The 57,671-nt window shown below is 55.6% G+C and carries 47 protein-coding genes, 2 tRNA genes, 3 other RNA genes and 7 pseudogenes (1 of these 59 only partly in view); 20 read left to right on the top strand and 39 right to left on the bottom strand.

Translation table 11 applies throughout. The annotated features are described in order from the left end of the window. Window positions 1-187, top strand: the 3' portion of a protein-coding gene (gene yciA, locus DBY73_RS13705; protein WP_112011657.1) for an acyl-CoA thioester hydrolase YciA. The gene continues 209 nt to the left of window position 1, outside the view; only the last 187 of its 396 coding nucleotides appear in the window; its start codon lies off the left edge, out of view; the stop codon is at window positions 185-187. Between the two features lie 32 nt (window positions 188-219). On the opposite strand, the gene tonB is transcribed toward yciA, so the two are convergent. Beyond that, complete coding sequence (gene tonB / locus DBY73_RS13700; RefSeq protein WP_112011656.1) at window positions 220-942, bottom strand: TonB system transport protein TonB; 723 nt, start codon at window positions 940-942, stop codon at window positions 220-222. A gap of 222 nt (window positions 943-1,164) precedes the next feature. Here tonB and DBY73_RS13695 point away from each other — a divergent pair, with 222 nt between their 5' ends. Further along, window positions 1,165-1,461 carry a YciI family protein gene (locus DBY73_RS13695; RefSeq protein WP_112011655.1) on the top strand — a complete coding sequence of 99 codons (297 nt, stop codon included), beginning with the start codon at window positions 1,165-1,167 and terminating at the stop codon, window positions 1,459-1,461. Window positions 1,462-1,489: 28 nt separating this feature from the next. On the opposite strand, the gene leuE is transcribed toward DBY73_RS13695, so the two are convergent. The 3 genes from leuE to DBY73_RS22115 all read right to left on the bottom strand — a co-directional run bounded on the left by leuE (window position 1,490) and on the right by DBY73_RS22115 (window position 2,908). Continuing rightward, window positions 1,490-2,125 carry a leucine efflux protein LeuE gene (gene leuE / locus DBY73_RS13690; protein ID WP_112011654.1) on the bottom strand — a complete coding sequence of 212 codons (636 nt, stop codon included), beginning with the start codon at window positions 2,123-2,125 and terminating at the stop codon, window positions 1,490-1,492. 66 nt (window positions 2,126-2,191) lie between these two features. Beyond that, the gene (locus tag DBY73_RS13685; RefSeq protein WP_112011653.1) at window positions 2,192-2,602 is read right to left on the bottom strand and encodes an Exc2 family lipoprotein; all 411 of its coding nucleotides are present in this window, start codon (window positions 2,600-2,602) and stop codon (window positions 2,192-2,194) included. A gap of 132 nt (window positions 2,603-2,734) precedes the next feature. After that, window positions 2,735-2,908 carry a YciY family protein gene (locus DBY73_RS22115; protein WP_146745774.1) on the bottom strand — a complete coding sequence of 58 codons (174 nt, stop codon included), beginning with the start codon at window positions 2,906-2,908 and terminating at the stop codon, window positions 2,735-2,737. A 143-nt stretch (window positions 2,909-3,051) separates the two neighbouring features. On the opposite strand from DBY73_RS22115, the gene cls reads away from it, so the two are divergent. Further along, window positions 3,052-4,512 carry a cardiolipin synthase gene (gene cls, locus DBY73_RS13680; RefSeq protein ID WP_112011652.1) on the top strand — a complete coding sequence of 487 codons (1,461 nt, stop codon included), beginning with the start codon at window positions 3,052-3,054 and terminating at the stop codon, window positions 4,510-4,512. Between the two features lie 33 nt (window positions 4,513-4,545). Further along, on the top strand, window positions 4,546-4,875 hold the full coding sequence (locus DBY73_RS13675; RefSeq protein WP_003856748.1) for an HI1450 family dsDNA-mimic protein: 330 nt from the start codon (window positions 4,546-4,548) through the stop codon (window positions 4,873-4,875). Between the two features lie 31 nt (window positions 4,876-4,906). Here the strand turns inward: DBY73_RS13675 and DBY73_RS13670 are convergent, their stop codons facing one another. From DBY73_RS13670 to DBY73_RS13635, 7 genes are all read right to left on the bottom strand, one after another. Next, window positions 4,907-5,776 carry an ion transporter gene (locus DBY73_RS13670; RefSeq protein ID WP_181573237.1) on the bottom strand — a complete coding sequence of 290 codons (870 nt, stop codon included), beginning with the start codon at window positions 5,774-5,776 and terminating at the stop codon, window positions 4,907-4,909. A gap of 14 nt (window positions 5,777-5,790) precedes the next feature. Beyond that, window positions 5,791-6,795, bottom strand: coding sequence for a murein tripeptide/oligopeptide ABC transporter ATP-binding protein OppF (gene oppF / locus DBY73_RS13665; protein ID WP_112011651.1), 1,005 nt, complete (start codon window positions 6,793-6,795; stop codon window positions 5,791-5,793). Then, the gene (locus DBY73_RS13660; protein WP_112011650.1) at window positions 6,792-7,805 is read right to left on the bottom strand and encodes an ABC transporter ATP-binding protein; all 1,014 of its coding nucleotides are present in this window, start codon (window positions 7,803-7,805) and stop codon (window positions 6,792-6,794) included. Before DBY73_RS13660 ends, oppF begins: the two co-directional genes overlap by 4 nt. A gap of 11 nt (window positions 7,806-7,816) precedes the next feature. Beyond that, entirely contained in the window at window positions 7,817-8,725 is a 909-nt protein-coding gene (oppC, locus tag DBY73_RS13655) for an oligopeptide ABC transporter permease OppC (RefSeq protein ID WP_112011649.1), read from the bottom strand. 12 nt (window positions 8,726-8,737) lie between these two features. Next, a complete protein-coding gene (gene oppB, locus DBY73_RS13650) occupies window positions 8,738-9,658 on the bottom strand; it encodes an oligopeptide ABC transporter permease OppB (RefSeq protein ID WP_112011648.1) in 921 nt (306 codons plus the stop codon). 84 nt (window positions 9,659-9,742) lie between these two features. Further along, window positions 9,743-11,374 carry an oligopeptide ABC transporter substrate-binding protein OppA gene (gene oppA / locus DBY73_RS13645; RefSeq protein ID WP_112011647.1) on the bottom strand — a complete coding sequence of 544 codons (1,632 nt, stop codon included), beginning with the start codon at window positions 11,372-11,374 and terminating at the stop codon, window positions 9,743-9,745. A 765-nt stretch (window positions 11,375-12,139) separates the two neighbouring features. Beyond that, window positions 12,140-12,787, bottom strand: a complete 648-nt coding sequence (locus DBY73_RS13635) for a YchE family NAAT transporter (protein WP_112011645.1) — start codon at window positions 12,785-12,787, stop codon at window positions 12,140-12,142. Between the two features lie 480 nt (window positions 12,788-13,267). On the opposite strand from DBY73_RS13635, the gene adhE reads away from it, so the two are divergent. Then, the gene (gene adhE, locus DBY73_RS13630) at window positions 13,268-15,946 is read left to right on the top strand and encodes a bifunctional acetaldehyde-CoA/alcohol dehydrogenase (protein WP_112011644.1); all 2,679 of its coding nucleotides are present in this window, start codon (window positions 13,268-13,270) and stop codon (window positions 15,944-15,946) included. Window positions 15,947-16,012: 66 nt separating this feature from the next. Here the strand turns inward: adhE and tdk are convergent, their stop codons facing one another. Continuing rightward, window positions 16,013-16,627, bottom strand: a complete 615-nt coding sequence (tdk, locus tag DBY73_RS13625) for a thymidine kinase (protein ID WP_112011643.1) — start codon at window positions 16,625-16,627, stop codon at window positions 16,013-16,015. 546 nt (window positions 16,628-17,173) lie between these two features. Between tdk and hns the strand changes: the two genes are divergently transcribed. Further along, on the top strand, window positions 17,174-17,587 hold the full coding sequence (gene hns / locus DBY73_RS13620) for a histone-like nucleoid-structuring protein H-NS (protein ID WP_112011642.1): 414 nt from the start codon (window positions 17,174-17,176) through the stop codon (window positions 17,585-17,587). Window positions 17,588-17,775: 188 nt separating this feature from the next. On the opposite strand, the gene galU is transcribed toward hns, so the two are convergent. From galU to rssA, 3 genes are all read right to left on the bottom strand, one after another. Then, window positions 17,776-18,681, bottom strand: coding sequence for a UTP--glucose-1-phosphate uridylyltransferase GalU (gene galU / locus DBY73_RS13615; protein ID WP_112011641.1), 906 nt, complete (start codon window positions 18,679-18,681; stop codon window positions 17,776-17,778). A gap of 199 nt (window positions 18,682-18,880) precedes the next feature. After that, entirely contained in the window at window positions 18,881-19,894 is a 1,014-nt protein-coding gene (gene rssB / locus DBY73_RS13610; protein ID WP_112011640.1) for a two-component system response regulator RssB, read from the bottom strand. Between the two features lie 90 nt (window positions 19,895-19,984). Next, entirely contained in the window at window positions 19,985-20,887 is a 903-nt protein-coding gene (gene rssA / locus DBY73_RS13605) for a patatin-like phospholipase RssA (protein WP_112011639.1), read from the bottom strand. A 114-nt stretch (window positions 20,888-21,001) separates the two neighbouring features. On the opposite strand from rssA, the gene DBY73_RS13600 reads away from it, so the two are divergent. The 7 genes from DBY73_RS13600 (at window position 21,002) to DBY73_RS13570 (ending at window position 23,240) form a co-directional block, all read left to right on the top strand. Continuing rightward, window positions 21,002-21,460, top strand: coding sequence for a YchJ family protein (locus DBY73_RS13600; protein WP_112011638.1), 459 nt, complete (start codon window positions 21,002-21,004; stop codon window positions 21,458-21,460). A gap of 48 nt (window positions 21,461-21,508) precedes the next feature. Next, a complete protein-coding gene (gene purU / locus DBY73_RS13595) occupies window positions 21,509-22,351 on the top strand; it encodes a formyltetrahydrofolate deformylase (RefSeq protein ID WP_112011637.1) in 843 nt (280 codons plus the stop codon). Between the two features lie 156 nt (window positions 22,352-22,507). Next, window positions 22,508-22,592 (top strand) — tRNA-Tyr (locus tag DBY73_RS13590). Between the two features lie 35 nt (window positions 22,593-22,627). Beyond that, a tRNA-Tyr gene (locus tag DBY73_RS13585) sits at window positions 22,628-22,712 on the top strand. Between the two features lie 45 nt (window positions 22,713-22,757). Beyond that, window positions 22,758-22,888: non-coding RNA, RtT sRNA (locus DBY73_RS13580), on the top strand. A gap of 45 nt (window positions 22,889-22,933) precedes the next feature. Next, window positions 22,934-23,064, top strand: a non-coding RNA gene (locus DBY73_RS13575) — RtT sRNA. Between the two features lie 45 nt (window positions 23,065-23,109). Continuing rightward, a non-coding RNA gene (locus DBY73_RS13570) (RtT sRNA) lies at window positions 23,110-23,240 on the top strand. A 132-nt stretch (window positions 23,241-23,372) separates the two neighbouring features. Here the strand turns inward: DBY73_RS13570 and narI are convergent. The 5 genes from narI to DBY73_RS13545 all read right to left on the bottom strand — a co-directional run bounded on the left by narI (window position 23,373) and on the right by DBY73_RS13545 (window position 31,809). Further along, a complete protein-coding gene (narI, locus tag DBY73_RS13565; RefSeq protein ID WP_006175857.1) occupies window positions 23,373-24,050 on the bottom strand; it encodes a respiratory nitrate reductase subunit gamma in 678 nt (225 codons plus the stop codon). Beyond that, on the bottom strand, window positions 24,050-24,760 hold the full coding sequence (gene narJ / locus DBY73_RS13560) for a nitrate reductase molybdenum cofactor assembly chaperone (RefSeq protein ID WP_112011636.1): 711 nt from the start codon (window positions 24,758-24,760) through the stop codon (window positions 24,050-24,052). Before narJ ends, narI begins: the two co-directional genes overlap by 1 nt. Continuing rightward, window positions 24,757-26,292 (bottom strand): nitrate reductase subunit beta, encoded by a 1,536-nt coding sequence (gene narH / locus DBY73_RS13555; RefSeq protein ID WP_112011635.1) that lies wholly within the window; start codon window positions 26,290-26,292, stop codon window positions 24,757-24,759. Before narH ends, narJ begins: the two co-directional genes overlap by 4 nt. Further along, window positions 26,289-30,032, bottom strand: coding sequence for a nitrate reductase subunit alpha (locus DBY73_RS13550; RefSeq protein WP_112011634.1), 3,744 nt, complete (start codon window positions 30,030-30,032; stop codon window positions 26,289-26,291). The genes narH and DBY73_RS13550 overlap by 4 nt, the downstream gene beginning before the upstream one ends. A 379-nt stretch (window positions 30,033-30,411) precedes the next feature. Further along, on the bottom strand, window positions 30,412-31,809 hold the full coding sequence (locus DBY73_RS13545) for a NarK family nitrate/nitrite MFS transporter (RefSeq protein WP_112011633.1): 1,398 nt from the start codon (window positions 31,807-31,809) through the stop codon (window positions 30,412-30,414). A gap of 309 nt (window positions 31,810-32,118) precedes the next feature. Here DBY73_RS13545 and narX point away from each other — a divergent pair, with 309 nt between their 5' ends. After that, window positions 32,119-33,915, top strand: coding sequence for a nitrate/nitrite two-component system sensor histidine kinase NarX (narX, locus tag DBY73_RS13540; protein ID WP_112011632.1), 1,797 nt, complete (start codon window positions 32,119-32,121; stop codon window positions 33,913-33,915). Beyond that, on the top strand, window positions 33,908-34,558 hold the full coding sequence (gene narL, locus DBY73_RS13535; RefSeq protein WP_003856701.1) for a two-component system response regulator NarL: 651 nt from the start codon (window positions 33,908-33,910) through the stop codon (window positions 34,556-34,558). Before narX ends, narL begins: the two co-directional genes overlap by 8 nt. A 2-nt stretch (window positions 34,559-34,560) precedes the next feature. Here narL and DBY73_RS13530 read toward each other — a convergent pair whose 3' ends face one another. Together DBY73_RS13530 and DBY73_RS13525 are read right to left on the bottom strand one after the other, a co-directional pair. Beyond that, the gene (locus tag DBY73_RS13530) at window positions 34,561-35,967 is read right to left on the bottom strand and encodes a YchO/YchP family invasin (protein WP_112011631.1); all 1,407 of its coding nucleotides are present in this window, start codon (window positions 35,965-35,967) and stop codon (window positions 34,561-34,563) included. A gap of 129 nt (window positions 35,968-36,096) precedes the next feature. After that, a pseudogene (locus tag DBY73_RS13525) lies at window positions 36,097-36,930 on the bottom strand (molybdopterin dinucleotide binding domain-containing protein); the annotation flags it as partial. 63 nt (window positions 36,931-36,993) lie between these two features. Between DBY73_RS13525 and DBY73_RS13520 the strand changes: the two are divergent. After that, complete coding sequence (locus DBY73_RS13520; protein ID WP_112011630.1) at window positions 36,994-37,665, top strand: IS6 family transposase; 672 nt, start codon at window positions 36,994-36,996, stop codon at window positions 37,663-37,665. 385 nt (window positions 37,666-38,050) lie between these two features. On the opposite strand, the pseudogene DBY73_RS13515 reads toward DBY73_RS13520, so the two are convergent. The 7 genes and pseudogenes from DBY73_RS13515 to DBY73_RS22100 all read right to left on the bottom strand — a co-directional run. Continuing rightward, a pseudogene (locus DBY73_RS13515) lies at window positions 38,051-38,616 on the bottom strand (IS3 family transposase); the annotation flags it as partial. Window positions 38,617-38,661: 45 nt separating this feature from the next. Next, window positions 38,662-39,246, bottom strand: a complete 585-nt coding sequence (locus DBY73_RS13510; protein ID WP_112011629.1) for a hypothetical protein — start codon at window positions 39,244-39,246, stop codon at window positions 38,662-38,664. Window positions 39,247-39,336: 90 nt separating this feature from the next. Continuing rightward, a pseudogene (locus tag DBY73_RS22110) lies at window positions 39,337-39,480 on the bottom strand (IS3 family transposase); the annotation flags it as partial. A 173-nt stretch (window positions 39,481-39,653) separates the two neighbouring features. Continuing rightward, a pseudogene (locus DBY73_RS22105) lies at window positions 39,654-39,827 on the bottom strand (transposase); the annotation flags it as partial. A 1,538-nt stretch (window positions 39,828-41,365) separates the two neighbouring features. Then, window positions 41,366-41,773, bottom strand: coding sequence for a hypothetical protein (locus DBY73_RS13500; protein ID WP_146745773.1), 408 nt, complete (start codon window positions 41,771-41,773; stop codon window positions 41,366-41,368). Window positions 41,774-42,004: 231 nt separating this feature from the next. Next, window positions 42,005-42,265 (bottom strand): hypothetical protein, encoded by a 261-nt coding sequence (locus tag DBY73_RS13495; RefSeq protein WP_146745772.1) that lies wholly within the window; start codon window positions 42,263-42,265, stop codon window positions 42,005-42,007. Next, window positions 42,228-42,527: a hypothetical protein gene (locus DBY73_RS22100; protein WP_146745771.1), complete on the bottom strand. Its 300-nt coding sequence runs from the start codon at window positions 42,525-42,527 to the stop codon at window positions 42,228-42,230. Before DBY73_RS22100 ends, DBY73_RS13495 begins: the two co-directional genes overlap by 38 nt. A 76-nt stretch (window positions 42,528-42,603) precedes the next feature. On the opposite strand from DBY73_RS22100, the pseudogene DBY73_RS13490 reads away from it, so the two are divergent. Continuing rightward, window positions 42,604-43,742, top strand: a pseudogene (locus DBY73_RS13490) (IS3 family transposase); the annotation flags it as partial. 119 nt (window positions 43,743-43,861) lie between these two features. Here the strand turns inward: DBY73_RS13490 and DBY73_RS13485 are convergent. After that, window positions 43,862-44,169 (bottom strand): annotated as a pseudogene (locus DBY73_RS13485) (DDE-type integrase/transposase/recombinase); the annotation flags it as partial. 65 nt (window positions 44,170-44,234) lie between these two features. Between DBY73_RS13485 and DBY73_RS13480 the strand changes: the two are divergent. Beyond that, on the top strand, window positions 44,235-44,906 hold the full coding sequence (locus tag DBY73_RS13480) for an IS6 family transposase (protein ID WP_112011625.1): 672 nt from the start codon (window positions 44,235-44,237) through the stop codon (window positions 44,904-44,906). Between the two features lie 45 nt (window positions 44,907-44,951). On the opposite strand, the pseudogene DBY73_RS13475 reads toward DBY73_RS13480, so the two are convergent. Further along, window positions 44,952-45,449: pseudogene (locus DBY73_RS13475) on the bottom strand (nitrate- and nitrite sensing domain-containing protein); the annotation flags it as partial. Window positions 45,450-45,519: 70 nt separating this feature from the next. On the opposite strand from DBY73_RS13475, the gene DBY73_RS13470 reads away from it, so the two are divergent. Continuing rightward, the gene (locus tag DBY73_RS13470) at window positions 45,520-45,873 is read left to right on the top strand and encodes a DsrE/DsrF/TusD sulfur relay family protein (RefSeq protein ID WP_112011623.1); all 354 of its coding nucleotides are present in this window, start codon (window positions 45,520-45,522) and stop codon (window positions 45,871-45,873) included. A gap of 81 nt (window positions 45,874-45,954) precedes the next feature. On the opposite strand, the gene DBY73_RS13465 is transcribed toward DBY73_RS13470, so the two are convergent. Together DBY73_RS13465 and chaB are read right to left on the bottom strand one after the other, a co-directional pair. Next, on the bottom strand, window positions 45,955-46,653 hold the full coding sequence (locus DBY73_RS13465; RefSeq protein WP_112011622.1) for a gamma-glutamylcyclotransferase: 699 nt from the start codon (window positions 46,651-46,653) through the stop codon (window positions 45,955-45,957). A 177-nt stretch (window positions 46,654-46,830) separates the two neighbouring features. Continuing rightward, window positions 46,831-47,061 carry a putative cation transport regulator ChaB gene (gene chaB / locus DBY73_RS13460; RefSeq protein WP_112011621.1) on the bottom strand — a complete coding sequence of 77 codons (231 nt, stop codon included), beginning with the start codon at window positions 47,059-47,061 and terminating at the stop codon, window positions 46,831-46,833. A 270-nt stretch (window positions 47,062-47,331) separates the two neighbouring features. Here chaB and chaA point away from each other — a divergent pair, with 270 nt between their 5' ends. After that, window positions 47,332-48,432, top strand: coding sequence for a sodium-potassium/proton antiporter ChaA (chaA, locus tag DBY73_RS13455; RefSeq protein WP_112011620.1), 1,101 nt, complete (start codon window positions 47,332-47,334; stop codon window positions 48,430-48,432). 45 nt (window positions 48,433-48,477) lie between these two features. Here the strand turns inward: chaA and DBY73_RS13450 are convergent, their stop codons facing one another. The 6 genes from DBY73_RS13450 to DBY73_RS13425 are packed head-to-tail and all read right to left on the bottom strand — an operon-like array spanning window position 48,478 to window position 57,366. Beyond that, window positions 48,478-49,710, bottom strand: coding sequence for a cystathionine gamma-synthase family protein (locus DBY73_RS13450; protein ID WP_112011619.1), 1,233 nt, complete (start codon window positions 49,708-49,710; stop codon window positions 48,478-48,480). Window positions 49,711-49,742: 32 nt separating this feature from the next. Further along, window positions 49,743-50,945 carry a sulfotransferase gene (locus DBY73_RS13445; RefSeq protein WP_112011618.1) on the bottom strand — a complete coding sequence of 401 codons (1,203 nt, stop codon included), beginning with the start codon at window positions 50,943-50,945 and terminating at the stop codon, window positions 49,743-49,745. Between the two features lie 38 nt (window positions 50,946-50,983). Further along, on the bottom strand, window positions 50,984-52,282 hold the full coding sequence (locus DBY73_RS13440; protein WP_112011617.1) for an ATP-grasp domain-containing protein: 1,299 nt from the start codon (window positions 52,280-52,282) through the stop codon (window positions 50,984-50,986). A 3-nt stretch (window positions 52,283-52,285) separates the two neighbouring features. Continuing rightward, window positions 52,286-53,629 (bottom strand): hypothetical protein, encoded by a 1,344-nt coding sequence (locus DBY73_RS13435; RefSeq protein ID WP_112011616.1) that lies wholly within the window; start codon window positions 53,627-53,629, stop codon window positions 52,286-52,288. 18 nt (window positions 53,630-53,647) lie between these two features. Beyond that, a complete protein-coding gene (locus tag DBY73_RS13430; RefSeq protein WP_112011615.1) occupies window positions 53,648-55,477 on the bottom strand; it encodes a carbamoyltransferase in 1,830 nt (609 codons plus the stop codon). Then, window positions 55,474-57,366, bottom strand: a complete 1,893-nt coding sequence (locus tag DBY73_RS13425) for an iron-containing redox enzyme family protein (RefSeq protein ID WP_181573236.1) — start codon at window positions 57,364-57,366, stop codon at window positions 55,474-55,476. Before DBY73_RS13425 ends, DBY73_RS13430 begins: the two co-directional genes overlap by 4 nt. Window positions 57,367-57,671 lie beyond the last annotated feature (305 nt).

The raw sequence follows: 57,671 nt of genomic DNA, 5'->3' as shown, positions 1-57,671 counted from the left end.
GGATGTCGTTTGCTGCTACGCGCGCTGCCTGAAGCGCGGCAATACCTCAATTTCTATCAATATTGAGGTGTGGGTGAAAAAAGTCTCTTCTGAGCCCATCGGTCAACGCTATAAGGCGACCGAAGCGCTCTTTATCTACGTTGCGGTAGATAGCGATGGCAAGCCCCGCGCGCTGCCCCAGGCCTGAATAAAAAAGCCTCCGCATGGAGGCTTTTCTGTTTATTCCATCTGTGCTCCGCCGTTCATGCGGAACACGATATTCACCACCAGCCCTCGTCCCGGCTTGCCTGGCTCGTATCGCCACTTGCGCATTGCCGCTTTCACGTCGCGTTCGAACATGTTCGACGGCTGCGCGGAAACAATCTCGACGTTGTCCACGCGCCCCTCTGACGTGACGTCAAACTTCACGCGGACGCGCCCTTCAATGCGCAGCGCCTGGGCGCGCGCAGGATACTGCGGCTGGTTACGGCTCAACGCGCGCGGGCCAGCCGGCGCTGAGATGACGGGTTTCGACGTGGCTGGCGTATTGTTCATCAACGGTCGAGACGGCGCGGTGCTTTCGGTCGTCTGCGTGGCGCGAGGCTCAACCGGGCGCTCTTCGCGTTTCGGACGCTCCTCCACCTTTTTCACCGGTTTAGGCTTCGGCTTAGGTTTAGGCTTGGGTTCCGGCTTGTGGATCACCACCGGCGCTTCCTTTGGAGGCTCGGGAATCGGTTCGGGCTCAGGCTCCGGCTCGGCTACCGGCTGCGGTGGCGGCGGAGCGACCTGCGGCGGCTCAAGGTCCGACGGCGCAACCATGGTCACCGAAATCGGCTGCGAGGGCGCTGGCATTTCAATAACCTGATGAACCGAAGTATAGAGCAGACCCGCCACCACGGCACCGTGAATAACGACGGAAAGCAGCGTCGGCCAGGGAAAGCGGCGAGGTAAATCAAGGGTCATCGAAGTCATCATCATCAACGTTAAAAAAACCGAACTCTGATTTTAAATGCAAATAGCAATCATATTCAATAAGACACTTTGTCCGGGCGCAATTTAAGCGTGAAAGCGGCCAAAAAAGCTGCATTCAGATCAGGGTTTTAACATTGATTTTATCTTTACATTGCAGACGAAGGTGCTTTCACATAACGTAATTGCCACTTTTACTGGTTAAGGAGTTTCTCCGTGCTTTATGTCATTTACGCTGAGGATACAGCTGATTCCCTGGAAAAACGTCTCTCCGTGCGCCCTGCGCACCTGGCGCGCCTGCAGCTGCTGCAGGATGAGGGCAGATTGCTCACCGCAGGCCCAATGCCTGCCGTTGACAGCAACGACCCCGGCGCAGCGGGTTTCTCGGGCTCAACGGTGATTGCGGAGTTTGAATCACTGGAAGCGGCAAACGCCTGGGCAGAAGCCGACCCGTACGTGGCCGCGGGGGTTTATCAGAAGGTCACGGTAAAACCCTATAAGAAAGTGTTTTGATGAAAAAGGCTCCCTCAGGAGCCTTTTTTCAGTGCAGCGACGCCAGGCGCGCCGCGAATCCTACGAATAGCAGACCTATCAGCCCGTTACCCAGCTTAGCCAGTTTCTTTTTGGTTTTAAGGTAGCGGGTCACGAAAGCGCCGGAGAAAATCAGGAAGCTCATGTACATAAAGCTGATCAGCTCAAGCGTGGTGGCGAGGATCAGGAACGAGGTTCCCGTGTTTGCTGCGTTCACGTCGATGAACTGCACGAAGAAAGAGACGTAGAACAGGATCGCTTTCGGGTTGGTCAGGCTGAGCACCAGCGAACGTTTCATGATCATGCTTGCCGGTTCTGCGCCGCTCTCATGCGCGGCATTCTGACGGGTCACTACCGACCAGAGCATTTTCCCGCCCAGCCACAGCAGATAAAACGCGCCGAGATAGCGCACGATGTTAAACAACACCGGCGTCGTCTGAATCAGCGCCGCCACGCCGGCCCACGCCAGAAACATCAGCACCGCATCGCCAATAAATACGCCCGTCGCGGCCAAATACCCTTTTTTGACGCCGTGGCCAATCCCTGTTTTCAGTACAAACAAGGTGTTTGGTCCTGGAACCAGCACGATGAAAAATGCGCCGACAACATACGTCCAGAAATTCAATACACCAAACTCCGCAAACACTGCCCTCTCCTTTTGAAAAAACAAAGGGAATATCGCAATAGCGGCAATATTCCCAAAACGGTATTGCTATTGTACGCCGTTATAGCCGTCAAGATAAGTCGCCGCCAGCGCGTTACCAAATAAAATCGCGTCTTTCTCTTCCATCCGCGTCGACCAGGTGTCGTTCGCGTTGCCCGTATAGGCATGGTCGGTATTCGCCTCTTTCTTTAGCTGGTCGCGGATGCTTTGCGCATATTCACCGGCTTCTGCCGCCGTGCGCCCGGCCGCGCGGTCTGATTTTCCGCGTGCATACAGCTCACGGAACTGGGGGACGTTTAAACGATAGTTTTGCCCAACGCTAGACGTATAATTTCCGCCAATAAAGCTGGATTTATGCGATACAAAATAATACGCATGTCTTTCCGGTGACGTTTTGCTACTGGTACATCCGCTTAATAAGGCGATCCCTAGCAGAGCGACTCTCCATTTTCCCTTCATTGCCATTCCCTCGAACGTTAGCCATTGTTTCTAAAAATAAGAGACAGTATATCGCGGGTATTAAGAGGGAGAGACTGCGAAATTTAATAGCCCTGAAAAACGATGGGCACCTTATCGGTGCCCTCATGGTGCTCAGATATCCTGGGAGATGAACAGCAACGCGTTGCGGTGTCGGTTCAATCCACATTTTCTGATGGCGTGAATACGCATATTGCGGCGGGATTGTGCTTCCAGCCAGCGGGCCTTGCGACGACTGACCTGTCGCAACATGCGCCAGCGCCCTACTTCTGTTCTACTGCGCTTCATGTTTACAACTCATCCTCTAACGGAAACGCCATTATAAACCCAACCCTGCGGCAAACCAGCGCTTTTATCTGCCGTTTTTATTTGCCAGATGAATCCTTATGCGTACACTCTTAACAATACGCTTTCAAAAGGATTTTTTACCTATGACAACCTTCTACACCGTGGTGAGTTGGCTGGTCATTCTGGGATACTGGCTATTAATCGCGGGGGTGACGCTGCGCATCCTGATGAAGCGCCGAGCCGTCCCTTCCGCCATGGCCTGGCTATTGATCATCTATATTCTGCCGCTGGTCGGCATCATCGCCTATCTCTCTTTCGGTGAGCTTCATCTCGGCAAACGTCGCGCCGAGCGCGCCCGCGCCATGTGGCCCTCGACGGCAAAATGGCTTAACGATCTGAAAGCCTGCAAGCACATCTTCGCAGAAGAAAATAGCAGCGTGGCGTCTTCGTTGTTCAAGCTCTGCGAGCGCCGACAGGGCATTGCCGGCGTGAAGGGAAACCAGCTGCAGCTGATGACCACTTCCGACGACGTTATGCAGGCGCTGATCCGCGATATCCAGCTGGCGCGGCACAACATCGAGATGGTCTTCTATATCTGGCAGCCGGGCGGTATGGCCGACCAGGTGGCCGAATCCCTGATGGCCGCCGCCCGCCGCGGCATCCACTGCCGCCTGATGCTGGACTCCGCCGGAAGCGTCGCGTTTTTCCGCAGCCCCTGGGCGGGGATGATGCGCAACGCGGGCATTGAGGTGGTTGAGGCGCTGAAGGTGAATTTGTTCCGCGTGTTCCTGCGCCGCATGGACCTTCGCCAGCACCGTAAAATGGTCCTGATCGATAACTACATTGCCTACACGGGCAGCATGAACATGGTCGATCCACGCTTCTTTAAGCAGGACTCCGGCGTTGGGCAATGGATTGACCTGATGGCCCGCATGGAGGGCCCGGTCGCGACCGCTATGGGCGTGGTTTACTCCTGCGACTGGGAGATTGAAACCGGCAAGCGAATCCTGCCTCCGCCGCCGGACGGCAATATCATGCCGTTTGAAGAGGCCAGCGGGCACACTATCCACACCATCGCCTCCGGCCCGGGCTTCCCGGAAGACCTGATTCACCAGGCGCTGCTGACCGCAACCTATGCGGCGCGTGAATATCTCATCATGACCACCCCTTATTTTGTGCCGAGCGATGACCTGCTTCATGCCATTTGTACCGCCGCCCAGCGCGGCGTAGACGTGAGCATCATTATGCCGCGTAAAAATGATTCGCTGCTGGTGGGCTGGGCAAGCCGGGCCTTCTTCAGCGAGCTGCTGGCCGCGGGCGTGAAGATCTACCAGTTTGAAGGCGGGCTGCTGCACACCAAGAGCGTGCTGGTGGACGGAGAGCTGAGCCTGGTGGGGACGGTCAACCTGGATATGCGCAGCCTGTGGCTCAATTTTGAGATTACGCTGGTGATCGACGACGCCGGATTTGGCGGTGATTTAGCCGCCGTTCAGGACGACTATATCTCCCGATCTCGCCTGCTCGATGCCCGCCTGTGGGTTAAACGTCCGCTGTGGCAGCGAATTGCCGAACGACTGTTTTACTTCTTTAGCCCGTTGCTGTAAAACGTGCCCAACGATGTTAAACAGGGTGTCATCATGGAAATGGATCTGAACAATCGCCTGACCGAGGACGAAACGCTCGAGCAGGCTTACGACATTTTTCTCGAACTGGCGGTTGATAACCTCGATCCCGCGGACGTGATTCTCTTTAACCTGCAGTTTGAAGAACGCGGCGGCGCCGAGCTGTTCGATCCTGCCGAAGACTGGGCCGAGCACGTCGACTTCGACCTCAACCCGGACTTCTTCGCGGAGGTGGTTATCGGCCTGGCCGATGAGGACGGCGGCGAAATTAACGACATCTTCGCCCGCGTGCTGCTGTGCCGCGAGAAAGACCACAAGCTGTGCCATATTCTCTGGCGCGAATAATAAAAAAGGCTGCTGACGCAGCCTTTTTTATTTATTCAGGAAGTTCGTTTCCGCAGCGGTTGCAAAACCGCGCGTCGTGCTCGTGATTGCCCTGCTCGCACTTAGGGCATTTTCGCTGCTGCTTGCGGCTCTGAAACGCGCTGCTCATGTGCGTGGTAATTAACCCGGTCGGGATGGCAATCACCGAATAGCCGATCAGAATTAGCACCGATGCCACAATCCGGCCAAGCGGCGTGTGCGGCGTAATATCCCCATAGCCCACCGTTGTAACGGTAACAATCGCCCAATAGACGGACGCGTTAAGGGTGGTAAAACCGTATTTAGGCCCCTCGATTAAATACATCAGCGAGCCGAATACAATCATCACGATGGCGATGAAAGCATAAAAGAGAATCAGCTGGTGACGCGCGCTCTTTATCGCCACCCAAAATACCCGCAGCGATGGCATAAAGCGCAGCAGCTTCAGGATGCGTAATACGCGAATAACGCGCATTGCCCGCCATGCAAAAACATAGCTCAGGCTAATCTCCGGCCACAGCCACATGACGTACAGCGGCAGAATAGTGGCGAGATCGATAAATCCCCAAAAGCTAAACACATACTTTTTTGGATCGGGCCAGCAAATCACCCGCAGAACGTATTCCGCCGTAAATACCAGGGTGACGATCAGCTCCAGCCAGACAAATATGTGCCATTCGTCAAATGTCAGGTGATATTGCGTCCCGGCACCGGACTCCACGAAAATGATCGCTACGCTCAGCAGCGCAAACAGCCCACATAGCCCCTCGAAGCGGCGGCCCGAGACGGTTTCAGGATCAAATAATAAATGATAAAGCCGTCGGCGAACCGACGTGAATAATCGCGACACAGTGACCTCGCAAATAATAAGGGCTGACGTCATGTCAGCCCTTGCGATTATAACGGGTCTACTTTAAGGCAGGAAACCGCATGTCGGAAACTGCCCTCCAGTACCGGTCGCGTTTGCGCGCATTCCGGCCCGGCCATCGGGCAGCGCGTGCGGAATACGCATCCCGAAGGTGGGTTGATGGGTGACGGCAATTCCCCTTCCAGAAGCTGGATCGTTTTATTCTTCTCCAGGTCCGGGTCCGGAATGGGCACCGCAGACATCAGCGCCTTCGTGTAGGGGTGCAGCGGATTGTGGTACACCTCGTCGTAGGTGCCCAGCTCCACCGCATGTCCCAGATACATCACCAGAACGCGGTCCGAAATGTGCTTAACCACGGCCAGATCGTGGGCAATAAATATTAACGACAGCCCCATTTCACGCTGGAGCTTTTGCAGCAGGTTGACCACCTGCGCCTGAATCGACACGTCAAGCGCGGAAACCGGCTCATCGCAGATAATCAGCTTAGGCTCCAGGATCAGCGCGCGGGCAATGCCGATACGCTGGCACTGGCCGCCGGAGAACTCGTGCGGGTAGCGGTTGATCAGGTTAGGCAGTAGCCCGACCTTCATCATCATCGCTTTCACGCGGTCGCGCACTTCCTGGCGGGACATCTTCGGATGGTAGGTCCGCAGCGGCTCGGCGATGATCTCGCCGATAGTCATGCGCGGGTTAAGCGACGCCAGAGGATCCTGGAAAATCATCTGGATGTCGCTGCGCACGGCGCGCCACTCGTCCGGCTTCATGCCCAGCAGATCTTTACCCAGCCACGCCACGCGGCCGTCGGTGGCTTTCACCAGGCCGATTATCGCGCGCGCAAACGTTGATTTACCGCAGCCCGATTCGCCCACTACGCCCAGCGTTTCCCCTTCGTACAGGCGCAGCGTCACGCCATCGACCGCCTTCAGGGTTTTCGATGGCTGCCAGAACCACTGTTTGCCGTCTTTAATATCAAAATGCACTTTGAGATCGGCAATTTCGAGCAGTACGTTTCTTTTTTCATCAACCGCGTTCATACCAGCTCCTCCTGCGGCTTAAAGCAGGCGCGCAGGCGGCCTGGTGCAAATGGCTCCAGCGGCGGTGCGCTGTTGCAAATTTCCATCGCGTGCGGGCAGCGCGGCTGGAACGGACAGCCTTTCGGCAGACGCAGCAGGTTTGGCGGATTGCCCGGAATGGTCAGCAGCGAGTCCCCTTCGGCATCAAGGCGTGGGACGGCATTCAGCAGGCCAATTGAATACGGGTGCGCGGGCTGGTAGAACACATCGCGCGCGTTGCCGTACTCCATGGTGCGCCCTGCGTACATCACCAGCACTTTGTCACAGATCCCGGCGACAACGCCCAGGTCATGGGTGATCATGATAATGGCGGTGTTGAACTCGTGCTTAAGCTCGTTAAGCAGGGTCATGATCTGCGCCTGAACGGTCACGTCCAGCGCGGTAGTAGGTTCGTCCGCAATCAGCAGCTTTGGCCGGCACAGAAGCGCCATCGCAATCATTACGCGCTGGCGCATGCCCCCGGAAAACTCGTGCGGAAACATACGCATGCGCTTGCGCGCTTCGGGCATTTTCACCGCATCCAGCATTCTGACTGACTCTTCGAAGGCCTCGGCTTTGCCCATCCCTTTGTGGAGCATCAGCACTTCCATCAGCTGCTCGCCGACGCGCATGTAGGGGTTCAGGGACGTCATCGGGTCCTGGAAAATCATCGAGATTTGCTCGGCGCGAAGCTTGTTCAGCTCATGCTCCGGCAGGTTAAGGATCTCCCTACCGTTGAAGGTGGCCGAACCGCCGATGCGCCCGTTTTGCGCCAGCAGCCCCATGAGCGCAAAGGCCGTTTGCGATTTTCCGGAGCCTGACTCCCCTACGATCCCCAGCGTTTCACCCGCGCGCAGGTTGAAGTTGAGATCGTTAACCGCCGTGACGTCGCCGTCTGGCGTGGCGAAGGTGACGCGGAGGTCTTTAACATCCAGCAAAACGTTGTTCTGCTGCTGCGCCCGTGGCGCTGGTGCCGTTTCTATAATCGTCATGACGGCGCTCCTTAGCGGTCTTTCGGGTCGAGGGCATCACGCAGGCCATCGCCGATAAAGTTGAAACAAAACAGGGTCACGACCAGGAAGCCCGCGGGATACAGCAGCAGCCACGGCGAGACTTCCATCGAGTTTGCGCCGTCGCTCAGCAATGCGCCCCAGCTGCTGAGCGGCTCCTGCGTGCCCAGCCCCAGGAAGCTCAGGAAGGATTCAAACAGGATCATGCTAGGCACCAGCAGCGAGGCATAAACCACCACCACGCCGAGCACGTTCGGCACGATGTGGCGCACCACGATATTCCCCGTAGAAACACCGCCAACCTGCGCGGCTTCGATAAATTCTTTGCGCTTAAGGCTCAGCGTCTGACCACGCACGATACGTGCCATATCAAGCCACGACACCATCCCGATAGCGACGAAGATCAGCAGAATGTTTTGCCCGAAGAAGGTCACAAGCAGGATGACGAAGAACATGAACGGGAAGGAGTTTAAGATCTCCAGTATGCGCATCATTACGGAATCCACCTTGCCGCCCAGGTAGCCGGAGAGCGAACCGTAGAGCGTGCCCAGCACTACCGCCACCAGCGCAGCGGCGATACCCACCATCAGCGAAATGCGCCCACCAATCGCCACGCGGACCAGCAGGTCGCGGCCGGATGAGTCGGTACCAAAATAGTGTCCGGACTCCATATCCGGGGCGCTCGACATCATGCCCCAGTCGGTATCAAAATAGCTGAACTGCGACAGCATTGGCGCCAGCGTTACAAACAGCGCGATAATGACCAGCACGATCAGGCTGGCGACGGCCGCGCGGTTATGCATGAAGCGCCGACGCGCATCCTGCCAGAGGCTACGGCCTTCCACTTCCAGTTTTTCACTGAAGTTTTCCAGCGCCTCGCTGTTTTTCTTACTCAACATCATGGCGTGCCCCAGTTAGTAACGGATTTTCGGGTCGATAACGGCATACAGCACATCGACAACGGCGTTGAAGAGAATGGTCAGCGCACCCACGAGGATCGTCAGGCTCAGCACCAGCGAATAGTCGCGGTTCAGCGCCCCGTTCACAAACAGCTGACCAATGCCCGGCAGACCATAAATGGTTTCAATCACCATTGAGCCGGTGATGATACCGACGAAGGCTGGCCCCATATAGGACAACACCGGCAGCAGCGCGGGCTTAAGAGCGTGGCGGAAAATAATTCGGCGCATCGGCAGACCTTTAGCGCGCGCGGTGCGGATGAAGTTCGAGTGTAAAACCTCAATCATCGAGCCGCGGGTAATTCGCGCGATGCTCGCAATATACGCCAGGGACAGCGCCACCATAGGCAGGATCATAAATTTCAGCGCCCCGCCGTTCCAGCCGCCCCCGGGCAGCCACTTCAGCGTGATAGCAAATATCATGACCAGCAGCGGCGCAACAACAAAGCTGGGTATGACGACCCCGGTCATTGCCACCCCCATCACCGCGTAATCCCATTTGGTATTTTGATTCAGCGCAGCGATAACGCCCGCAGTGACCCCGAGAACCACGGCGAGAATAAACGCTGCCGCGCCTAATTTGGCCGATACCGGGAAGCTCGACGCCACCAGATCGTTCACGGAATAGTCTTTGTATTTAAATGACGGACCAAAATCACCGTGGGCCAGCTGCTTCAGATAGTTGAAGTACTGGGTGGTGATGGGATCGTTTAAATGATATTTCGCTTCGATGTTTGCCATGACTTCTGGTGGCAGAGTGCGTTCACCGGTGAATGGACTTCCCGGCGCCAGGCGCATCATAAAGAAGGAAATAGTGATGAGAATAAAGAGTGTTGGAATCGCTTCAAGACAGCGACGAAAGATAAATTTTAACATTGCCCGTACCTTCTGGCGTGTGCCTATATTATGTGACGATGGTTAGACACCGTGGGGCGAGGTTACCCGCCCCACTCATTGCCATTAATGCTTGATAATATACAAGTTTTTAACAGAGATATTATCCATCGGGTCTTTACCGGTATATCCACCGACCCACGGCTTCACCAGACGGGCGTTGACGTAGTAGTAAACCGGAACGATCGCAGAATCCTTATCGAGCTGTGCTTCAGACTTCGCGTACAGATCGGCGCGCTGCGCATCGTCTGTCGTTTTCAGCGTATCGGCGATCAGCTTGTCAAACGCCGGGCTCTTATAGTGCGCCGTGTTGTTAGAACTGTCGCTCAGCATGGTGTTCAGGAAGGATGTCGGTTCGTTATAGTCCGCACACCAGCCCGCACGCGCAACGTCGAAGGTGCCCTGGTGACGCGTGTCGAGGAAGGTTTTCCACTCCTGATTCTCCAGCTTAACGTTGACGCCCAGGTTTTTCTTCCAGATTGACGCCACGGCAATCGCCAGTTTTTTATGCAGATCGGAGGTGTTGTACAGCAGGCTGAAGGTCAGCGGCTTGTCAGAAGTATAACCGGCTTCGGCCAGCAGTTTTTTCGCCTCTTCGTTGCGTTTTTCCTGCGTCCAGCCGAACCACTCTGGTTTATCCAGCTTCATGCCGTCGGTATAAGGCGGGGTGTAGCTGTATGCCGGCAGATCGCCCTGGTTTTTCACCTTATTAACGATAATATCGCGGTCCAGAGCCAGCTTCAGCGCGGTACGCACGCGCACGTCGGTGAACGGTGCCTTCTGGTTGTTGATTTCGTAGTAGTAGGTGCACAGGTATGGGTCTACGTGCACTTCTTTCGGGATCTCTTTTTTCAGCTTCTGGAACAGTTCAATCGGCATGTTGTTATAGGTCATGTCGATTTCACCGCTACGGTAGCGGTTAACGTCCGTCACTTCGGAAGAGATTGGCAGATAGGTCACCTGGTTAATGACGGTTTTCGCGTTATCCCAGTACTGCGGGTTACGCTCCAGCACCATGCGCTCGTTGACCACCCAGTCCTTCAGCTTGTAAGCGCCGTTGGTCACGATATTGGCCGGCTGCGTCCACTTCTCACCGAATTTCTCAACGGCGGATTTTGGAACCGGAGAAACGGATGGGTGAACCAGCAGCTTATAGAAGTACGGAACAGGCTCGCTCAACGTCACTTCAAAAGTATTCGCATCAATTGCTTTAACGCCCAGATCGGTAACGGGTTTTTTACCGGTGATGATGTCATCGATATTGGCGATATGACCATACTGCAGGTAGCTCGCATACGGAGAGGCGGTATTTGGATTCGCCAGGCGCTGCCAGCTATAAACAAAATCTTCTGCGGTAACAGGCGTTCCGTCGGACCATTTCGCATCTTTACGCAGATGGAAAGTCCAGACTTTAAAATCTTTATTTTCCCACTTTTCCGCAACGCCCGGCGCCGGGTGGCCGTCTACGTCAGTCACCAGCAGACCTTCGAACAGATCGCGGTTAACGTTAGATTCCGGCACGCCTTCAATTTTGTGCGGATCAAGAGATTGCACTTCTGCCCCGTTATTACGCACCAGCGTTTGCTTCTCTGCCAGCTGAACCCCTGCCGGGACGTCTGCAGCCATTGCAACGTTGCCCGCGATTAGCGCACTTAAAATACCCGCCGCTACCAGGCTTTTTTTTGTGATGATGGTCATTGTGTTGATACTCCACTCATTATAATTACCGGCCTTCGCCAGCTGTGTATTCCCCTGTCGGGGCCTGTGCAGCGCAGGAGATTTTTTTGCTGCCGCCAGGTTCTTTTTACTGCTTGCTATCACCGACTTTTTTATTACTGACCGCTCGTACGGGGTCTTGCGTCGATTCGTTACGCGCCCCCTGTCGAAGCGCGATGTTGAGAGATGAGAAATATTTCTATGATAACTATTCTCATCTACTTGTTTAATGTCGCAAAATATAAGGCCGGAAAGTACCAAATGGCGCAGGCTCCCGCCAATAGATTTTGCAAATTTGTTAAGCAATTCTCTTTTACAGAGCGAGGTTTTGCGTGGGGGCAGCCATGCCGAACATTCAATACCTTAAAAAAACCTAGCTATTCAGTTAGATAGAGATAAAGCCCTCTAAGCGCGCGTCGCTGCGCTACCATCAACCGATTTTGTACAAAAGTTTAACAATTGATTATTATTTAGCACATTCATCTAAGGGAATCTTGAATTTACTAATATCATTTCGGGTATCGCGCAGCAAGCCCCAGAGTATGGTGTGAGTAAAATAACAGTGTGATTGAATGGTTTATGCGCAGGGCGAAGTGGGTCAGTCAAATAAGCGGATGAAATTTAATGGAAATTCATTATTAGCAGAATTTATTATAACGGGTGCGCTATTCAACTTTATTTATATGATTTACTGATAATCACGTAAAAAAAACGGAGCCACAGGCTCCGCTCTTTCAAATGAAATTGTTAATGCAGGAGGCCAGGGAAAATACTTTTGATCCCGGTCACAATAAATTCGATCCCCAGCGCCATCAGCAACAACCCCATGATACGGGTTATCACGTTAATACCCGTCTGCCCCAGCAGGCGAACGAGCCAGGGAGCCATACGGAATACCCCCCAACAGCAAAGCGCAAAAAGCGCAATCGCCACGGAGAAACCGATGAGGTGAACCCAGTTGTGATAACGCGTCCCCCACACGATGGTGGAGCTGATTGCGCCAGGGCCTGCCATCAGCGGCAGAGCCAGCGGCACCACGCCGATGCTTTCGCGGATCGCGGTTTCTGATTTTTCCTGTTTGTTTTGTTTGTCTTCGCCCAGCTTGCCGCTGATCATCGACATCGCGATGGTCACGACCAGAATTCCGCCCGCAATACGAAAGGAATCAATCGAGATCCCGAACACCTGGAGTATCGCATCACCAAGGTACAGAGAGGTAAGCAGAATAATGGCCACCGACAGGTTTGCCGTCAGGTTGGTTTTATTTCGCGCCGCGGCTGTTTGGTAGCTGGTCATACTGATAAAGACGGGAATGATCCCCACCGGGTTTACCAGCGCAAACAAACCGATAAAAAACTTAAAATATGTAGGAAAATCAAAGAGCGTTTGAATCACATTTTGCTCCGCAAATGCGCATGTTCAGGGTCCAGAAAGCCGTCATGGTAAAACCGTGCTGAAGATACGCTTTTTATTCGAACACTTCACCTGATATCTACACCAAAACGGTGTCAATTCATCATGTTAAACATTTGTATAATCAATGATAGCGTTACTTCCAATAGTTTCGTAATTATTTAACACTGGAAAAATCTCAAAGAAATAACCCTGCTGAAAGGTATCAGCTTGGGTATAAATTGATGCAGATCATGATTTCGGTACTCAGAAGTGAGTAATCTTGGTTACGCCGCCAGGGAGATCACCTATCAAAAAGGTATGATGCTAAGGTAAGGCTCTTTTAGTAAATTAGTGATCAGGAGCAGCAAGTAACCCTTTGTTTTAATGTGGGTTACGCAAGTAGCACCCGCTCTTACTATACTGTCTTTCGTATTGAGCGCTGGTTTACTAAAAGAGTTTAAACATTATCAGGAGAGCATTATGGCTGTTACTAATATCGCTGAACTGAACGCACTCGTTGAGCGCGTGAAAAAAGCCCAGCGTGAATATGCCAATTTCACCCAAGAACAGGTTGATAAAATCTTCCGCGCGGCCGCTCTGGCTGCTGCAGATGCTCGAATCCCTCTCGCTAAAATGGCCGTTGCCGAATCTGGCATGGGTATCGTTGAAGATAAAGTGATTAAAAACCACTTTGCTTCAGAGTATATCTACAACGCCTATAAAGATGAGAAGACCTGCGGCGTACTGTCTGAGGATGATACCTTCGGCACTATCACCATCGCAGAACCCATCGGCATCATTTGCGGTATCGTTCCAACCACCAACCCAACCTCTACTGCTATCTTCAAATCGCTTATTAGCCTGAAGACCCGCAACGCAATCATCTTCTCTCCGCATCCACGTGCAAAAGACGCAACCAACAAAGCGGCCGATATCGTTCTGCAGGCCGCCATTGCCGCCGGTGCGCCGAAAGACCTGATTGGCTGGATCGACCAACCTTCCGTTGAGTTGTCTAATGCGCTGATGCATCACCCAGACATTAACCTGATCCTCGCGACCGGTGGTCCAGGCATGGTTAAAGCTGCATACAGCTCCGGTAAGCCAGCCATCGGCGTGGGCGCGGGTAATACGCCTGTTGTTATCGACGAAACCGCCGATATCAAACGTGCTGTTGCATCCGTTCTGATGTCCAAAACCTTCGACAACGGCGTTATCTGTGCGTCTGAACAGTCTGTGGTTGTTGTTGATTCCGTTTACGATGCCGTTCGCGAACGCTTCGCGAGCCACGGCGGCTACCTGCTGCAGGGTAAAGAACTGAAAGCCGTTCAGGACATCATCCTGAAAAATGGCGCGCTGAATGCCGCTATCGTGGGTCAGCCAGCGTACAAAATCGCTGAACTTGCTGGCTTCACCGTACCGGCTACCACCAAGATTCTGATTGGTGAAGTGAAGGTTGTTGACGAAAGCGAGCCGTTCGCACACGAAAAACTGTCCCCTACTCTGGCAATGTACCGTGCAAAAGATTTCGAAGACGCGGTAGAAAAAGCAGAGAAACTGGTTGCGATGGGCGGTATCGGCCACACCTCATGTCTCTACACTGACCAGGACAACCAGCCAGAACGCGTTGCTCACTTCGGTCAGATGATGAAAACAGCACGTATCCTGATTAACACCCCTGCTTCTCAGGGTGGTATCGGTGACCTGTATAACTTCAAACTCGCACCTTCCCTGACTCTGGGTTGTGGTTCCTGGGGTGGTAACTCCATCTCTGAAAACGTTGGTCCAAAACACCTGATCAACAAGAAAACCGTTGCTAAGCGAGCTGAAAACATGTTGTGGCACAAACTTCCGAAATCTATCTACTTCCGCCGCGGCTCCCTGCCAATCGCGCTGGATGAAGTGATTACTGATGGCCACAAGCGTGCGCTCATCGTGACTGACCGTTTCCTGTTTAACAACGGCTATGCAGACCAGATCACCTCTGTGTTGAAAGCTGCTGGCGTTGAGACTGAAGTATTCTTCGAAGTTGAAGCTGACCCAACCCTGAGCGTAGTGCGCAAAGGTGCGGAGCTGGCCAACTCCTTCAAACCAGATGTGATTATCGCTCTGGGCGGTGGTTCCCCAATGGACGCCGCGAAAATCATGTGGGTTATGTACGAACATCCAGAAACCCACTTTGAAGAACTGGCTCTGCGCTTTATGGACATCCGCAAGCGTATCTACAAGTTCCCGAAAATGGGCGTAAAAGCGAAAATGATCGCCGTTACTACCACTTCCGGTACGGGTTCAGAAGTGACGCCGTTTGCGGTTGTAACTGACGATGCAACAGGTCAGAAATACCCACTGGCTGACTACGCATTGACGCCAGATATGGCTATCGTCGATGCCAACCTGGTCATGGAAATGCCTAAGTCACTGTGTGCCTTCGGTGGTCTGGATGCCGTAACTCACGCACTGGAAGCTTACGTTTCCGTTCTGGCATCTGAGTTCTCTGACGGTCAGGCCCTTCAGGCACTGAAACTGCTGAAAGAAAACCTGCCAGCGTCTTACAACGAAGGGGCTAAAAATCCTGTAGCACGTGAGCGTGTACACAGTGCGGCAACCATCGCCGGTATCGCGTTTGCGAACGCCTTCCTGGGTGTTTGCCACTCAATGGCGCACAAGCTGGGCTCTCAGTTCCACATTCCTCACGGTCTGGCGAACGCCCTGCTGATCAGCAACGTTATCCGCTATAACGCTAACGACAACCCAACCAAGCAGACTGCCTTCAGCCAGTATGACCGCCCTCAAGCGCGTCGTCGTTATGCTGAAATCGCCGATCACCTGGGTCTGAGCGCACCGGGCGACCGCACTGCTGCTAAGATCGAGAAACTGCTGGCATGGCTGGAAAGCCTGAAAGCGGAGCTGGGTATTCCTAAGTCTATCCGTGAAGCTGGCGTTCAGGAAGCTGACTTCCTCGCTCACGTAGACAAACTGTCTGAAGATGCGTTCGATGACCAGTGTACCGGTGCCAACCCGCGCTACCCGCTGATCGCCGAGCTGAAACAGATTCTGCTGGATACCTACTACGGACGTGAGTTCAAAGAAAGCGATACTGTCGCAGCGAAAGTTGAAGCACCTGTTGTTAAAGCTGACAAGAAAGCCAAGAAAAACGCTTAATTGGTAGCCAAATAATAAAACCCGCCGATGGCGGGTTTTTTATTACCTGAAAATAACCATGTGGAATTATTTCTGGTTCTCATTCTGCAGCGCCGTCAGCGAGCCTACCGCTAGCGCTTCCTTATAATGTTTGCGACAGACCGAGACATAGCGCTCATTGCCCCCTATCACCACCTGTTCGCCATCAGCATAGGGTTTGCCTGCCTGATCCAGACGAAGCACCATACTCGCTTTACGACCGCAAAAGCATATTGTCTTAAGTTCAACCAGCTTATCTGACCAGGCCAGGAGATATTGGCTGCCTGGAAATAACTCGCCCCTGAAATCGGTGCGCAAACCATAGCAGAGAACGGGAATATCCAGCTCGTCTACCACTTCAGAAAGCGCGTGAACTTGCTCGCGCGTCAGGAACTGGCTTTCATCCACCAGCACGCAGTTAATGGCCTTAGAGGCGTTCTCAGTCCGGATATCCTGCAGAAGGTCGGTGGTGGGATTAAACAGCCTTGCAGGGGACGAGAGGCCGATTCTCGAGCTCACCTTGCCTGCACCATAGCGATCGTCAATTTCGGCGGTGTAGACAACGGTACGCATGCCTCTTTCCTGATAATTGTAGGAAGACTGCAGTAACGCCGTGGATTTCCCTGCATTCATTGCTGAATAGTAGAAATAAAGTTGTGCCATTGGCATAAAACCCTAATCAAAGTGTAATAATCCCGATGAGTCATTGTACCATGTTTTGTAGGTTTTTAAGTGACGTGCTGCGCGCGGCAGACTCTCTCCATACCAAATCTGCCATCAGAGCAGGTAGAAAATAATCCGTGAAAACAGGCATTAACGTTTTAATGGGGGTCTATAAGCAAAGCGTGAAATCAGGGATAACACTTCTTTTTATACTGGAATCATTGTTCATTAAAATTCACTATTTATTAACTCACCGGGACACCACCACGCTTTACCGGAGTAATACAAAAGGCTGATATTTGTCCGCTGCAACTATAATTCCTGCGTGAAACGTCACAAAACAAACAGGTAGCGCCTTGCCTTAGCCGTTGTATGCATATCTCCGGGCCCCGATAAACGCCAAAATTTAAGTTAGCGTAATTAATAATGGGGAATTTTATTTTGTATTTTTTGAATTCCTTACATTCCCGCCTATTGCACAACTGAATTTATCGCTCTATTATTAGGACAACAAACCACCCCCATTATAAGTTTGAGATTACTACAATGAGCGAAGCACTTAAAATTCTGAACAACATCCGTACTCTTCGTGCGCAGGCAAGAGAATGTACCCTTGAAACGCTTGAAGAAATGCTGGAAAAATTAGAAGTTGTCGTTAATGAGCGCCGCGAAGAAGAAAGCGCTGCCGCTGCTGAAGTTGAGGAACGTACTCGTAAATTGCAGCAATATCGCGAAATGCTGATTGCTGATGGTATCGATCCAAACGAATTGCTGAACAGCATGGCTGCAGCAAAAACCGGCACCAAAGCAAAACGTGCTGCTCGCCCGGCTAAATATAGCTATGTTGACGAAAACGGCGAAACTAAAACCTGGACCGGCCAGGGCCGTACTCCTGCTGTTATCAAGAAAGCAATGGATGAGCAGGGTAAACAGCTGGATGATTTCCTGATCAAGGATTAATCCGAATAACGCTTTTTAAAATCCCGCTTTTAGCGGGATTTTTTGTATCCATAATTTGCCGCCGTCACGCCCGAATGGGTCGCCATATAGCCGTATCGACCACACCCGAGGACAAATTCATTAGGCTGCAGGCATAAAAAAGACCGACGGGCACGGCCACATCGGTCTGGTTAGCGCGAATAAGAATATTACTTAGCCATCACGCTGTCTTTAAGCCAGGTCTTAAATTCTTCACCCAGGCTATTATGACGAATGCCATATTCGACGAACGCCTGCATATACCCCAGCTTATTACCACAGTCGTGGCTTTTGCCTTTCATATGGTAGGCTTCAACGGTTTCTTTCTCGATCAGCATATCGATTGCATCAGTCAGCTGGATCTCGTCACCTGCACCAGGAGGCGTTTTCGCCAGCAGCGCCCAGATTTCCGCGCTCAGGACATAACGCCCCACGACCGCCAGGTTAGATGGCGCAACGTCAGCTTTTGGTTTCTCAACAACACCGACCATCGGCACGCTTTCGCCAGGCTCAAGAGGAGCACCTTTGCAGTCAACGACGCCGTATGCGGTCACATCCTCAACAGGCTCAACCATGATCTGGCTGTTTCCGGTTTCGTCAAAACGCGCGATCATCTCTGCCAGGTTATCCTGGGAGAGATCGGACTCATATTCATCAAGAATAACGTCAGGAAGGATAACCGCGACAGGCTCATCGCCAACAACTGGATGTGCGCAGAGCACGGCGTGGCCCAGGCCTTTAGCCAGGCCCTGGCGCACCTGCATAATAGTCACATGCGGAGGGCAAATAGACTGTACTTCGGCTAACAGCTGGCGTTTGACACGCTTTTCCAGCATCGCTTCAAGTTCAAAACTGGTATCAAAATGGTTTTCGATCGAGTTTTTAGATGAATGGGTGACCAGCACAATTTCAGTAATGCCCGCCGCGATACATTCATTCACGACATACTGGATTAATGGCTTATCAACCAAAGGCAGCATCTCTTTAGGGATTGCCTTCGTCGCGGGTAACATCCTGGTCCCCAATCCCGCCACCGGGATAACGGCCTTTCTGACTTTCGAATTTAGGGCAGCCATTGAAATTCTCCTGAACTGTTCAAGTTTTGAACTTTTATGCAATTAATAACGCGTTGAGTATATCAGCCACACCCGCTAGTCAGGGTCTGAAAAGAACGCGTTGCCGATCAATTAGGATAAATACGTATGATTCTGGCAGTGATAGTAGCACTGCCATCAAATCACGGGTAAAGCATTCTGCTGAATAAAATCCAACTGCTTATTCCGTGGACAACATTAAGCGTAACCGCCCTCCCGCTCCCCAAACCTGACACTGCCAGGATGAGCAACGATGGCTAATTTGATTAAGATAGGCTGTTCCTAACGTTCCCAGCGGCACGCCGCTGCTCACCTGAATATGGTGCTCCCCGGTATTCAGGGTGGCGTTTAAACCCGCAGAAACCAGGATGAGATTATTTAATTCACTGTGATAATAGCCTACCAATAGCGGAAACTGGCCGGGCAAATTGGCCTGTCGGAAAAGCTGATTGACCTGTTTAAGTAAGCTGCCGAGTTCCGGCAGTCGTTGCCCCTGGTGAGATAACTGTTCCTGAAGCAATCCATTAAAAAGCGCGCGAAGTAATAACGCAGCTAAAACACCATTATCCCCTGCCCGCGTCACGTCCAGACAATAAAAAGCGAGATCGTTATCGGAAAGCGGCGCAATATCCAACACCAGCCCCGGCTGATCTGCTGCCACAAGCTGTCGATAATTTACTCTGCAGTGTGATATCGATTGTTGTACCGGCGGCTGCAGCTCCTGCAATAATTTCGCTGCGGCATGAGGGTTGCTTACCAGGGCATCCCAGTCCTGGAATAATCGCTCTTCTTCTTCGACGCGAGAATTAAACATATTGGGATACAAACACGCCAGCACCGTTTCACGCAGCCGGTTTAAATCCTTAACGGGCTTGAGCAGAATATCCTGCACGCCGAGGCGCAGCGCTTTTGCAATATCAGCCATCTCCTCCGTGGCAGAAATGACCAGAATGGGCATTTGATTACCGTCGGCACGAAGGCGTTCAACCAGCATCAAACCGTTCATGCGCGGCATAGCGAGGTCGCAAATCATGAGGTCATGGGTAACGCTGGCCATTTTCTCCAGCGCATCAATACCGTCTGTTGCCAGCGATGTGTCTGCTCCCAGTGAGGTTAACCACGAATCCAGCAGCGATCGGAAAACGGGCTCGTCTTCAACTATCAAAATGTGTTTTCCGGCCAATGGCTGCGTCATGATTCCTCCCAGGCAGACAGTTAGTAAATAGTGGCACGCTATCGGTACTATCGCCTGTCCGATTTTGCTGAAAAAAACAAAAAAAAATGCTCAGTGAGTTGACCGGATAAACGGCAGCAACTCATCCATTTTCTTCTCTACGGCTAACGAGCCCGCTGCGATGGCGGCCTCAGCGCGGTGGAAATCAAGCGTCGAAATTTGAGGGCAGTACGGCTGTATCAAAATATCCGGTGGGTCCCCTGCCATACGGTTTCGCTTCAGGCGATTCTCAAGAACCTGAATGGAGGTGGTCATGATTTCCATTGCGGTCGGCGCCGCAACGGCGCGACGTGCGGTAAAGCGGCCTATGCGCCCTCTCAGACGTTCGTGCCAGGCACGTTTTTCCGCTTCAACGTCTTCGCTATGCAGATTGACCGGCAAAAGGTCCTGCTGCATCAGATGAGCATCGTGCTGCAGGTCGACGGCAATGACGATATCCGCGCCCATCGCGCGCGTCAGAGAAATAGGTACGGGATTAACCACCCCGCCATCGACCAGCCAGTAGCCATTGTGAGGCACGGGCGCCATCAGTCCGGGTATGCTGCAGGAGGCGCGAACGGCCAAATGGATATCCCCTTCGGTCAGCCACAGCTCTCTGCCGGTGCTGAGGTTCGTCGCCACGGCACCGAACGGCATTTGGCAGTGGCTGAAATCATCGAGGGGCATAACCTGACGGAATTGATTAAAGACGCGTTCGCCGCGCAGCAAGCCGCCGCGCTGCCAGGAGAGGTCCATCAGGCGCAGCACGTCCCAATAGCTAAACGAGCGAACCCACTTTTCCAGCTCCGGGAGTTTACCGCAGGCATATGCAGAACCGACCAGCGAACCAATCGAACATCCCGCTACAATATCAACGTCCACGCCCATCTTGTTCAGGGCATTAATCACGCCAATGTGTGACCAGCCCCGGGCCGCACCTGAGCCCAGCGCAAGACCAATTTTAACCTTTCTCATCAGACCTGTTTTACTTCCCCTGGATTCCTGACATAGCATCAACGCACGTGCTCAGTTAACATGTTGCTACCCTATGCGTTTAACGCCCTTATTTTTTGTTCCAGGAAGAGAATTGTGTCTCAACTCTGCCCCTGTGGTAGCGCTCTGGAGTATAGCCTATGTTGCCATCGATATCTTTCCGGCGCGCAGGTTGCACCAGACCCATCACACCTTATGCGCTCGCGGTATACTGCTTTTGTGATCAAAGACGCAGACTACCTTATTAAAACCTGGCACCCATCCTGTCAGGCGGACGAATTTCGCCAGGATATTGTTGCCGGATTCGCCAAAACCGTGTGGCTTGGGCTGACCGTATTTGAAACCGCTAACGGCCGCGATGACAGCGAAGGCTACGTCAGTTTCGTCGCACGGTTTTCCGAGAATAACACGTCCGGCGCCATCATCGAACGTTCCCGGTTCTTAAAGGAAAGCGGGCGATGGTATTATATTGACGGAACGCGTCCACAGTTTGGCCGTAACGATCCCTGCCCCTGCGGTTCAGGTAAAAAATTTAAAAAGTGCTGCGGGCAGTAACGCCTGACAGCCCAGACTTCGCAAATACTCAAACAGGATTTCCCGGCAATGCAATCACTACAACGTAAAGTTCTGCGCACCATCTGCCCCGATCAAAAAGGGCTCATCGCACGAATTACCAACATCTGTTACAAGCATGAGCTGAACATCGTGCAGAACAACGAATTCGTTGACCACCGTACCGGACGCTTTTTCATGCGTACCGAGCTCGAAGGTATTTTCAACGACACCACTCTGCTTGCCGATCTTGACAGCGCCCTGCCGGAAGGTTCCGTACGCGAACTGACGCCAGCGGGACGTCGCCGCATTGTCATTCTGGTGACCAAAGAGGCGCACTGCCTGGGCGACCTGCTGATGAAAGCTAACTACGGCGGGCTGGATGTCGATATTGCCGCCGTCATTGGTAACCACGAGACGCTGCGTTCGCTGGTTGAGCGCTTCGATATTCCCTTCGAGCTGGTGAGCCATGAAGGCCACACGCGCGAAGAGCATGACCAGCTGATGGCTGACGCCATCGAGGCGCATAACCCGGACTATGTCGTTCTGGCGAAATATATGCGCGTGCTGACCCCGTCATTTGTGGCGCGCTTCCCTAACAAAATCATCAATATTCACCATTCGTTCCTGCCGGCCTTTATCGGCGCGCGTCCTTACCATCAGGCCTACGAACGCGGCGTGAAGATCATCGGCGCCACCGCGCACTACGTGAACGACAACCTGGACGAAGGCCCAATCATCATGCAGGACGTCATTCACGTGGATCACACCTACACGGCGGAAGACATGATGCGTGCCGGGCGCGACGTTGAGAAAAACGTGTTAAGCCGCGCGCTGTACCAGGTGCTGGCGCAGCGCGTCTTCGTGTACGGCAACAGAACGATTATTCTTTAATCCTTCGTAAAATGAATTGATTAGCTTTGCGCCTTTACGGATAAAAAGCAGCCAAACGACCGCTGTTACGTAAAGGAATGCTTTACAGGGGCGCCTCATTTGATATGATGCGCCCCGCTTCTCACCGAAGCAGGCCAGTAAAAAGCATTACCCCGTGGTGGGGTTCCCGAGCGGCCAAAGGGAGCAGACTGTAAATCTGCCGTCATCGACTTCGAAGGTTCGAATCCTTCCCCCACCACCATCTCTCAGCTTCATCTCAAAATATGTATTACCCCTGGTGGGGTTCCCGAGCGGCCAAAGGGAGCAGACTGTAAATCTGCCGTCATCGACTTCGAAGGTTCGAATCCTTCCCCCACCACCATCACTTTCTAATGACTCCAAACCTTCTGTTTGCACCAGGCATCATGCATCTCCGTAACGGGGAAGGATGAGAAGCTTCGACCAAGGTTCGATTCGAGCGCAGCGAGAAAGCGTTGCCGAAGGCAACGACCCGAAGGGCGAGGCGCATCGCGCCGAGTAATCCTTCCCCCACCACCATCACTTTCGAATGACTCCAAACCTTCTGTTTGCACCAGGCATCATGCATCTCCATAACGGGGAAGGATGAGAAGCTTCGACCAAGGTTCGATTCGAGCGCAGCGAGAAAGCGTTGCCGCAGGCAACGACCCGAAGGGCGAGGCGCATCGCGCCGAGTAATCCTTCCCCCACCACCATCACTTTCGAATGACTCCAAACCTTCTGTTTGCACCAGGCATCATGCATCTCCATAACGGGGAAGGATGAGAAGCTTCGACCAAGGTTCGATTCGAGCGCAGCGAGAAAGCGTTGCCGCAGGCAACGACCCGAAGGGCGAGGCGCATCGCGCCGAGTAATCCTTCCCCCAAGATTATCCAAACATCTAAACATGCAATAAATGTAGGCCGCCGCCCGCGGCAACAGACAACGTCACAAGTTGCGGGAAGGCACCTGCCATGGGGCAAAAAAAACCCCGCGAGCGCGGGGTTCAAAGTAAAACGCAGAACTAGCGGCGGGCGCGCACAACCTGATATTTGCGCGTCAGGTACTCCACCGGCACGCTCCAGATGTGCACCAGGCGCGAGAACGGGAACAGCACGAACAGCGTCATCCCCAGCACCAGGTGCATGCGGAAGATAAACGCCACGCCGTCCAGGTGCTCAGACGCGCCGCCGTGGAAGGTCACCACGGACTGCGCCCAGCCCACCAGCTTCATCATCTCGCTGCCGTCCATATGCTGCGCCGAGAACGGAATGGTCATCAGGCCCAGCGCGCACTGGATCACCAGCACCGACATCACCAGAATGTCCGCCGCGGTTGTGGTAGCGCGAATGCGCGGGCTAAAGAGGCGGCGCTTGAGCAGCAGCAGCCCACCCACCAGGCACATCAGGCCCGCGGCGCCGCCGCCGAACATCGCCATCTTCTGCTTAACGTCAAGCGGCAGCCAGGATTCATACACCCAGTGCGGTGTCAGCATCCCGAAGGCATGTCCCGCGATAACGCCAAGAATGCCGATGTGGAACAGGTTGGACGCCAGGTTCATCCCTTTGCGATCCAGCATCTGGCTGGAGGCCGCACGCCAGGTGTACTGACCATAGTCATAGCGAAGCCAGCTTCCCACCAGGAACACGGTGCCCGCAATGTACGGGTAAATGTCAAAGAAGAACATATTCAGGAAGTGCATTATTGCCGTCCTCCGTTAGAGATATTCAAATATTGCGGGGCAACAGCACCGGCAAAACGACGCTGGTGAGCAGAGATTTCAGACTCGCCGCAGTTCTGGTCTGCAAAGAATTTCACCTGCTCCTCTTCCCAGACCGCGTCCAGCGCTTCCGGCGTGTCGTCACGCGCTTCATCCGCGATTTTCTCCGCGACTTTCTTACCGTCGACGGCGGCGTTAGCCAGCTTGACGAGCAGATCGAACAGCACCGCATAGCGGCTTTCACGCTGCTTGAGGCGCGCGCTCAGCAGGGCCAGAATCGGTGCGACGTCCTGCAACCCGCCTAGCGCCTCTTCTTTCGGCAGCTGTGCCAAATACTCCAGATACAGCGGCAGATGATCCGGCAGCTCGCGGCTGTCGAGCTGCAGGCCGTGCTGTTCGTACTGGGCCATCAAATCCACCATCGCCTGTCCGCGGTCGCGGGATTCGCCATGAACGTGTTCGAAAAGAAGCAGCGAGGTTGCGCGACCCCGGTCGAAGAGCTGGCTGTAATCTGCCTGCGCGTCGAGAAGATCGCGCGCGAGCAGGTCGCGGAGGAAAACGCCCAGATTATGGGCATCCTCTTTATCCAGGTTTTCAGATGACGCGAGTGCATCAAAGAGTTCCTGCTGATGCTGCGCAAGCGCAGCATCCGGGTACTCGAGCAGACGCGAAACAATGACGAGTTCAATCATTGGTGCGGCTCCGTTTTGCTGGTCACATCCAGGGCATCGATGCGGCGGCTGTTGAACAGGTTGAATTTGGTGTCAGACCCGTGGCAACCGTCGCCAAAGCTGAAACCACACCCGCTTTTCTCCGGGAAGGCATCGCGTGCCTGCTCGCGGTGGCTGCTCGGCACCACGAAGCGATCTTCGTAGTTCGCAATCGCCAGGTAGCGGTACATCTCCTGAGCCTGCGCTTCGGTGAGCCCCACCTCTTCCAGCGCGCGGGTATCGCTAACGCCGTCAACGGTTTCCGCGCGCTTGAAGTGGCGCATTGCCAGCATACGCTTCAGGGCCAGCAGAACCGGCTGGGTATCGCCTGCGGTCAGCAGGTTCGCCAGGTACTGAACCGGAATGCGCAGGCTTTCCACGTCCGGCAGAATGCCGTTGCTGCCAAGCTCGCCCGCGTCAGCGGCGGACTGAATCGGAGACAGCGGCGGCACGTACCACACCATCGGCAGCGTGCGGTATTCCGGGTGCAGCGGCAGGGCCAGCTTCCAGTCCATCGCCATTTTGTACACCGGAGACTGCTGCGCCGCGTCGATCACGCTCTGCGGCACGCCGTCCTTCAGCGCCTGCTCGATCACTTTCGGATCGTTTGGATCGAGGAAAACGTCCAGCTGGCGCTGGTACAGATCTTTCTCGTTCTCGGTGCTGGCTGCGGTTTCAATCGCGTCCGCGTCGTACAGCAGCACGCCGAGGTAGCGAATGCGGCCTACGCAACTTTCAGAGCACACGGTCGGCATGCCCGCTTCGATACGCGGGTAGCAGAAGATGCACTTCTCGGACTTGCCGCTCTTCCAGTTAAAATAGATTTTTTTGTACGGACAGCCGGTGATGCACATGCGCCAGCCGCGGCACTTGTCCTGGTCGATCAGCACGATGCCGTCTTCTTCACGCTTGTAGATGGCACCGCTCGGGCAGGTCGCCACGCACGCCGGGTTCAGGCAGTGTTCGCACAGGCGCGGCAGATACATCATGAAGGTGTTTTCGAACTGGCCGTACATCGCCTTCTGCATGTTTTCGAAGTTTTTGTCTTTCGACAGCTTCTCAAACTCGCCGCCGAGATCGTCTTCCCAGTTCGGGCCTTTTTCGATTTTCGCCATACGCTGGCCGGTGATCAGCGAGCGCGGGCGCGCAATTGGCTGATGCTTGCCTTCCGGCGCGTTAGCCAGGTTTTGGTAGTCGAAGTCAAACGGCTCGTAATAATCGTCGATGCTCGGCAGGTGCGGGTTAGCGAAGATTTTACCCAGCAGCATGGCGCGGTTACCCATGCGCGGCTGAATTTTGCCGTTGATTTTGCGGATCCAGCCGCCCTTGTATTTCTCCTGGTTTTCCCAGTCGGTCGGGAAGCCGGTGCCCGGCTTAGTCTCAACGTTGTTGAACCAGGCGTATTCGGTGCCTTCGCGGCTGGTCCAGACGTTTTTACAGGTGACCGAGCAGGTATGACAGCCGATGCATTTATCCAGATTCAGCACCATGCCGACTTGTGAACGAATTTTCATTTTACGCTCTCCTGTACCTGGTCATTACCTTCGCCGTCTAACCAGTTAATATTCTTCATCTTACGGACCACCACGAACTCATCGCGGTTAGACCCTACCGTACCGTAGTAGTTAAAGCCGTAGGCCAGCTGCGCATAGCCGCCGATCATGTGGGTTGGCTTCGGCGTAATGCGGGTCACGGAGTTATGAATACCGCCGCGCTGTTCCGTTATCTCTGAACCCGGCAGGTTCACGATACGTTCCTGAGCGTGGTACATCATGGTCATCCCAGCCGGCACGCGCTGGCTCACGACCGCACGCGCGGTCAATGCGCCATTGCTGTTGAACACTTCGATCCAGTCGTTATCGACAATGCCCAGCTCCTTCGCGTCCGCTTCACTCATCCACACGATCGGACCGCCGCGACCCAGGGTCAGCATCAGCAGGTTGTCGCTGTAGGTAGAGTGAATGCCCCACTTCTGGTGCGGCGTCAGGAAGTTCAGCGCTTTCTCCGGATTGCCGTTGGATTTATCGCCCATCACCTCTTTTACGGAGCGGGTGTCAATCGGCGGACGATAGACCAGCAGGCTTTCACCGAAGTCGCGCATCCACTGGTGATCCTGATACAGAGACTGGCGGCCTGACAGGGTGCGCCACGGGATCAGCTCGTGAACGTTGGTGTAACCGGCGTTGTAAGAGACGTGCTCGTCTTCAAGCCCAGACCAGGTCGGGCTGGAGATGATTTTGCGCGGCTGGGCCTGAATATCGCGGAAGCGAATTTTCTCTTCCTCTTTATTCTTCGCCAGATGCGTATGGTCGCGTCCGGTAAATTCGCTCAGGGCCGCCCACGCCTTCACCGCTACGTGGCCGTTGGTTTCCGGCGCCAGGGTCAGGATCATCTCCGCCGCGTCAATTGCCGTGTTCAGCATCGGCTGGCCTTTGGCCGGGCCTTCCGCCTTGGTGTAATTGAGCTTGCGCAGCAGATCCATTTCGCTCTGGGTATTCCACGCGATGCCTTTACCGCCGTTGCCGATTTTCTCCATCAGCGGGCCAATAGAGGTAAAGCGCTCGTAGGTCGCCGGATAGTCACGCTCAACCGGAATGATGTGCGGCGCGGTCACGCCCGGGATCAGGTCGCATTCGCCTTTTTTCCAGTCCTTCACGTCCAGCGGCTGCGCCAGCTCGGCGGCGGAGTCGTGCTGGATTGGCAGCGTCACCACGTCGGTCTCTTTGCCGAGGTGGCCTACGCAGACTTCAGAGAATTTCTTCGCGATGCCCTTATAGATTTCCCAGTCGCTTTTGGATTCCCACGCCGGATCAACGGCGGCAGACAGCGGATGAATAAACGGATGCATGTCCGAGGTATTCATATCGTCTTTTTCATACCAGGTCGCGGTTGGCAGCACGATGTCGGAGTACAGGCAGGTGCTCGACAGGCGGAAGTCCAGCGTCACCACCAGATCCAGCTTGCCGTCCAGGCCGTTGTCCTGCCATTCCACCTCTTCCGGCTTCACGCCGCCCTGCTTGCCGAGATCTTTGCCCTGGATACCGTGCTCGGTGCCCAGCAGATACTTCAGCATGTACTCGTGGCCTTTACCGGACGAGCCCAGCAGGTTTGAACGCCAGATAAACAGGTTGCGCGGGTGGTTTTTACCGTTTTCAGGCTGTTCCGCAGCGAAGCGAAGGGAGCCGTCCTTCAGGGACTTAACGGTGTAATCCACCGGTGTCATGCCCGCCTTCTTCGCCTCTTCCGCGATACGCAGCGGGTTGGTGCCCAGCTGCGGCGCGGACGGCAGCCAGCCCATGCGCTCGGCGCGCACGTTGAAGTCAATGAGGTGGCCGCTGTAGCGGGATTTATCCGCCATTGGCGACAGCAGTTCCTGCGCGGTCACCGTCTCGTAGCGCCACTGGCTGGAATGGTTATAGAAGTAGGAGGTGCTGTTCATGTGGCGCGCCGGACGCTGCCAGTCAAGGCCAAACGCCAGAGGCTGCCAGCCGGTCTGCGGACGCAGCTTTTCCTGGCCCACGTAGTGCGCCCAGCCGCCGCCGCTCTGGCCCACGCAGCCGCAGAAGATCAGCATGTTGATCAGGCCGCGGTAGTTCATGTCCAGGTGATACCAGTGGTTCAGACCGGCCCCGACGATGATCATTGAACGGCCGTGGGTCTTGTCGGCGTTTTCCGCAAACTCGCGGGCGATGCGGACGATCTGCGCGCGCGGCACGCCGGTGATCTTCTCTGCCCACGCGGGGGTGTACGCTTTAACGTCGTCATAGCCGGTTGCGCAGTTTTCATCGTTCAGGCCGCGCTCAAGGCCGTAGTTCGCCATGGTCAGGTCGTAAACGGTGGTCACCAGCGCGGTAGAGCCGTCGGCCAGCTGCAGGCGCTTCACCGGCAGCTTGTGCATCAGCACGTTTTGCAGCTCAACCTTGTTGAAGTGCTCGGTGCCGTCGCCGCCAAAGTACGGGAAGCCGACTTCCGCGATGTCGTCCTGGCTGCCCAGCATGCTGAGGCGCAGCTCGGTTTCCGCGCCGCTCGTGCCGTCGCGCTGCTCGAGGTTCCATTTACCCTTTTCACCCCAGCGGAAGCCGATAGAACCGTTAGGCGCTACCATTTCGCCGTCGCTGTTAAAGGCAACGGTTTTCCATTCCGGGTTGTTTTCCTGGCCCAGTGAATCCACCAGGTCGGCGGCGCGCAGCATGCGGCCTGCGGCGTAATAGCCGTCGCGCTCTTCCAGCATGACCAGCATCGGCATGTCGGTATAGCGGCGCACGTAGTCGGTGAAGTACTGGCTTGGCTTATCGAGGTGGAACTCGCGCAGCATGACGTGGCCCATCGCCAGCGCCATCGCCGCATCGGTGCCCTGCTTCGGCGCCAGCCACAGGTCGCAGAGCTTGGCGATTTCCGCGTAGTCAGGGGTGACCGCGACGGTTTTAGTGCCTTTGTAACGCACTTCGGTAAAGAAGTGGGCGTCCGGGGTACGGGTCTGCGGGACGTTAGATCCCCAGGCAATGATGTAGCTGGAGTTATACCAGTCCGCGGATTCCGGCACGTCGGTCTGCTCGCCCCAGGTCTGTGGAGACGCAGGCGGCAGGTCGCAGTACCAGTCATAGAAGCTCAGGCAGGTCCCGCCAATCAGGGAGAGGTAGCGCGCGCCGGATGCGTAGGAGACCATCGACATCGCCGGGATCGGCGAGAAGCCCGCCACGCGGTCAGGGCCGTAGGTTTTGACGGTATAGACGTTAGAGGCCGCAATCAGCTCGTTGACTTCTTTCCAGGAGGAGCGCACAAAGCCGCCGCGACCGCGAGCCTGCTTGAAGCTTTTCGCTTTGTCGGCGTCTTCAATGATGGATGCCCATGCGTCGACCGGATCGCTGTGCTGCGCTTTTGCTTCGCGCCACATCTTCATCAGGCGCTTGCGCATCAGCGGGTATTTAAGACGGTTGGCGCTGTACAGATACCAGGAGTAGCTCGCGCCGCGAGGGCAGCCGCGCGGCTCGTGGTTTGGCATATCAGGGCGCGTGCGCGGATAGTCGGTCTGCTGCACTTCCCAGGTCACCAGGCCGTTCTTAACGAAAATCTTCCAGCTGCACGAGCCCGTGCAGTTTACGCCGTGGGTAGAGCGGACAACCTTGTCATGCTGCCAGCGCTGACGGTAGCCGTCCTCCCAGTCCCGGTTGGTTTCCAGAACCTGGCCGTGCCCATCGGCAAAGGTTTCGCCCTTCTGCTTGAAGTAGCGGAACCGATCCAAAAATTTGCTCATCGGGTATCTCCTGTGTGGAGCCTGTGGCTCTCTAAATCGACATTGCTGATTTGCAGCGAAGGTAACGCTCTGAAACCTGTGGAGAATTGATAACGATCAAGGCTGGGGGGCTCTCTGTAACGAGGTATTACATGCACTACCACCAAAGCGGTATAATTTTTAATTTTATATGTTATTGATATATATGGAAAAAATAGTTTTATCGTACAAAAGGCACGGCGTTTTTTAACATCTTAGGTATTAAGGGGTAGGCATCCCTGTAGAGTGATGGCGATCGCAGTGCCGCGCCGGGCGGTGGGAGAGCATCTTTAAGTATGTTGTAACTAATAGAAGGTAAAAAAAAGCGCGGCACTACGGCCGCGCGAACGGATAATCAAACTTACTTGTTTTTCTTGGTATTACGTCCATATACCAGCCACGTTATGGCAACGCAGGCGATATAGAAGATGAGGAAGACTTTCATTGCGCCCGCCGGAGAACCGGTAAGATCCAGCGAAATGCCGAACGCTTTTGGAATAAAGAAGCCGCCAATTGCGCCAATCGCAGAGATAAAGCCCAGCGCTGCCGCGGTGTCCGTTGCCGCTTCACGCATCGCCTGCTCCTCAGAGCCGCCCTGCGCCTTCACGCGGTCCATCGTCAGCTTGCGGAAGATCACGGAGATCATCTGGAAGGTGGACGCACTGCCCAGCCCGGCCGTCAGGAACAGCACCATGAACACGCCGAAGAAGGCAATAAAGTTACCGCCCTGGCCGTTGACCGGCAGCGTCAGGAACAGCAGCGCGCAGAAGATAGCCATCACGATAAAGTTCACCAGCGTAACGCGCGTGCCGCCCAGGCGGTCGGAAATCATCCCGCCGGTAGAACGGGCCAGCGCGCCGATGAACGGGCCGAAGAACGCGTACTGAAGGATCTGCACGTCAGGGAACTGGGTTTTAGACAGCATCGCAAAGCCCGCAGAAAACCCGATAAAGGAGCCGAAGGTCGCCAGGTACAGCAGCGCCATGACCCACAGGTGGCCGCGCTTCAGCACCGGCAGCTGCTCGCTTAGAGAAGCCTTAGAGGCGGACAGATCGTTCATGAAGAACCAGGACGCCAGCGTAAAGACCACCAGCAGCGGCACCCAGATCCAGGCCGCGTTTTGCAGATAGAGGGATGAACCGTCCGGCTGCTCAACGCCCGTACCGCCGAAGGCCGCGAAGATGGACACGGAGATCGCCAGCGGCGCAATCAGCTGCATCACGCTCACGCCCATATTGCCCAGACCGCCGTTAATGCCCAGCGCGCCGCCCTGCTTCTCTTTCGGGAAGAAGAAGCTGATGTTCGCCATGCTGGACGCAAAGTTTGCGCCGGCAAAGCCGCACAGCAGGGAGATGATCACGAAGACGCTAAACGGCGTGGAGGTATCCTGCACGGCGAAGCCCAGCCACACGCACGGAACGATCATGATCCCGGTACTGAATGCCGTCCAGCGGCGGCCGCCAAACAGCGGAACCATAAATGCGTAAGGCACGCGCAGCAGCGCGCCGGACAGTGCCGGAAGCGCGGTCAGCATAAACAGCTGATCGGTCGTAAAGGAGAAACCCACCTTCGGCAGGTTAACCGCCACGGCACTAAACAACATCCATACGCAAAACGCTAACAGCAAACATGGAACTGAAATCCACAGGTTGCGGCTTGCAACCTTGTGACCCCGCTGCTGCCAAAACGCCGGATCTTCCGGACGCCAGTCAGTAATAACGGCACCATTTTCCCTTTCGGGAGCGGATGAGTGACTCATAGACACCTCTGATTCTCGAATGATGCTGCAAACATTAGGGGTTTAGGCGGGCGGTAAGTTGATATAAATCAAAGGAAAAGGCAGTGGTTTTGCGGCGAAAAAAAAGTCATTACCCTTAGTGAGTAGAGATTTACGCTCAAAAAGACGTGGTTTTTCACCGCGCTGAGGCGCTGGGATACTCCCCCTCTTCAAAACCTAACCCCACCGGCAATTTAGAGGTAATCCTTTATTGGTATGGGTATACTCCAGGGTATGCACCAGAATATCGCCATTCCTGCAGTCAGGTCACGTCAGGAGCCCGGCAACTCTATGTTAAAAAGATGTTTATCTCCACTCACGCTGGTTAACCAGCTGGCGCTTATCGTTTTGCTGTCCACCGCGATCGGTGTGACCGGCATGGCGATCTCTGGCTGGCTGGTACAGGGCGTACAGGGTAATGCGCATGCCATCAACGAGGCAGGTTCGCTACGCATGCAGAGTTATCGCCTGCTCGCCGCGGTGCCTTTGACCCAGGACGACCTTCCGCTCATCGCCGACATGGAGCATACCGCCTTTAGCCCGGAACTGGAAAGAGCCGCGAAGCGCGACGGACAAGAGGCGCAGCTGAAAGCGCTGCAGGGCTACTGGCACACCCAGCTCAGGCCGGGCCTGCAGCAGGCCAAAAGTCAGGATACGGTTGCGGCGGACGTCGCGGCCTTTGTTTCGCGCATTGATGCCCTCGTCTCTTCGTTCGACCACACCACCGAAATGCGTATCGACAGCGTGGTTAGAACACACGTCATCATGGCGATGTTTATGGCCATGCTGCTGATTTTCACCATCATCTGGCTGCGCGCGCGGCTTCTGAAGCCGTGGCGAGCGCTGCTGGTCATGGCGCGCGCCGTCGCCGACCGGGATTTTAGCCAGCGCACGCACATTCACGGGCGCAATGAGATGGCGATGCTCGGCCAGGCGCTGAACACCATGTCGGAAGAGCTCTCCGAAAGCTATGCGGTGCTGGAAAAACGGGTTCAGGAGAAAACCGCCGGGCTGGAGCAGAAAAACGAGATCCTCTCCTTCCTGTGGCAGGCCAACCGCCGCCTGCACATGCAGGTGCCGCTGTGCGAGCGGCTCTCGCCGGTCCTTAACGGCCTGCAAAACCTTACCCTGCTGCATGACCTTGAGCTGCGCGTTTACGATATCGAAGATGAAGAAAACCATCAGGAGTTTACCTGCCAGTCGGACGTGTCCTGCGACGAAAAGGGTTGCCACCTGTGCCCGCGCAGCCTGCCCGCGCAGAATACCAGCGGAACAACCCTGAAATGGCGATTGACGGACAGCCACACCCAGTACGGCATCCTGCTGGCCACGCTGCCAGCCGGGCGTCATCTTAGCCACGATCAGCAGCAGCTCGTGGACACGCTGGTCGAACAGCTGACCGCCACGCTGGCGCTTGACCGTCATCAGGAAAAGCAGCAGCAGCTCATCGTGATGGAGGAGCGCGCGACCATTGCCCGCGAGCTTCATGACTCCATCGCCCAGTCGCTCTCCTGCATGAAGATGCAGATAAGCTGTCTGCAGATGCAGGGGGAAGGCATGCCGGAGAGCAGCAAGCAGTTGCTCAGCCAGGTGCGCAACGAGCTGAATACCTCCTGGATACAGCTTCGCGAGCTGTTAACCACCTTCCGCCTGCAGCTGACCGAGCCGGGCTTACGCCCGGCGCTTGAGGCCAGCTGCAGCGAGTTTAGCGCCCGCCTGGGCTTTCCGGTCAGGCTGGACTACCAGCTGCCGCCGCGGTTCGTCCCCTCCCATCAGGCGATTCATCTGCTGCAAATCGCCCGCGAAGCGATGAGCAACGTGCTCAAGCATTCCGAAGCGACGGCGGTGACCGTCACCGTGAGCCACCAGAACAATCAGGTGAAGCTTAGCGTCAGGGATAACGGCCGCGGCGTGCCGGAAAATGCCGAAAGAAGTAACCACTACGGCCTCATCATCATGCGAGACCGCGCGCAAAGCCTGCGCGGTGATTGCCAGGTTCGCCGGGCTGAAACGGGCGGCACCGAAGTTGTCGTCACCTTTGTTCCCGAAAAACCGCTCATAACTGCTCAAGGAGAAAACCATGACTAATCAGGAACCGGCCTCTATCCTGTTGATCGATGACCATCCGATGCTGCGCACCGGCGTGAAACAGCTTGTCAGCATGGCGCCCGATATCACCGTCGTCGGTGAAGCCAGCAACGGCGAACAGGGGATAGAGCTTGCCGAGTCGCTCGATCCGGATTTGATTCTGCTCGATCTCAACATGCCGGGCATGAACGGTCTGGAAACGCTCGACAAGCTGCGTGAGAAATCGCTTTCTGGCCGCGTGGTGGTCTTTAGCGTCTCGAATCATGAGGAAGACGTGGTCACGGCGCTCAAGCGCGGGGCTGACGGCTATCTGCTGAAAGATATGGAGCCAGAGGATCTGCTCAAGGCGCTGCAGCAAGCGGCCGCCGGAGAGATGGTGTTGAGCGAAGCGTTAACGCCGGTCCTGGCCGCCAGCCTGCGAGCTAACCGCGCCACCTCTGACCGTGACGTCAGCCAGCTCACCCCGCGCGAGCGCGACATTCTGAAGCTGATTGCCCAGGGCCTGCCGAACAAGATGATCGCCCGCCGCCTGGACATCACCGAAAGCACGGTTAAGGTCCACGTGAAGCACATGCTGAAGAAAATGAAGCTCAAATCCCGCGTTGAAGCGGCGGTGTGGGTCCATCAGGAGCGTATTTTCTAAGGCTATTCGTCCGGCAGCAACTTCCACCGCGGATCGTCGTTCGGTAATGCAACGAGCGGCTGCACCACGGTAAGCGCGATCTCATTGGAGGAGACGCGCTGCCCCCGTTCATCTTCCACCACCACCGACAGCCGCCAGCGGTTTTTCGCCCCCTCGCTATCGTCCCAGGCGGGCATTATCACGCTCCAGCCATCGCTGCTGCGCCCGTTAGCCGGCGACGTCAGGCTCAGCGCCTGCGTATCACCCTGCCAGTGAAGCTGACGAATACCGTGCGCGCTGCGGATCTGCAGCTTAAGCATAACCGTTTCCCCGGGCTTCAGGTCCCACGGCGGCGTCGCCAGATAGACCGACAGCGTTTTGCGCTGGCGGAACTCCATCACCGGCAGGCTGTCCCGCTCCGGGGCGTCGTAACGGCTGCCGCGCAGCGAGCGTGCCGCGGCAACCTCGCTGGCGGAGAGCTGTTTTGCCAGCGGCACGCCGAAGCGATAGTTAAGCTTCAGGCCGAGATTATTTTGGCTCACGCCGCTCTCCCCCTGCTTGTGGGCCGCGGTTAGGGTCACCAGCGGAACGGGCGTGTAGTTCAGCCCAAGATTCACGGCCACCGGGTTGTGGTAGCCGGTGCCGCTGTTGAACAGATCGACGTTATCGCCAAAATACTGTTCAAAGCTGACGCTGGTATTGAGATGGTGAAACCACGGCAGCCATGCCTTCGCCGTGACGTCGTAGCCGCGCGCCATGCGCTGTTCTTTTGTCTCGGCGCTTTCGCGCCATCCGGCGAGCGGCTGATAGTAGTTTGCGGAAAGGCGCAGGTTCTCGCCCCACGCTTCCGCGCCCAGCCCGGCTCGCTGGAGGTTTTCGTCAAGCAGGTTATCGTAGAAGGTGTTGTAGCCCAGCAGCCAGGAGCCGGCCACCCAGCGCTGACCGACGCCGGCATTGCTCACCAGGCCGTCCGTCTGCTGCGTCAGGCCAAGCTGGCTCCAGGTTAAGTAGTGGTTAGTGTCATTCCACGGCACAAACCAGCTCCCGCTGCTGCCGTTGAATTTGCCGTCGTTGTCCACCAGCACGTTAACGCTGGCATTACCCCACGGCGAGAGCCAGGACTCGATGTGCTGATTCACTTCACCGCTCAGGGCATCGCGCACCTGACCGAACGCAAACTGGCGCGCCTGCTCCCCGGTGGTGAGGCCGTTGTCGGTCATGCTGGCTTCACCGAAGGCTTTCGCCATCTCCGCGAGGTGCTTCTCCCCTTCCCCCGTAGGCGCGGCAAGGCCGAGATCCGGCAGGCTGTCGCCGTCATTATCAAACGGGTTCTGCGCCTGCTGGATAAAGGAATGCGGCGCACCGTGAACGGCTCCAGCAGCAAGTAGGGGGAGTAATACTAAAAAACGAATGCGGGACGATACGGCCATCAACGTCGTAAATGAAAACCTGAATTTATGAGTAAACTCTTATTATGTTAACGCCATTAGCCCTGAAAACCAGCCTTAACAGAAATTTCAGGAATAACCTGAACAGAACCGTCGGGTGTCGGCTTCGCCTTACCCGACGTCCTTACACTCTCCCAACAGCCCTTTCAGCTCCGGCACGCAGGAGCCACAGTTCGTGCCGCAGCGCAGCTTCACGCCCAGCGCTACGGCAGAATCACAGCCTCCGGCTATCGCCTTGCGTATCGTATTTTCACCTACGCTGAAGCAGCTACAGATGATTCGCCCGGGATCGGCATCTTTGCCCGGCCGTTGTCCGTGCAGCAGCGCATGGCGTTCAGCGAGTTGTACGGGCGCAGCAGCAAAGGCTTCTTCAATAAACGCATGCGCCAGCGCCGGCAGCGTATGGCCCTCCCAGTAGCCCAGCATCAGCTCGCCGTGCTGCCAGGCGAGAACGCTGCTGCGTTCTCCCGTCTGTGCCACCTGCAGCTGCCAGCCTCGACCGCTGGCGTACGCCATGACCCACGCCAGCAGCGGCGCATCTCCGGCCAGCGTCAGGCGCGAGGCTTTTCGCCACCAGTAGACCTCAGGCGGCAGCTCCGGCAGCTCGCGGGCGTAAAGCTCGCCCTGCCAGCGCGGCCGCCACGGCATAATCCTGACCGCCGTCTGCTTGCTTTCCGGCTGCCCGGAAAGCGGATCGCAGCGGGTGTCTACCAGCGCGTTTACCTTGCCCTGCCGCGCGAAAACGCGGTTCCAGTGCATGGGAACGAACAGCTCTCCGGGCCGCTGCGCGTCGCCGATCGCCACTCTGGCGACCATCACCCCGCGCGGAGAGCTCACTCGGGCGAGCTGCCCGGCGCTAAGCGAAAAGCGCGCCGCATCAAGGACGTTCACCTCCACGCGCGGCTCGTCGATATGCTGCATCAGCCTGTCCACGTACCCCGTGCGGGGGTTCTGTCGCATTAAGAACTGGTCGGGTAACATACTGTTTTTTTGCAATGTTGTCCGACCATGTCTCTGATCCAAAAATCCTTTAAACGGCTGCATTATCCCGTTGATGTCATTGCTCAGTGCGTTCGCTGGTATCTGGCTTATTCCCTCAGCCTGCGCAACCTGGAGGAGATAATGGCTGAGCGCGGCGTTATCGTTGACCATTCCACGCTTCACCGCTGGGTTATCCGTCTGGTGCCCCTGTTAGATAAAGCGTTCCGGCGGCATAAACGTCCGGTGGGTCGCCGCTGGCGCATGGATGAAACCTACATAAAAGTCAGAGGCCAGTGGAAGTATCTGTACCGGGCGGTCGATACCGCGGGTCAGACAGTCGACTTTCTGCTGTCGGCGAAGCGTGATGCGGCAGCTGCCCTGCGTTTCTTTCGCAAATCCATTCGACACCACGATAAACCTGAGACGGTGACCATCGATAAAAGCGGCGCCAATACGGCGGCACTGGCCATGCTCAGAATCATCATCAGGCAGAGCAAATACCTGAACAACCTGGTTGAGCAGGATCACCGAAACATCAAACGGCGGATACGCCCGATGCTGGGATTCAAATCGTTCCGGCGTGCGCAGACGATACTGGCGGGTATAGAGTTAGTGCACATGATACGCAAAGGGCAATATCAGCATCCACAAGGTGCGGGGTTATCACTGGCGGAACAGTTTTACCTGTTAGCTGCCTGAAAAACCGGCAGCGCAACTTTTGCTACCCCGCTGTCGTTAATGCGACAGAACCGTATATCGTCCGGTATTGTAGATGCTCGGGAAGGTAAAACTGTTGACTGAGTTATCAACACACTACCTTCAAACTTTCCCTCAAGATCATTAAGTAAAGCTTGTGAGTTGAAAAATACACTTTGATCGATACTACTCATAATATTCGCTCTCTAATAATTACATGGTATATTTAATATGGGGCGCTTTCGACCCATGAGCTAAATTTAGCTATAAATAAATTACTAAATAGCTGCGCCTAATACCGCTACACTTTTGCCAGCCCATGTTTACCTCCGGGGAATGGACTCACCGTTTCCATAAAATGGCGAACTGAATAGCCACGGATAATCCAGACACTTCTGAGCCGTTGATAATATTGATTTTCATATTCCGTCGGTGGCATCTGATCACTCGAACCATGCCGACGCTTACTGTTATAAAACATTTCGATGTAATCAAAAATATCGCTGCGTGCTTCTTCCCGTTTTCCGTAGATCTTTTTCTTTATCCGTTCACGCTTCAGTAGCTGGAAAAAACTTTCTGCTACTGCGTTGTCGTGACAGTTGCCACGACGGCTCATACTGCCCTCCAGACCGTGTGATTTCAGGAACGACTGCCACTCATGGCTTGTGTACTGACTGCCCTGGTCTGAGTGAGCCAGCACCTGTTTTTGGGTATTACGTCGCCACACGGCCATCAAAAGCGCATTCAGAACAATATCTTTTGTCATCCGGGGTTGAACTGTCGCTGGAGCCTGTTGGGTGTCACGATACTGGCTTCACCTTTACACGCTCGCGGGCTTCGATACCCTACCTGGGCCTTTATCCCGGCACGCTTCATCAGCCGCCAGACCCGGTTAATCCCGCATTGTTGCCCGCTATCTCGCAGATCGAGATGGATCTTGCGATAGCCATAAACAATAGGCAATTACACAATTTTAATTACAGTCTCCCTTATATTTTATTACACAGTTTGAGTTCTCTTAAATCTTCGCTTGTTGCCATATTCAGAAGGTACTTCAGCATTTCCTTGGACAATCGTTACTCGCTGCTGATCTGGGTTCTTTCCAAGAAATAGTTCTCGCTTAACATAATCCCATAGACCAACGGCTTCACCCCTGGTTGTATTCATTACTTCGCCCTTGTAGCCAATGCAGCCACCAATTTTCCCGCCGCCTGACGTGAAGGCTTCAAAGAAATCATAGAGGAAAGATCCATTTCCCAAATCACATGCCTTAAAAGATATAAGGCCTACCTCGTTAACTTTATATTGATCTTTTAAGAATAAAGCCAACTGCGATGGGCTGTATTGCATTTTTACGCCGCCAATAGCAGGGGGAGATTGCCTTCCATGACCAATAATCATTAGTTTGTCACTCAACCCAATACCTTTAAGGAAATCGTAGTTTAAATGCGGGAAACCATTAATAGGTTGGGTGGTATTTATATTTTCCACTGGTATATTGTAACGCTCAATTAAATATATTGCATTTTCAAAGCACTGCTTATCATTCTCAAGGATTAGTAAATAATAGTTCGCCCATTTCATAATATCACCATTTATTCAAATAAAATAAGACCTATGTGTCTTCGCCATACTTTTGCATGCTTATCAAATTGTGCTGAAAGCAATCTACCAGCAACCGGACTCCAACCAGAACTGTTTGATTTGTCCTGTCAGTCTGAGATCCGCCTGAAGCCGTAGTGAATGCGGCTGCTGAAGCCAGGTGTAAAACCCACTCGGATGAACATTCAGCACCCGACTGAGTAGATGAACAGGCCAACAGCAGGAGTTGTCACGGATAAAGGCGTACCTCAGTCGGACAGCTTTGCGAAGTATATTCCAGACCGACTCGTGGTTCATTTGAGCGTCCATGCTCGCCCTGAACTTCGGGCACACTGTAAGTGATGTCTGTGACCAAGACCTGATTGGCCCGGACAACAGTAAACTGCCGCTAATTCCCGGGCATGCTGCTCGCTGTTATCGGGTTTAATAGCCCGTAACCACTTATAGAGACTGTGTGCTGAAACGCCCAGCCGGTCAGAAACTTCGGCAACGGAATAACCGCGTTCCGTGTGAACATAGTCGGCTTTGGACACATACCGCGTGCTTCCGTCCCCGAAGTCCAGCACATGAAGCGTTATGCTGCGGACCGGCGTGCTGCCACTCAGCGAAACCGTAAAATACTCATTTCTCCCCGGATCCGGTAACAGGATAAGCTGGTCTGCCACCCTCCCCGTTCCTGTGTGTTTCAGAAACAGTGGACGGGCTTTCCCCAGACGAACCGCCAGCGCTCCGGCTTTCAGCTGTGCTTTCTGCGCCCCGTCCAGCGACGCCGTCAGCGCCGGAGACCGCTCTCCTGCAAGGTCATCCAGCCGGGTATTCAGCAGCCATTCCAGCCTGAGCACCAGCGTTGCCGTCAGTTCCGGATCCTGCTGCCACTGGCCCGCAAACTGATCCCACTGTTGGCGGAACCTGTCCGGCGTGGATAAAACCCTGAACATCTGCCGCAGCGGGCGGCTGTTCTCCACTTCCGGCGGGTACTGTATATTGCAGGTGACCACCTCTGCCCCCACCGGCACGTCCGCCATTGTCCGTCGACGACACCAGGGGGGAAGCTCTTCTCCCCGTGCTTCCAGCAGCCTTTTCCAGTGCTGACCCACATCCGCCCCGTCACACCGCTCATTCCCACGGGGTAACGTACGGGCAGCAAACCACAGACTTTTCTGATAGCTGAAAGCATAGCGCTCCCGGCCGCCGTCCAGCCCCGGGCAAATCACTCTCATCATCGCCTGACCGCTGACGGTGATACTTTTTTGCAGAATATCCGCCGGCACACCGTAGGTATCCGCCAGCCAGCGCCCGGCAAATGTCGTCACATCCGCCACTTCGTTAATTCTTTTTTCATTCAGCATGGTCTGCAATGTCTGCACCGCGTTAAGCGCCCCGCCCGCCGTCGTCATATTTCCCACGTCAGAAAGACGGTCATGTGCGGCGATAAACGCCAGTCGCTCCGCCACCGGGGCCGTTTTCATCCAGCGGCGCTCATTTGCCGACAGCCCTGCCGGCAGCCACCCGTTGACGACCGCCAGAAGCTGTTTCACCTCCCCCAGAACGGTTTCAGTGTTCAGCTCCGCATGGAAAATATCCGGGGTATCCCCCTCCAGCGTCAGCCGCAGCGATTCATGAGAGTGCAGCTCCGTATATTTCGCCGTCTGCTGCGGGTCTGCGGCATCACGGATAAGCTCCTGCAGACGGATATCCGTCACGCTCTGTTCAAAATCACCGCTCAGGTCGTTCGCCGTATCGGTCCATTTTGAGATGTGCAGCTGCGGGAGCAGCATCTGAGCCGATTTTCCGGTACTCGCGTTCAGCGCAACCAGCGCACGCTGCAGCCCCGGAGCCTCCCGGCGGATGTAATCCATTTCAGCAAAAAGAATCCGCGCGGGTTTTGAATTCGTGGGCGGCATTAATCCAGACGCTGGCCGTTCATCAGCGTCAAGTGCTGGCTGGCAATGACCAACTGCCGTCCTGAATTTCCCCGGAGAGCAGTCGGTGGAGCCGACACCAACTGCGGCATCTACTCCGCACGGCTCAAACGGCAGCCGGGGAGGTATCCAGCTGTACCATGTCGCGCCGGCGGCCCGGCTCCAGGTCATAATCCGGGTCAGTAAATCGTCCGTCCGCGCCGCCGGCATACTGTCTTCCGCAATGATTTCTTCAGCAGCATTTGCCGCTTCTGCCGGGGCCTGCACCGGAAGCATGGCGGCCCCGGAAGCCCCCCGGCAAGAAACGCCATCGCCTCGCCCGGCGCCGTATCAGGAAAATTCATCACCGCAGCGACCTGCTGGTCGTCCAGCAATCTTTCGAATGCCGCTTTTTGTGTTTCCCCCATGCGGGCTACCCAGCGAAACGTCTGAATTCCGTTGCCGTTGCCGTTGCCCTGCGACAGCCAGCCAGTCAGCACGATATCCCATACGCCTCTGATTTCATCCGGACCGGGCTGGCGCATCAGGCCGTGCGTTCCCTGAAAGGCCTCCGACATCCTGTCTGCCTCCGGGCTGAGCTGGCGCATCAGACAGTGCACTCCCCGGAAGGCCTCCGGGGTTTTGTCTGCCCTGTTCAGTTCCCGGGATAAGAACAGACTGACCACCGGGCTGGTCTGCCTCCCCCCTTCTCCCCCTGACGGAAACGGCACCGCCGGGGATGACGGCAACCAGAGCCTGTCCTGTGCGGCCTGTACAGCCTCATAGTCCTCCTCCGGCCTCCTCACCTCCACGCTGTCAATTTGTGGGCCCGTCAGTGCCTACTGTTCCCGGGCAATCTGCAGAACCGGCGTGACGGGCACAGAAGGTAAATGCGCACTGCCCGGCAGACGGCCCGAAATATCTGCCGGGTCAGCGTACAGGGATGCCGCAGTGCCGGACTGACGGTAAGGAACAGCAGAAAACAGGCTGATGATTTTGTGCAGGGATGTCAGCAGTTCCGGCAGCCCGGTCAGAAACCGGCCGATTTCGGTGACCGGCCCGTCAGGCCGGGCGCCGGGCGTAAGCAGGCGCCAGGTCACCGCCAGCAGCGCCGTTACCGTCAGCAGGATGGGGGTGGCCGGGGTGGCCCCCCCCCCACTCTGCTTCAGCCCGGGCAGCATCGCTAAACACGGACGGCACCGCTCTTACCGGGCTGCCTTCCGGCATCAGCGAAAGCGTGTGGAGGATAAGCGCAGTCACCTGCCGGACACCCAGCCCCAGAATAAAACGGACCGCGCCGTTAAAGACATGATGCTCAGTCAGGGCTCCCATCAGGCTGAGAAGCGGACTGGAATGCATCACATGGCTGCACGCCTCTCTTATCACGCCATGCACAATCCCCTGACTGGTCAGCTTTATTTCCTGCCAGACCTCGGCCCAGCTGACGATGGAGCTTGGTATGAATGTCTCCCACGTCGCACGCCTGCACGGTATTCAGCCCAGTCTGCTGTTCAAGTGGAAGAAGCAATATCAGGAAGGCAGTCTCACCGCCGTAGCGGCCGGAGAGGAAGTCGTTCCTGCTTCAGAGCTCACTGCTGCGCTGAAGCAGGTCCGGGAGCTCCAGCGCCTTCTGGGCAAGAAGACGATGGAAGTTGAGATCCTGAAAGAAGCCGTGGAGTACGGTCAGTCGCGAAAATGGATAGCGCACGCGCCCTTGTTGCCAAAGGATGGGGAATAGCTCTGCCTGGCCGCGCCATGGGTGTGTCGCGTGCGCAACTATCACTGCGGGTAAAGCGTTCTGCCGACTGGCAGGACAGGCGTCGTAACCGGCGTAATAACGAAGCAGACGCTGAAATACTGTCAGATATCCTCGATATCATCAGCGATATGCCGAGTTATGGCTATCGCCGCGTGTGGGGTATCCTGCGTAAGCAACGCCGTACTGAGGGGCTGCCGCCGGTCAATGCCAAACGGCTTTACAGGATCATGAGCGAGCATAATCTGCTGTTACTGCATGACAAACCCGAGCGGCCGACGCGTGAGCATAAAGGTAAAATCGCAGTTGCGGAAAGCGATATGCGCTGGTGTTCAGATGGCTTTGAGTTCGGCTGCGATAATGGTGAAAAACTGCGTGTAACGTTCGCACTGGACTGCTGCGACCGCGAGGCCATAGACTGGGCAGCAAGCACGGGAGGCTACGACAGCTCGACCGTGCAGGATGTCATGCTGAGGTCGGTAGAAAAGCGCTTCGGCGATAAGTTGCCGGACACAGCGGTTCAGTGGCTGACGGATAATGGTTCCGCGTATACCGCGCATGAAACGCGGAGGTTCGCAAGAGAGCTGAATCTGGAACCCTGTACAACAGCGGTGAGCAGCCCGCAGAGTAATGGCATAGCGGAACGGTTCGTGAAGACGATGAAGGAAGACTATATCGCGTTCATGCCAAAACCGGATGTAAGAACAGCCCTGCAAAACCTTGCAGCAGCATTCACGCATTACAATGAAAATCACCCGCACAGTGCGCTGGGATACCTCTCACCACGAGAATACCGGCAACAGCGGGCATTGTTAACTTAAGATACAAAAGCTGTCCGGAGATGGCGGGTCAAGATCAAAAAACCTGAATTGTTTGCAGTTATATTCAATTTATTTCCACAATGCAAATTTTTTCTTCTTTCGTGGTGTACGCAACATAATCTGGGACGTTTACGTCGCCACAGCGCCATCTGCAACGCATCACAGGCAAGCTGCGCCGTCATTCGCGGTGCCATTGACCAGCCGATGACCGCTCTTGACCACAGGTCAATCACCACCGCCAGATACAGCCAGCCTTCATCGGTGCGCAGATACGTGATGTCTCCCGCCCATTTCTGGTTCGGGCCACTGGCGTAAAAGTTCTGCTTCAGCAGGTCAGCAGGTTTTCACATACTGGCAACCCATGGGCACGGTAGCTGACCGGACTGAACTTCCGACCCGCTTTTGCACAAAGTCCCTGACGACGCAGACGGTTCTGTCGCATTAAGAACTGGTCGGGTAACATACTGTTTTTTTTTGCAATGTTGTCCGACCATGTCTCTGATCCAAAAATCCTTTAAACGGCTGCATTATCCCGTTGATGTCATTGCTCAGTGCGTTCGCTGGTATCTGGCTTATTCCCTCAGCCTGCGCAACCTGGAGGAGATAATGGCTGAGCGCGGCGTTATCGTTGACCATTCCACGCTTCACCGCTGGGTTATCGGTCTGGTGCCCCTGTTAGATAAAGCGTTCCGGCGGCATAAACGTCCGGTGGGTCGCCGCTGGCGCATGGATGAAACCTACATAAAAGTCAGAGGCCAGTGGAAGTATCTGTACCGGGCGGTCGATACCGCGGGTCAGACAGTCGACTTTCTGCTGTCGGCGAAGCGTGATGCGGCAGCTGCCCTGCGTTTCTTTCGCAAATCCATTCGACACCACGATAAACCTGAGACGGTGACCATCGATAAAAGCGGCGCCAATACGGCGGCACTGGCCATGCTCAGAATCATCATCAGGCAGAGCAAATACCTGAACAACCTGGTTGAGCAGGATCACCGAAACAACAAACGGCGGATACGCCCGATGCTGGGATTCAAATCGTTCCGGCGTGCGCAGACGATACTGGCGGGTATAGAGTTAGTGCACATGATACGCAAAGGGCAATATCAGCATCCACAAGGTGCGGGGTTATCACTGGCGGAACAGTTTTACCTGTTAGCTGCCTGAAAAACCGGCAGCGCAACTTTTGCTACCCCGCTGTCGTTAATGCGACAGAACCCTATAAAGTGATACAAAACGCTCCGCAATGTGCGGATCGTCAATGCTATCATTGAGTTGGGGAATGATGCTGAGCAAGTGGCTTAGCATGGCGCTGTACTGCTCCATTGCGCGGGGCGCGGGCAAATGCAGCCCGTTTACGGCGTCACGCAGCGCGTCGAGCCCCTCCAGGTGCGAAAGCGCGAAGGCAATGCGCTCGCAGACGGCGCTGCACGGCATCGCCGTCTGTGTTTCAAGGATGCCGTTCAGCGCCTTTAGGCTATCGTCAGCCAGCGCCCGGCTGGCCCTGCACTCGAGGACGTAAAGTTCGCCCCGCGAGCAGAGCCAGACGTTTGACGCACCGCGCTCGCACTGGAGCATATGCATCAGGCGGCTGATGCCCGTTACCAGCGTCCCCAGCTCTGCCAGCCTGCTGAGCTGTTGGCGGCGCAGCTGTCCGGCGCGCCGAAACCATTCGCTCGCGCCCGATGTATGGTCCGCTACTACTTTCATACGCTCTCTCCGGATCGGTTTCTTCCGAAGAGATAAGCAATATCCGTGCCTTAAAAGAACAGGAGTCACTATGCAAAAGATTACCATCGTCGCCAACGGCGCAGCCTACGGCAGCGAATCCCTCTTTAACAGCCTGCGTCTCGCCATTGCGCTGCGCGAAAAGGAGAGCGATCTCGACCTGCGCCTCTTTCTGATGTCGGACGCGGTGACGGCGGGCCTGAAGGGGCAAAAGCCCGCGGAGGGCTACAACATTCAGCAGATGCTGGAGATCCTCACCGCGCAGAATGTGCCGGTTAAGCTGTGCAAAACCTGCACCGACGGGCGCGGGATTAGCGGTTTGCCGCTGATTGACGGAGTGGAAATCGGGACGCTCGTCGAGCTGGCGGAGTGGACGCTGGCCGCCGATAAGGTCTTAACGTTTTAAGAGCCTGACGCGTGGTTATTGTCTGATTGATGCGGTCCCCGTGCTTCACGGAGACCGCCCACGGCGCTGATTGTGCAGCGCTTACATGCCGTGAGCCCGTCGCAGCGGCGTGTTCAGCGCGCTCCTTTCCACCAGCGCTTTTACCTCGTTCACCAGTTCGTTCAGGCAGTCGTCCCTCATGCCGAGGCGCGTGAGCTCCCGGTCGAGCGAGAAGAGATACTGTGCGTTGGTGCCGAGCGGCCCGCTGGCGGCGGCAATGAGCGGGGCAATCACCTGCGTGCGCGTGTCGGCCTCATACAGCGGATGGCGCGGATCCATAATAAACACCAGCGCATTCACGGTGCGACCGTCGTCGAGGTCGAGCTTGCACCAGCAGGGCATGTAGCAGCCGGTGATCATCTCGCGCTTCCACAGCAGGGTGAGCTCCTCTTCAAGCGTCGCGGTCGGAAGCTGGTATGCGACGCCCGTGGTGCGACCACCCTCTTTCAGTGCAAGCATTCTCCCCGGCTGGCAGGCGCTGCCGCGCCCGGCCGTCAGCCGCAGGCAAAAGGCGCGATGCCAGCCAGGGAGCGTACCGGTTGCCGATTCAACAAAGTTGAGCGCCGGGTTCCACATCAGGGAGCCGTAGCCAAAAATCCATACCGGGCCATCGTCAGGGCGGCAGGCCAGCGTGCCCGCAAGCGATGCCGCACGTTGTTCAGCCGACCAGAGAAGCGATTCCTCAATATCACCAAATGCCGTCTTACAATCTGCCTTCATTAAGAAATCACGCGTTAACACCTTTCACCTCCGCCACTGCATGCTTCCTTGCGACATCTGTAATTCGCCTTCCCGGCATCGTCTACTGGTCATTTTACCAGCAGGGCGTTAACGATAAGCAATTCACAGGCCAGTTGCAATACGGCGGCGGATCAACCGCCTGAAAAGTCAAACTTCAGGCGGCCTGTTGTTTCAGCGTTATTTCTTTTTATGCCATTTATCGTCGTCGCCTTTTTCATAATCATGCTTTACCGCCGCCCACGCGACCTTGTGCGCCGTCTCTTCCCGGCTGGCGTCGTCCCGGCGGTCGTCCTTATCTTTGTACTGTTCCCACGCGCTGTTAAAGGCTTCTTTGTAAATATCCTGCGCATGCGACGGGAGAACATGCTGTACGCTCTCGGGTAAATCGCGTTTCGTTTTATAGGGCATCTCTCACCTCTCTTTTGCTAAAACATTAAGTGTGGTTCAGCCCGCCGACTCGCGCCAGAAAGTTTCGAATTATGTATTTCATAAGACATTAATCCTCTGTTATTCAATATATATTTATACAAAGCATGCCATTATGGATAACATAGCGAAATAAACCACGAAGCGGTAAAATTAAGTAAACTTTCATCAATATTAGCCACAAATCTGTTAGTTTATCGACCTCAAAAATACTCTCTATAATTACAACCACCTGCACTGATGGAGAAGCACATGACAGCAGCACATGAGGCGGTGAAGACCCGCCACAAGGAGACATCTCTCATTTTCCCTGTTCTGGCACTGGCGGTGCTGCTCTTCTGGGGAAGCAGCCAGTCACTGCCAGTGGTTGTGGGGATCAACGCTCTTGCCCTGGTGGGCATTTTAACCAGCGCCTTCAGCGTGGTCCGCCATGCGGACGTATTAGCCCACCGTCTGGGCGAGCCGTACGGTTCTTTAATCTTAAGCCTTTCCGTTGTTATTCTTGAAGTTAGCCTGATTTCCGCACTGATGGCCACGGGAGACGCTGCGCCAACCCTGATGCGCGACACGCTCTATTCCATCATCATGATTGTGACGGGCGGCCTGGTCGGGTTTTCACTCCTGCTGGGCGGGCGCAAATTTGCCACCCAGTATATGAATCTGTTCGGCATCAAACAGTATCTGATCGCCCTGTTCCCGCTGGCGATTATCGTTCTGGTCTTCCCGATGGCGCTGCCGGGCGCTAACTTCACCACCGGTCAGGCGCTGCTGGTCGCGTTGATTTCAGCCGCAATGTACGGCGTATTCCTGCTGATTCAGACCAAAACGCACCAGAGCCTGTTTGTTTACGAGCACGAAGACGACGGCGACGATGACGACCCGCACCACGGCAAGCCGTCCGCCCACAGCAGCCTGTGGCACACCGTTTGGCTGATCGTCCATTTGATTGCGGTGATTGCCGTGACCAAAATGAACGCCAATCCGCTGGAGACCCTGCTGACCGAGCTGAACGCGCCCGTGGCGTTTACCGGCTTCCTCGTTGCGCTGCTGATCCTCTCCCCGGAAGGGCTGGGGGCGCTGAAGGCGGTGCTGAACAATCAGGTGCAGCGCGCGATGAACCTGTTCTTCGGTTCCGTGCTGGCAACCATTTCACTTACCGTACCGGTGGTGACGCTGATTGCGTTTATGACCGGCAACGAGCTGCGGTTTGCGCTGGGCGCGCCTGAGATGATTGTGATGGTGGCGTCGCTGCTGCTGTGCCAGATCTCGTTCTCCACGGGCCGCACGAACGTGTTGAACGGCGCGGCGCACATGGCGCTGTTTATTGCCTACCTGATGACGATCTTTGCGTAACGCACGGTGGGGAGCGGACCCTTCCCTCCCCACCGCTGAACGCGCCTAGCGTAATGCCTGGTCAAAATCCGCGATCAGGTCTTCAACATCTTCCAGCCCTACCGAGACGCGCACCAGGCCATCCGGGATATTCATCAGCTTGCGCATCTCCGCGCCGGACTCCCAAAACACGGTTGGCGCCACGGGGATGGCGAGCGTGCGCGTATCCCCCATTCCCGTGGCGCGCGATACGATGCGTAGCCGGTTCATCATCGGCAGCAGCGCCTCAATATCCGCGACCTCAAACGAAAGCAGCCAGGAGCCCGCGCGAAAATGACGCAGGGCATATTCATGTTGAGGATGGCTGGGTAAAAACGGATAAAGCACGTTTTTTACCTTCGGATGCGTTTCCAGAAACTGAGCCAGCGCGAGCGCGCTTGCGCTGCTCCTGGCCACCCTCAGCTCCAGCGTTTCCATCCCAATGGCTATCTGATGCGCATGTTCCGACGAAAGCGATGCGCCCATATCCCGAAGCGCTTTCTTGCGCAGCTGGTTAAGCCCCCACTGTTTGCTGTCGCCTTTGCGGTAGCTTTCTGAAATCGCGGCGTAGTTGCGCCAGTCAAATAGCCCGGTATCCGTTACGGCCCCGCCTAATGCAGCACCATGTCCCCCCAGCGTTTTGCTGAGCGAGTTGATGGCCAGCCCGGCCCCTACCTTTTTAGGGCTAAAAAGCACCGGCGAGGTGATGGTGTTGTCGATGACAAACAGGATCCCGTGTTTTGCGCACAGCTCGCCGATCCCCTGCAGGTCGGGCACTTCCGTGCCCGGGTTCGCAATGGTTTCAAGGAAGACCATTTTGGTCTGCGGCGTGATGGCGTCTGCCACTTCCTGTAGCTGCGTCGAGTCGACCTTGCTCACGCCGACGCCCAGCCCGGACAGCGTATCCAGCAGGCTGTTGGTGCCGGCAAAAACATAGCGGCTCGTCACCAGGTGGTCGCCGGCGCGCAGCATCGTCAGGAATACCGCCGCAATGGCTCCCATGCCGGTGGCGAAACACACGCTCCCGATCCCCTCTTCCAGCATGGTCATTTTGGATTCAAGGGCGGCGGTCGTCGGGGTTCCGGTACGGGAATAATTAAACGCGCCTTTCAGCTTGCCCTGAAAAACATCCAGTAAATCTTCAATCCGCTCGAAATCATATTGAACGGCAGTGTGAATAGGCTTGCGGATCGCCCCGTGCTCGACGCCAAAGTGACGGTCTGCGTGGACGATACGGGAGGTTAATGATTGCTTAGACATACAAAATCCTGTTTATAAATAGGGTCAGATAATTACTCTTCCACTGACGTCAAAGAAGGCGTCATATCCGGCGCGGGAAATACCCGATAACGTTCGAGAAAAGCGCTGTAGCTTTCAAAACCCGTAACCGTTTCTTTTACGTTGTTATATCCGCGCTTGCGATTGCGCTGAATATCCTGCAGCTCATTTAACCGATGACGGAATGTGTCGGTCATCGGAATGCCCATTTCGGCGTAGACTCGCCCAAGGGTGCCCGGAATATCCTCCAGCAGCTGCGCATAATCTACGTAGGTGATTGCCCCTTTCGCTTCTAATTCCTGGCAGAATTTCATCTGCTGCTGGCACTGGCGTATGCGGAAATTGAGGTTATCTTCGTGATAGCCCGTCAGAGAATGCGGGTTAATGCCGTGCTTTGCGCGGATGGAGGCTTCCGATGCCGAAATATACGAGTTCACGAAGCCGCCGGGCTCACGCCCGATGCAGAGGAAACGGGCGTGAGGAAAGGCAGCGTAGAGCTCACGATAGAAATCCGCGTTCTCATTCTCTTTCGTTAACCACATGCGGCCGTTGCCCCGATGATATGCGCCCCGGCGCACGACGCCAGCCAGTCCCCGGACCATTTTCTTTTTGGCATAAGAAGAGAGTGAGTCCACCGCCTCGATCCGGCGCAGTACCTTCGCAAACGGAAAGCGACGCCAGGTGAAATAGTGGTGGTACATATTTTCTTCGAGAAATACGCCGTGTCCTTCAATCGAGCCTAGCGTATGCGCGTGCATTTTTGAGGCCAGCCGGCCCTGCTCCGTATTGGGCCAGTAATCAATTTTTTCCAGCCGCTCGCGGATGCCCAAAAAATCAAATAAGCGCCACGCAAGGATGCTCGGAACGCGCCAGTCGAGGTGTTTTAAGGTGAAAAAGTTCGTTTCATCCTCTGCGAGCGTGCGCAGCAAAAAGGTGGTGCCGCTGCGCGGCTGGCTGATAATAAATAAAGGGCCAGCGACCTCCTGCTTGCGATATCCCCGAACGAAGACGTCGTCCAGACGATACAGCAGGCCTGAAAGCGGCAGGTAAAAGAAGCTTTTGATTAAGTAACCCAGCAGCGCTCTCTTTTCCTTCCACGATATTTCAGTGCTTTTAATGCTTGAGAAAAAAATAATAAAGTACGAATGCCAAAGCGGAAACGGACTGCTGATATAGATCAGTGCAATAACGCCAATAATCGAAAGCGCGGGAAACATTCCTCTCTCCTTTAAGACGTAGGTCGTAAAATGGCTCGTTATTTGAGTAAAAGGTAATCTTCGCCGGAGCGACGAAGCGCCAGCTTCGTTTTTTCAGCGGCCGTCATGACGATCCATTCCGCCAGCAGGCTGACCTCGACGGCTGACGGACGGACCAGCTGAAAATGCCAGGGGTACCAGGTGCTGTTCATGTCGGGCACGTGCATGCCCCGCGTGTACTGATATGAAAACTGAGACAGCAGCGGGCGAAATTCGGCGTCCCAGTCCTGTTCGCTGAAGTCGTCGGCTAAACGCGCGGGATGCTTTGGCCCCAGGCTGCGGGTAGCTGCCGCACGCACGGGGTTGATATCCCGGCAGATCGCCGGCATCCGCCCCGTGAGGAAAATCTCCAGCAGCACGTCATAGGGGTCGATATCCGTGGCAAGGTTAAATACCGCCGGAATATTCCCCCCCATAATGCGCGGGTTAATTTCCACCAGCACCGGGCCGTCTGCGCCATAAATCAGTTCAATGTGAAAAACGCCCAGGTTCAGCTTACAGGCACGCACCACGCTGGCCGTGTACTCAAACATGGCATCGCGGATCGTCGTTGATACGGGGGCCGGGATAACGGTGCCAAGCTCAATGGCCGGATTTTCCGTGCAGCGTTTGCGCCACGAGAGCACCATGGGCTGAATTTCCCCCCCGGCAACCGCAATTTCAACCGAGAACAGCGGCCCCTCCACGTAGTGTTCCAGAAGCGTCTCGGCGGACATCGCGTCAATGTAGCCTTCCGGCCCTTCGACCGCGCCGCTCAGGCTGGCGAAATAGCTCACCAGCTCATCGTCATTCTCGACCTTCAGCGCGCGAAGACTCGCCGCGCCGACCTTCGGTTTGGCAATCATCGGGTAACCTATGCGCAGGGCTGCCTCCCGGGCCGCGTCAAGGCTATCCACCACCGCGTACGCCACCGACGTCAGGCCACAGGCTGCAATTTGCCTGCGGCAAAGCGCCTTATCCTGTGAAAGATGCACGGCTTCAGGGTCAGTGCCCGGGAGCCCTAACGCCTTCGCGCATCTGGCCACCGAGGCCACATTGACTTCGATGACGGTAAACAGCGCGTCAATTTTCCGCCCGGCGTCGAGCGATTTTAGCGTTGCCAGCAGCGCTGCTTCGTCCTGCGCGGTATCAAGGGTGACAACCTGGTCGGTTAGCTCGGGATCGCGAAGATGGTCAAAGCTGACCACCAGCTCCTCTAGCCGCCGTGAACCGATAAACGTGACATAGTGCCCCGCTCGCTTAGCGGCGCGGAGCGCGCGCAGACCGATACGGTTAGAATCGACGATAACGACATGCATGACTTACTCTCCTTCACTCAGGGCGCTGGATTCACGTTTCTTGCCAAGAAACACGTTGATGAGAACGGGCACCATCAGCGCGAGCACGATAAAGCTCACCGTAACGGCACCAAAATTAAGATGCTCAACCAGGATGCTTCCCAGCAGCGCGACCACGATCATTAACCCCAGCCCCAGCGCGTTGGCATTGGCGACGATTTTTGAAAGCTGCTCAGGCGGGGCAGCGACAATCATGTAACGCTGGTGAACGGCCCAGGCGACCTCAAACATCAGTGCAAACAGGCCATACACCGCCAGGCCAGGGACTGCGGCGGTAATAAAGGGGAGCGGCAGCATCAGCAGCAGGGTGAGCACATGGGAAACCGGAGCGGCAACGGCATAGCGATTGCCGGAGAGATCCAGGCGGGCGGCAAAAATCGCGCCCACAATATAGGCAAAGCTGGCGATGGTTTGTATCAGCGCAATGCCGGAGGGATCCATGCCAAGCTGGTCCGTCGGGAAAACCGAACGCGCAACGTTCTGATACCCCTGGTAAAGCGCAACGGTCGAAACGTAGTAGATAATCGACATGCGCAGACGGGTGTCGCGCACGGTTGTGCTCTGCGATGCCGCGGCGGCTGGCGCCGCTTTTGCCATGCTGGCCGTCGCCGGCAGGCGCGTATAAAGATAGCCCGCCACGAGATGACACAGCGTACAGAGCCCCAGAATGGCCTCAAGAGGGAGCACCGACAGCAGCAGCGCCCCCATCAGCGCGCCCACGCCGGCACCGGCCAGCATGGCCGTGTTGTAGTACGACGCCGCCTGATTCAGCGCCTGGCCTGAAAAATAGCTCTTCAACGCCACGGCCCGCGACATCTTGGACAAAGAATCCAGCCCGCCCTTCAGAAGAAGAAGAACGATCATCGCGTAATAAGAGCCGGAAACGAACGCAATGGCGGGAACAATCAACGCGCTCACGAATTCGGAAGTGAGCAGCAGGTTACGGGCAGAATAGCTGGCCCCCGCCCGGCGGATAAGCGGCAAAGCCAGAACGGCAGGCAGCCACTGGGTCAGCACAATCATGTTTGCCGCCAGCGGAGAAGCGCTATCGTTAAACACGCGCGCGGCCAGGACCATAAGCAGGAAAAACGTCGCCAGGGAGGCCAGGAAGATGGCCGCCCAGATTTTCAGAAAAATTGAGCGCGTTGAACGGTCAAGCCCCTTTTCTGCGAGCGCCACCGGACGATCCCACGTGCTGGCGCGAAGATGGAACCGGCGTTCAAACCGACCGTGGCCAAGGAGCTTGCGCCATGCCCATGTTGGGATGAAAAGAAGAATATACAGAGCAGTAGTCATTGCTTTCAGCATGGTTGCTTGCCTCTTAACTTAATCAAGCGCGATTTCCGTACGCCAGTCGGTGTCATTCTCCAGGGCGGGCTGATCGTCCTTACGCAAGATACAGTTGCCCAACACCAGAAGGTCGATATTTGTTCGCATAAAGCACAGGTAGGCTTCGGCCGGCGTGCAGACAATTGGCTCACCTCTGACGTTGAAAGAGGTATTGACCAGCACGGGGTATCCCGTCATGTCATCAAATCGCTGTAAAAGCTGCGCCAGGAGCGGGTTGATTTCCGGATGGACGGTTTGCACGCGCGCGGAGTTATCGACATGCGTGATGGCAGGCATCGTCGAGCGGACGTCATTGATCGAGCCAAGATGACGGCTTGAAACAGGCTTAAGCCACCGTTCGCGCACGTCAGAAACCACGAGCATATAAGGGCTATCCTGGCGAACATCGAAGAACTCCGCCGCACGCTCGGCCAGCACCATAGGGGCAAAGGGCCGGAAGGACTCGCGGAACTTGATCTTCAGATTCATGGTCTTTTGCATTTCGACATTGCGAGGGTCGCCCAAAATAGAGCGCGCACCTAACGCCCTTGGCCCAAACTCCATTCTTCCCTGGAACCAGCCAACCACCTTTCCGGACGCCAGGGCTTCGGCCGTCGTGTTCAGCATCTGCTCTTCTGATAACCGCTGATAGGGTGCCTCCTGCGCATCCAGATAGCGCACCACTTCGTCGTCGCTGAATGCCGGACCAAGATACGCTCCCTGCATCGCATCCCGATGCCCGGACGCGGGGATCATGCGCTTTTGCTGGTGTTTCGCATCCTGTTCGAGCGCAACGCCCAGGGCACATCCGGCATCGCCTGCCGCAGGCTGGATCCAAATCTCATCGAAGATCCCCGCCCGAGAGAGGCAGCCGTTCGCCACGCAGTTCAGGGCGACGCCGCCGGCAATACACAGCCGTGATTCCCCCGTCATTTTCTTCGCGGCGCGCGCCAGTCCCAGGACCACCTCCTCGGCAACCTTCTGAATGGAGGCGGCAAAATCGCAATCATCCTGGGTAATCTCGCTCTCCGGCTGGCGCTTTGGACGCCCAAACAACGCCTCAAATTTTTCGCCCACCATGTTCCGCCCCTGCAAAAAGGCAAAATATTTCATGTTGAGGGAGAAAGAGCCGTCTTCACGCAGCGTAATAAGCTCATCGAGTATTTTTTGCGCATAGCGGGGTTCACCATACGGCGCAAGCCCCATCAGCTTGTACTCGCCGGAATCCACCTTGAAGCCGCAAAAATCGGTAAACGCGGAATACAGCAGGCCGAGCGAATGCGGGTAGGAAATGGCGCTTTTCAACGTGAGGTCGTTGTTCTTTCCATGCCAGATGCTGGTGGTCTGCCACTCGCCCACCCCGTCAATGCAGAGAACGGCAGCGCTGTCATACGGGGAGGGATAAAATGCGGAGGCCGCATGGGAGCGGTGGTGCGTCCCGAAGATGATCTCTCCTTTTGGCTGCCCGCGGTTGATTTCCCGTAACGCAGACAGGAGCCGCTTCTCTGGCCTGGCCTTCCAGCGGATCCACTGCGGGAATACCTGCTGAAAAACGGCAAGACCGCTTGGCCCTGAGCTGGCAAAGGAGGAGATTAAACGCCTGAACTTGAGGTTGGGCGCATCGTAAAAGCTCAGCGACGTCAGGTCCTCAAGCGTAATGCCCGCCTCATCCAGACAGTAGCGGATGGCATCCGCAGGGAATCCGCTGTCGTGTCGTTTCCTGCTAAATCTCTCCTGCTGCGCGGCGGCAATAATTTTCCCTTCTGATATCAGGGCTGCCGCGCTGTCATGATAGTAGGCCGAAATGCCTAAATGGTACTGTCTCACTCTGCCACCTCGAAAGAATGCAATTGGCGATGTAATAAGGGGGAAAGATTGGCCGTAGCGTCCGGCCCTGGCGCTCGGGAAGAAAAGAAGTTCAGCCGTTCCGGGGCATCAACTTCCGGCGCGAGGGATTCATACCCTCGCCGTATGCGCGCCCAGGATTCTGTTACCGGCAGCAGATCCCGCGTATGGTGCATCCAGGCGTCGATGGCCTCAGCGGCCCAGGCTGCGTGTCCGGTAGAGACGTTATCTATCGTGTTGTGCAAATCGACAAAGGTGGTCGGCAGGCCATGGTGCTTGAGGAAACGGTGGGCATTTCGGTAAGTACCGCCGACGCCCGACAGCTCCATCGCCAGATTCATGCCTAAAATTTCCGGGCGGTACGTCAGCGGGAATTTACCGAGGCACAGCCAGTAAACCGGCAGCTGAAACGCCGCATCGTCGAAGCGTGGATCCTGCGCAAACGCCAGCGAGCCGGTTGCCGGCAGGGTTATCGACATGGCGGCCAGAACATCACGGTAAATCTTGGGATGATTCAGCCGCCATTGGCCGTTCCCCAGCTCGTCCCAGTACGTCTCAAATAGCCGACTTCCCGTGCGGGTGGAGGCAAGCGTGATATCGGTAAAGCCCTGAAGCCATGCGCCATCAATCAGGGTGAGCGGCGCCAGCTGTAGCGTCTGCGCAATCACCGCCTCCCGGGTGGGCATTTCAGCATCCTGCGAGGCGCTAAAGCGCTGGGCATGCGCATCGTGCGAGGCCAGCAGCCATTCCCGAAGCACGCCCGGAGACCACGCCGGCGGGAAAGCGCGGGCGCTTTTGTCGACGGAATCTTGTGATTTTTCCAGCCAAAAGGAGCAGTACCTTCTGGCAAACTCGCGCACCCCGGGAGTGAGCGCTCTGCCCTGCAGCAGATAAAACGCGCTACGGATGTCGCCGGGCCGGACGCCAAGCGAGCAATCGCCCGCCCGGACCTCTCGATAGGCAGACGCAACGCGCGCTTCGGCCGGTAACGGCGCTTCATCGGCAGCGGGGGCATCGGCGAGACTGAGGATCCAGCGGCGGATCGTCAAAATATCTTTCTTGCTGAAGATGCGGAACATCGGCCCATTGTCCGACACCAGTCCGTTGACCAGGGCGCTGCGCTCCGGCATACCGGGGCGAACCAGGCGGCTACGCCCAATCGCATCCACCAGGGGCAGTGGATTATCGCGGGCTTCTGCAAACCATCGGCTAAGGGGGCGCCCCTCAAGGCTGAATCCTTCATGATAAACCTGAGCTTCGCGGGCGCGCTCCTGAATGAGGATCGCCATCGCCAGGCGCGGGTTGCACTGCGAGCGCACGATCGTCAGCACGGCCTCGTCCAGCTCCTTCATTAGCGCCTCGAAAAGCGCAATGCCGAAGGCACACCGCTTTTGCGCAGCTGGCTGAGCGCCCAGGCCATCGATCAGGGCCTGGCTATACGGCAAAAGGTTTTCCCCGTCAGAAAAGGCGGCTCCCTGCCCTCGCCCCATGTTGAGGCTTGCCAGCGCAGGATCGGCCGCGTCGAGCGACTGCCAGACGGGCAGAAGACCGGCGGTTCGCCAGGCATAATCAAATCCAATCAGCTCATAATCGAAGGCATCGCTGCGCCTGCTCATTGCGTAGAGCGTGGCGGGAAACCGAAAGCAAATATCGCGGATATCGCGGTTATCGCGTAATTCCCGACCGGCGGTGGCAACGTCATAAGCCCCGTGGACGCGCGCCAGGGCGCAGAACCGGTCAAATCGCCCATTTTCGGCATGACCTACCCCAACGTCATCAGCAAGCAATGTCAGAAGATGAAGATGCGCCGCGTCCTCAAAAACGCCCGGTGCGCTCATCCCATGAAGCGCCGCGCCCATACAGGCAGCCAAAGGGGCCGTCTGTTGAAGAATGATATTCTGGACAGCCGTGCCAGGTTCGGCCTGCGCAAGAAATTGTTTCCAGCGTAAGCCGGATTGATGTATTGCCCCGGAAAGAGAGGACAACTGCGTTGAAATACTCTCGACCGGCTGACCGAGTTCAGGAAATAAACTGCAAATATTATCCGCATCCAGATAAATTTCTGGACGCTTAGAATAAGCAAATACATCGCGCCACATAACGTCTTATTTTCCTGTCAATTAACGGCAAAAACCCTTTGCAACGAGGAACATTCAGTTCCTAAAACATGGGGTAA

The organism is Enterobacter sp. RIT418, from assembly GCF_003057745.1.
Lineage (GTDB): Bacteria > Pseudomonadota > Gammaproteobacteria > Enterobacterales > Enterobacteriaceae > Enterobacter.
This window is presented reverse-complemented; position numbering and strand designations above follow the sequence as displayed.

What these genes read in the sequence shown, in the direction of transcription:
- DBY73_RS13510 (WP_112011629.1), bottom strand. Translation starts at nt 39,246, where the DNA reads ATGAAATGGGCGAACTATTATTTACTAATCCTTGAGAATGATAAGCAG.
- DBY73_RS13500 (WP_146745773.1), bottom strand. Translation starts at nt 41,773, where the DNA reads ATGCGCCAGCTCAGCCCGGAGGCAGACAGGATGTCGGAGGCCTTTCAG.
- narH (WP_112011635.1), bottom strand. Translation starts at nt 26,292, where the DNA reads ATGAAAATTCGTTCACAAGTCGGCATGGTGCTGAATCTGGATAAATGC.
- galU (WP_112011641.1), bottom strand. Translation starts at nt 18,681, where the DNA reads ATGGCTGCCCTAAATTCGAAAGTCAGAAAGGCCGTTATCCCGGTGGCG.
- DBY73_RS13685 (WP_112011653.1), bottom strand. Translation starts at nt 2,602, where the DNA reads ATGAAGGGAAAATGGAGAGTCGCTCTGCTAGGGATCGCCTTATTAAGC.
- chaA (WP_112011620.1), top strand. Translation starts at nt 47,332, where the DNA reads ATGACAGCAGCACATGAGGCGGTGAAGACCCGCCACAAGGAGACATCT.
- oppF (WP_112011651.1), bottom strand. Translation starts at nt 6,795, where the DNA reads ATGAACGCGGTTGATGAAAAAAGAAACGTACTGCTCGAAATTGCCGAT.
- narX (WP_112011632.1), top strand. Translation starts at nt 32,119, where the DNA reads ATGTTAAAAAGATGTTTATCTCCACTCACGCTGGTTAACCAGCTGGCG.
- oppC (WP_112011649.1), bottom strand. Translation starts at nt 8,725, where the DNA reads ATGATGTTGAGTAAGAAAAACAGCGAGGCGCTGGAAAACTTCAGTGAA.
- tonB (WP_112011656.1), bottom strand. Translation starts at nt 942, where the DNA reads ATGACCCTTGATTTACCTCGCCGCTTTCCCTGGCCGACGCTGCTTTCC.
- cls (WP_112011652.1), top strand. Translation starts at nt 3,052, where the DNA reads ATGACAACCTTCTACACCGTGGTGAGTTGGCTGGTCATTCTGGGATAC.
- DBY73_RS13675 (WP_003856748.1), top strand. Translation starts at nt 4,546, where the DNA reads ATGGAAATGGATCTGAACAATCGCCTGACCGAGGACGAAACGCTCGAG.
- DBY73_RS13550 (WP_112011634.1), bottom strand. Translation starts at nt 30,032, where the DNA reads ATGAGCAAATTTTTGGATCGGTTCCGCTACTTCAAGCAGAAGGGCGAA.
- DBY73_RS22115 (WP_146745774.1), bottom strand. Translation starts at nt 2,908, where the DNA reads ATGAAGCGCAGTAGAACAGAAGTAGGGCGCTGGCGCATGTTGCGACAG.
- hns (WP_112011642.1), top strand. Translation starts at nt 17,174, where the DNA reads ATGAGCGAAGCACTTAAAATTCTGAACAACATCCGTACTCTTCGTGCG.
- rssA (WP_112011639.1), bottom strand. Translation starts at nt 20,887, where the DNA reads ATGAGAAAGGTTAAAATTGGTCTTGCGCTGGGCTCAGGTGCGGCCCGG.
- DBY73_RS13520 (WP_112011630.1), top strand. Translation starts at nt 36,994, where the DNA reads ATGTCTCTGATCCAAAAATCCTTTAAACGGCTGCATTATCCCGTTGAT.
- DBY73_RS13670 (WP_181573237.1), bottom strand. Translation starts at nt 5,776, where the DNA reads ATGACGTCAGCCCTTATTATTTGCGAGGTCACTGTGTCGCGATTATTC.
- oppA (WP_112011647.1), bottom strand. Translation starts at nt 11,374, where the DNA reads ATGACCATCATCACAAAAAAAAGCCTGGTAGCGGCGGGTATTTTAAGT.
- rssB (WP_112011640.1), bottom strand. Translation starts at nt 19,894, where the DNA reads ATGACGCAGCCATTGGCCGGAAAACACATTTTGATAGTTGAAGACGAG.
- narL (WP_003856701.1), top strand. Translation starts at nt 33,908, where the DNA reads ATGACTAATCAGGAACCGGCCTCTATCCTGTTGATCGATGACCATCCG.
- chaB (WP_112011621.1), bottom strand. Translation starts at nt 47,061, where the DNA reads ATGCCCTATAAAACGAAACGCGATTTACCCGAGAGCGTACAGCATGTT.
- oppB (WP_112011648.1), bottom strand. Translation starts at nt 9,658, where the DNA reads ATGTTAAAATTTATCTTTCGTCGCTGTCTTGAAGCGATTCCAACACTC.
- DBY73_RS13470 (WP_112011623.1), top strand. Translation starts at nt 45,520, where the DNA reads ATGCAAAAGATTACCATCGTCGCCAACGGCGCAGCCTACGGCAGCGAA.
- DBY73_RS13480 (WP_112011625.1), top strand. Translation starts at nt 44,235, where the DNA reads ATGTCTCTGATCCAAAAATCCTTTAAACGGCTGCATTATCCCGTTGAT.
- DBY73_RS13440 (WP_112011617.1), bottom strand. Translation starts at nt 52,282, where the DNA reads ATGCATGTCGTTATCGTCGATTCTAACCGTATCGGTCTGCGCGCGCTC.
- adhE (WP_112011644.1), top strand. Translation starts at nt 13,268, where the DNA reads ATGGCTGTTACTAATATCGCTGAACTGAACGCACTCGTTGAGCGCGTG.
- DBY73_RS13435 (WP_112011616.1), bottom strand. Translation starts at nt 53,629, where the DNA reads ATGCTGAAAGCAATGACTACTGCTCTGTATATTCTTCTTTTCATCCCA.
- DBY73_RS13450 (WP_112011619.1), bottom strand. Translation starts at nt 49,710, where the DNA reads ATGTCTAAGCAATCATTAACCTCCCGTATCGTCCACGCAGACCGTCAC.
- narI (WP_006175857.1), bottom strand. Translation starts at nt 24,050, where the DNA reads ATGCACTTCCTGAATATGTTCTTCTTTGACATTTACCCGTACATTGCG.
- purU (WP_112011637.1), top strand. Translation starts at nt 21,509, where the DNA reads ATGCAATCACTACAACGTAAAGTTCTGCGCACCATCTGCCCCGATCAA.
- narJ (WP_112011636.1), bottom strand. Translation starts at nt 24,760, where the DNA reads ATGATTGAACTCGTCATTGTTTCGCGTCTGCTCGAGTACCCGGATGCT.
- tdk (WP_112011643.1), bottom strand. Translation starts at nt 16,627, where the DNA reads ATGGCACAACTTTATTTCTACTATTCAGCAATGAATGCAGGGAAATCC.
- DBY73_RS13660 (WP_112011650.1), bottom strand. Translation starts at nt 7,805, where the DNA reads ATGACGATTATAGAAACGGCACCAGCGCCACGGGCGCAGCAGCAGAAC.
- DBY73_RS13445 (WP_112011618.1), bottom strand. Translation starts at nt 50,945, where the DNA reads ATGTTTCCCGCGCTTTCGATTATTGGCGTTATTGCACTGATCTATATC.
- DBY73_RS13545 (WP_112011633.1), bottom strand. Translation starts at nt 31,809, where the DNA reads ATGAGTCACTCATCCGCTCCCGAAAGGGAAAATGGTGCCGTTATTACT.
- DBY73_RS13530 (WP_112011631.1), bottom strand. Translation starts at nt 35,967, where the DNA reads ATGGCCGTATCGTCCCGCATTCGTTTTTTAGTATTACTCCCCCTACTT.